At 63.5% G+C, this 53,204-nt stretch carries 62 protein-coding genes and 1 pseudogene (2 of these 63 running past the window's edge); 34 read left to right on the top strand and 29 right to left on the bottom strand.

The features are described from left to right. The 7 genes and pseudogenes from GGD67_RS01885 to GGD67_RS01855 all read left to right on the top strand — a co-directional run. Positions 1–544, top strand: partial view of a substrate-binding domain-containing protein gene (locus tag GGD67_RS01885; protein WP_179730662.1) — the 3' portion only. 140 nt of this gene lie to the left of the window's left edge; 544 of the gene's 684 nt are visible here — the last part of the coding sequence; its start codon lies off the left edge, out of view; it ends in the stop codon at positions 542–544. Between the two features lie 32 nt (positions 545–576). Next, positions 577–1,398: a tetratricopeptide repeat protein gene (locus tag GGD67_RS01880; protein WP_179730661.1), complete on the top strand. Its 822-nt coding sequence runs from the start codon at positions 577–579 to the stop codon at positions 1,396–1,398. Positions 1,399–1,468: 70 nt separating this feature from the next. Further along, on the top strand, positions 1,469–1,618 hold the full coding sequence (locus tag GGD67_RS01875; protein WP_007591825.1) for a hypothetical protein: 150 nt from the start codon (positions 1,469–1,471) through the stop codon (positions 1,616–1,618). A 263-nt stretch (positions 1,619–1,881) separates the two neighbouring features. Next, positions 1,882–2,586 (top strand): hypothetical protein, encoded by a 705-nt coding sequence (locus GGD67_RS01870; protein ID WP_179730660.1) that lies wholly within the window; start codon positions 1,882–1,884, stop codon positions 2,584–2,586. A 320-nt stretch (positions 2,587–2,906) separates the two neighbouring features. Further along, a complete protein-coding gene (locus tag GGD67_RS01865; RefSeq protein WP_179730659.1) occupies positions 2,907–3,512 on the top strand; it encodes a hypothetical protein in 606 nt (201 codons plus the stop codon). 554 nt (positions 3,513–4,066) lie between these two features. Further along, complete coding sequence (locus GGD67_RS01860) at positions 4,067–5,059, top strand: glycosyltransferase (protein WP_179731391.1); 993 nt, start codon at positions 4,067–4,069, stop codon at positions 5,057–5,059. 191 nt (positions 5,060–5,250) lie between these two features. Beyond that, positions 5,251–5,421: pseudogene (locus GGD67_RS01855) on the top strand (ABC transporter substrate binding protein); the annotation flags it as partial. A gap of 676 nt (positions 5,422–6,097) precedes the next feature. Here the strand turns inward: GGD67_RS01855 and GGD67_RS01850 are convergent. After that, on the bottom strand, positions 6,098–6,340 hold the full coding sequence (locus GGD67_RS01850) for a hypothetical protein (protein WP_179730658.1): 243 nt from the start codon (positions 6,338–6,340) through the stop codon (positions 6,098–6,100). 551 nt (positions 6,341–6,891) lie between these two features. Between GGD67_RS01850 and GGD67_RS01845 the strand changes: the two genes are divergently transcribed. Beyond that, positions 6,892–7,287, top strand: coding sequence for a cupin domain-containing protein (locus GGD67_RS01845; protein ID WP_179730657.1), 396 nt, complete (start codon positions 6,892–6,894; stop codon positions 7,285–7,287). Between the two features lie 263 nt (positions 7,288–7,550). Next, a complete protein-coding gene (locus GGD67_RS01840; RefSeq protein WP_179730656.1) occupies positions 7,551–7,913 on the top strand; it encodes a hypothetical protein in 363 nt (120 codons plus the stop codon). Between the two features lie 436 nt (positions 7,914–8,349). Here GGD67_RS01840 and GGD67_RS01835 read toward each other — a convergent pair whose 3' ends face one another. Beyond that, positions 8,350–8,766: an SRPBCC family protein gene (locus GGD67_RS01835; RefSeq protein ID WP_179730655.1), complete on the bottom strand. Its 417-nt coding sequence runs from the start codon at positions 8,764–8,766 to the stop codon at positions 8,350–8,352. A gap of 281 nt (positions 8,767–9,047) precedes the next feature. Between GGD67_RS01835 and GGD67_RS01830 the strand changes: the two genes are divergently transcribed. The 5 genes from GGD67_RS01830 (at position 9,048) to GGD67_RS01810 (ending at position 15,180) form a co-directional block, all read left to right on the top strand. Next, complete coding sequence (locus tag GGD67_RS01830) at positions 9,048–9,314, top strand: hypothetical protein (protein WP_018317469.1); 267 nt, start codon at positions 9,048–9,050, stop codon at positions 9,312–9,314. A 199-nt stretch (positions 9,315–9,513) separates the two neighbouring features. Beyond that, a complete protein-coding gene (locus tag GGD67_RS01825; protein WP_179730654.1) occupies positions 9,514–9,897 on the top strand; it encodes a hypothetical protein in 384 nt (127 codons plus the stop codon). A 49-nt stretch (positions 9,898–9,946) separates the two neighbouring features. After that, a complete protein-coding gene (locus tag GGD67_RS01820) occupies positions 9,947–11,653 on the top strand; it encodes an efflux RND transporter periplasmic adaptor subunit (protein WP_246784233.1) in 1,707 nt (568 codons plus the stop codon). Positions 11,654–11,660: 7 nt separating this feature from the next. Continuing rightward, positions 11,661–14,780: an efflux RND transporter permease subunit gene (locus GGD67_RS01815; RefSeq protein WP_179730653.1), complete on the top strand. Its 3,120-nt coding sequence runs from the start codon at positions 11,661–11,663 to the stop codon at positions 14,778–14,780. Positions 14,781–14,808: 28 nt separating this feature from the next. After that, a complete protein-coding gene (locus GGD67_RS01810) occupies positions 14,809–15,180 on the top strand; it encodes a hypothetical protein (protein WP_246790722.1) in 372 nt (123 codons plus the stop codon). Positions 15,181–15,279: 99 nt separating this feature from the next. Here the strand turns inward: GGD67_RS01810 and GGD67_RS01805 are convergent, their stop codons facing one another. From GGD67_RS01805 to GGD67_RS01780, 6 genes are all read right to left on the bottom strand, one after another. Then, positions 15,280–15,450: a hypothetical protein gene (locus tag GGD67_RS01805; RefSeq protein WP_018322909.1), complete on the bottom strand. Its 171-nt coding sequence runs from the start codon at positions 15,448–15,450 to the stop codon at positions 15,280–15,282. Continuing rightward, a complete protein-coding gene (locus GGD67_RS01800) occupies positions 15,447–16,847 on the bottom strand; it encodes an amidase (RefSeq protein WP_179730652.1) in 1,401 nt (466 codons plus the stop codon). Before GGD67_RS01800 ends, GGD67_RS01805 begins: the two co-directional genes overlap by 4 nt. A 31-nt stretch (positions 16,848–16,878) precedes the next feature. Next, a complete protein-coding gene (locus GGD67_RS01795) occupies positions 16,879–18,228 on the bottom strand; it encodes a TRAP transporter large permease subunit (RefSeq protein WP_179730651.1) in 1,350 nt (449 codons plus the stop codon). Beyond that, positions 18,225–18,827, bottom strand: a complete 603-nt coding sequence (locus tag GGD67_RS01790; RefSeq protein ID WP_179730650.1) for a TRAP transporter small permease subunit — start codon at positions 18,825–18,827, stop codon at positions 18,225–18,227. Before GGD67_RS01790 ends, GGD67_RS01795 begins: the two co-directional genes overlap by 4 nt. Before the next feature lie 113 nt (positions 18,828–18,940). Then, positions 18,941–20,068 (bottom strand): TRAP transporter substrate-binding protein, encoded by a 1,128-nt coding sequence (locus tag GGD67_RS01785; RefSeq protein WP_018322913.1) that lies wholly within the window; start codon positions 20,066–20,068, stop codon positions 18,941–18,943. 148 nt (positions 20,069–20,216) lie between these two features. Continuing rightward, the gene (locus tag GGD67_RS01780) at positions 20,217–20,474 is read right to left on the bottom strand and encodes a hypothetical protein (protein ID WP_179730649.1); all 258 of its coding nucleotides are present in this window, start codon (positions 20,472–20,474) and stop codon (positions 20,217–20,219) included. A gap of 206 nt (positions 20,475–20,680) precedes the next feature. Here GGD67_RS01780 and GGD67_RS01775 point away from each other — a divergent pair, with 206 nt between their 5' ends. Continuing rightward, positions 20,681–22,303, top strand: a complete 1,623-nt coding sequence (locus tag GGD67_RS01775; RefSeq protein WP_179730648.1) for an ABC-F family ATP-binding cassette domain-containing protein — start codon at positions 20,681–20,683, stop codon at positions 22,301–22,303. Between the two features lie 289 nt (positions 22,304–22,592). Here the strand turns inward: GGD67_RS01775 and GGD67_RS01770 are convergent, their stop codons facing one another. Then, a complete protein-coding gene (locus tag GGD67_RS01770) occupies positions 22,593–23,126 on the bottom strand; it encodes an REP-associated tyrosine transposase (RefSeq protein WP_179730647.1) in 534 nt (177 codons plus the stop codon). Between the two features lie 131 nt (positions 23,127–23,257). On the opposite strand from GGD67_RS01770, the gene GGD67_RS01765 reads away from it, so the two are divergent. After that, the gene (locus tag GGD67_RS01765; RefSeq protein ID WP_179730646.1) at positions 23,258–24,133 is read left to right on the top strand and encodes an MBL fold metallo-hydrolase; all 876 of its coding nucleotides are present in this window, start codon (positions 23,258–23,260) and stop codon (positions 24,131–24,133) included. A gap of 165 nt (positions 24,134–24,298) precedes the next feature. Here GGD67_RS01765 and GGD67_RS01760 read toward each other — a convergent pair whose 3' ends face one another. Then, on the bottom strand, positions 24,299–24,547 hold the full coding sequence (locus GGD67_RS01760) for a hypothetical protein (RefSeq protein ID WP_018322918.1): 249 nt from the start codon (positions 24,545–24,547) through the stop codon (positions 24,299–24,301). A gap of 205 nt (positions 24,548–24,752) precedes the next feature. On the opposite strand from GGD67_RS01760, the gene GGD67_RS01755 reads away from it, so the two are divergent. Then, positions 24,753–25,220 (top strand): cupin domain-containing protein, encoded by a 468-nt coding sequence (locus tag GGD67_RS01755; RefSeq protein WP_179730645.1) that lies wholly within the window; start codon positions 24,753–24,755, stop codon positions 25,218–25,220. Between the two features lie 15 nt (positions 25,221–25,235). Here GGD67_RS01755 and GGD67_RS01750 read toward each other — a convergent pair whose 3' ends face one another. Further along, on the bottom strand, positions 25,236–25,799 hold the full coding sequence (locus GGD67_RS01750; RefSeq protein ID WP_179730644.1) for a TetR/AcrR family transcriptional regulator: 564 nt from the start codon (positions 25,797–25,799) through the stop codon (positions 25,236–25,238). A gap of 87 nt (positions 25,800–25,886) precedes the next feature. Between GGD67_RS01750 and GGD67_RS01745 the strand changes: the two genes are divergently transcribed. Beyond that, positions 25,887–26,258, top strand: a complete 372-nt coding sequence (locus tag GGD67_RS01745; protein ID WP_179730643.1) for a nuclear transport factor 2 family protein — start codon at positions 25,887–25,889, stop codon at positions 26,256–26,258. A 47-nt stretch (positions 26,259–26,305) separates the two neighbouring features. Here the strand turns inward: GGD67_RS01745 and GGD67_RS01740 are convergent, their stop codons facing one another. Next, complete coding sequence (locus GGD67_RS01740) at positions 26,306–27,268, bottom strand: alpha/beta hydrolase (protein ID WP_018322922.1); 963 nt, start codon at positions 27,266–27,268, stop codon at positions 26,306–26,308. Between the two features lie 263 nt (positions 27,269–27,531). Between GGD67_RS01740 and GGD67_RS01735 the strand changes: the two genes are divergently transcribed. Beyond that, complete coding sequence (locus tag GGD67_RS01735; RefSeq protein ID WP_246783173.1) at positions 27,532–27,696, top strand: hypothetical protein; 165 nt, start codon at positions 27,532–27,534, stop codon at positions 27,694–27,696. Positions 27,697–27,827: 131 nt separating this feature from the next. Beyond that, on the top strand, positions 27,828–28,031 hold the full coding sequence (locus GGD67_RS01730) for a hypothetical protein (protein WP_179730642.1): 204 nt from the start codon (positions 27,828–27,830) through the stop codon (positions 28,029–28,031). A 27-nt stretch (positions 28,032–28,058) separates the two neighbouring features. On the opposite strand, the gene GGD67_RS01725 is transcribed toward GGD67_RS01730, so the two are convergent. The 3 genes from GGD67_RS01725 to GGD67_RS01715 are packed head-to-tail and all read right to left on the bottom strand — an operon-like array spanning position 28,059 to position 30,666. Beyond that, on the bottom strand, positions 28,059–29,177 hold the full coding sequence (locus tag GGD67_RS01725; protein ID WP_179730641.1) for an HD domain-containing phosphohydrolase: 1,119 nt from the start codon (positions 29,175–29,177) through the stop codon (positions 28,059–28,061). 50 nt (positions 29,178–29,227) lie between these two features. Beyond that, complete coding sequence (locus GGD67_RS01720; RefSeq protein WP_028144927.1) at positions 29,228–29,560, bottom strand: PilZ domain-containing protein; 333 nt, start codon at positions 29,558–29,560, stop codon at positions 29,228–29,230. Beyond that, positions 29,557–30,666, bottom strand: coding sequence for a DUF2336 domain-containing protein (locus GGD67_RS01715; RefSeq protein ID WP_179730640.1), 1,110 nt, complete (start codon positions 30,664–30,666; stop codon positions 29,557–29,559). The genes GGD67_RS01720 and GGD67_RS01715 overlap by 4 nt, the downstream gene beginning before the upstream one ends. A 298-nt stretch (positions 30,667–30,964) precedes the next feature. Here GGD67_RS01715 and GGD67_RS01710 point away from each other — a divergent pair, with 298 nt between their 5' ends. Then, complete coding sequence (locus GGD67_RS01710) at positions 30,965–31,912, top strand: AraC family transcriptional regulator (protein ID WP_179730639.1); 948 nt, start codon at positions 30,965–30,967, stop codon at positions 31,910–31,912. Between the two features lie 49 nt (positions 31,913–31,961). Continuing rightward, entirely contained in the window at positions 31,962–32,552 is a 591-nt protein-coding gene (locus tag GGD67_RS01705; protein ID WP_179730638.1) for an NADPH-dependent FMN reductase, read from the top strand. A 6-nt stretch (positions 32,553–32,558) separates the two neighbouring features. Here GGD67_RS01705 and GGD67_RS01700 read toward each other — a convergent pair whose 3' ends face one another. Next, positions 32,559–34,640: a methyl-accepting chemotaxis protein gene (locus tag GGD67_RS01700; RefSeq protein WP_179730637.1), complete on the bottom strand. Its 2,082-nt coding sequence runs from the start codon at positions 34,638–34,640 to the stop codon at positions 32,559–32,561. 105 nt (positions 34,641–34,745) lie between these two features. Continuing rightward, positions 34,746–35,177, bottom strand: coding sequence for a DUF1810 domain-containing protein (locus GGD67_RS01695; RefSeq protein WP_179730636.1), 432 nt, complete (start codon positions 35,175–35,177; stop codon positions 34,746–34,748). A 189-nt stretch (positions 35,178–35,366) separates the two neighbouring features. Between GGD67_RS01695 and GGD67_RS01690 the strand changes: the two genes are divergently transcribed. The 3 genes from GGD67_RS01690 to GGD67_RS01680 all read left to right on the top strand — a co-directional run bounded on the left by GGD67_RS01690 (position 35,367) and on the right by GGD67_RS01680 (position 37,966). Beyond that, positions 35,367–36,332 carry a DUF2778 domain-containing protein gene (locus GGD67_RS01690; protein WP_026202846.1) on the top strand — a complete coding sequence of 322 codons (966 nt, stop codon included), beginning with the start codon at positions 35,367–35,369 and terminating at the stop codon, positions 36,330–36,332. A gap of 66 nt (positions 36,333–36,398) precedes the next feature. Further along, complete coding sequence (locus GGD67_RS01685; RefSeq protein WP_018322933.1) at positions 36,399–36,656, top strand: hypothetical protein; 258 nt, start codon at positions 36,399–36,401, stop codon at positions 36,654–36,656. Positions 36,657–36,874: 218 nt separating this feature from the next. Beyond that, a complete protein-coding gene (locus GGD67_RS01680) occupies positions 36,875–37,966 on the top strand; it encodes a TRAP transporter substrate-binding protein (RefSeq protein ID WP_179730635.1) in 1,092 nt (363 codons plus the stop codon). A 146-nt stretch (positions 37,967–38,112) separates the two neighbouring features. Here GGD67_RS01680 and GGD67_RS01675 read toward each other — a convergent pair whose 3' ends face one another. The 6 genes from GGD67_RS01675 to GGD67_RS01650 form a co-directional block, all read right to left on the bottom strand. Then, entirely contained in the window at positions 38,113–38,886 is a 774-nt protein-coding gene (locus GGD67_RS01675; protein ID WP_177237472.1) for an ABC transporter ATP-binding protein, read from the bottom strand. Continuing rightward, positions 38,883–39,938, bottom strand: coding sequence for a dihydrodipicolinate synthase family protein (locus GGD67_RS01670; protein WP_179730634.1), 1,056 nt, complete (start codon positions 39,936–39,938; stop codon positions 38,883–38,885). Before GGD67_RS01670 ends, GGD67_RS01675 begins: the two co-directional genes overlap by 4 nt. 6 nt (positions 39,939–39,944) lie before the next feature. Next, positions 39,945–40,766 carry a GNAT family N-acetyltransferase gene (locus GGD67_RS01665; protein WP_179730633.1) on the bottom strand — a complete coding sequence of 274 codons (822 nt, stop codon included), beginning with the start codon at positions 40,764–40,766 and terminating at the stop codon, positions 39,945–39,947. Continuing rightward, a complete protein-coding gene (locus GGD67_RS01660; protein WP_179730632.1) occupies positions 40,753–41,790 on the bottom strand; it encodes an NAD(P)-dependent oxidoreductase in 1,038 nt (345 codons plus the stop codon). The genes GGD67_RS01665 and GGD67_RS01660 overlap by 14 nt, the downstream gene beginning before the upstream one ends. Positions 41,791–41,816: 26 nt before the next feature. Beyond that, positions 41,817–42,587 carry an ABC transporter permease gene (locus tag GGD67_RS01655; RefSeq protein ID WP_018322939.1) on the bottom strand — a complete coding sequence of 257 codons (771 nt, stop codon included), beginning with the start codon at positions 42,585–42,587 and terminating at the stop codon, positions 41,817–41,819. Positions 42,588–42,670: 83 nt separating this feature from the next. Next, the gene (locus GGD67_RS01650) at positions 42,671–43,318 is read right to left on the bottom strand and encodes a TetR/AcrR family transcriptional regulator (RefSeq protein ID WP_018322940.1); all 648 of its coding nucleotides are present in this window, start codon (positions 43,316–43,318) and stop codon (positions 42,671–42,673) included. Positions 43,319–43,418: 100 nt separating this feature from the next. Between GGD67_RS01650 and GGD67_RS01645 the strand changes: the two genes are divergently transcribed. The 5 genes from GGD67_RS01645 to GGD67_RS01625 all read left to right on the top strand — a co-directional run bounded on the left by GGD67_RS01645 (position 43,419) and on the right by GGD67_RS01625 (position 46,835). Beyond that, positions 43,419–44,435, top strand: a complete 1,017-nt coding sequence (locus GGD67_RS01645; RefSeq protein WP_179730631.1) for an ABC transporter substrate-binding protein — start codon at positions 43,419–43,421, stop codon at positions 44,433–44,435. A 225-nt stretch (positions 44,436–44,660) separates the two neighbouring features. After that, positions 44,661–45,359 carry a septum site-determining protein MinC gene (gene minC / locus GGD67_RS01640; protein WP_179730630.1) on the top strand — a complete coding sequence of 233 codons (699 nt, stop codon included), beginning with the start codon at positions 44,661–44,663 and terminating at the stop codon, positions 45,357–45,359. A gap of 19 nt (positions 45,360–45,378) precedes the next feature. Beyond that, positions 45,379–46,194: a septum site-determining protein MinD gene (gene minD, locus GGD67_RS01635; protein ID WP_018322943.1), complete on the top strand. Its 816-nt coding sequence runs from the start codon at positions 45,379–45,381 to the stop codon at positions 46,192–46,194. After that, positions 46,191–46,472 carry a cell division topological specificity factor MinE gene (gene minE / locus GGD67_RS01630; RefSeq protein ID WP_018322944.1) on the top strand — a complete coding sequence of 94 codons (282 nt, stop codon included), beginning with the start codon at positions 46,191–46,193 and terminating at the stop codon, positions 46,470–46,472. Before minD ends, minE begins: the two co-directional genes overlap by 4 nt. A 177-nt stretch (positions 46,473–46,649) precedes the next feature. After that, positions 46,650–46,835: a hypothetical protein gene (locus tag GGD67_RS01625; protein ID WP_018322945.1), complete on the top strand. Its 186-nt coding sequence runs from the start codon at positions 46,650–46,652 to the stop codon at positions 46,833–46,835. A gap of 19 nt (positions 46,836–46,854) precedes the next feature. Here GGD67_RS01625 and GGD67_RS01620 read toward each other — a convergent pair whose 3' ends face one another. Both GGD67_RS01620 and GGD67_RS01615 read right to left on the bottom strand, forming a co-directional pair. Then, positions 46,855–47,106, bottom strand: a complete 252-nt coding sequence (locus GGD67_RS01620; RefSeq protein WP_179730629.1) for a hypothetical protein — start codon at positions 47,104–47,106, stop codon at positions 46,855–46,857. A 109-nt stretch (positions 47,107–47,215) separates the two neighbouring features. Further along, positions 47,216–47,605 (bottom strand): hypothetical protein, encoded by a 390-nt coding sequence (locus GGD67_RS01615; RefSeq protein WP_092262000.1) that lies wholly within the window; start codon positions 47,603–47,605, stop codon positions 47,216–47,218. A 130-nt stretch (positions 47,606–47,735) separates the two neighbouring features. Between GGD67_RS01615 and GGD67_RS01610 the strand changes: the two genes are divergently transcribed. Next, a complete protein-coding gene (locus GGD67_RS01610) occupies positions 47,736–48,521 on the top strand; it encodes an SDR family NAD(P)-dependent oxidoreductase (RefSeq protein ID WP_179730628.1) in 786 nt (261 codons plus the stop codon). Here the strand turns inward: GGD67_RS01610 and GGD67_RS01605 are convergent, their stop codons facing one another. Together GGD67_RS01605 and GGD67_RS01600 are read right to left on the bottom strand one after the other, a co-directional pair. Then, complete coding sequence (locus GGD67_RS01605) at positions 48,522–48,752, bottom strand: DUF6894 family protein (RefSeq protein WP_018322949.1); 231 nt, start codon at positions 48,750–48,752, stop codon at positions 48,522–48,524. 374 nt (positions 48,753–49,126) lie between these two features. Further along, entirely contained in the window at positions 49,127–50,170 is a 1,044-nt protein-coding gene (locus GGD67_RS01600) for a hypothetical protein (protein ID WP_092262002.1), read from the bottom strand. Between the two features lie 370 nt (positions 50,171–50,540). Here GGD67_RS01600 and GGD67_RS01595 point away from each other — a divergent pair, with 370 nt between their 5' ends. The 3 genes from GGD67_RS01595 (at position 50,541) to GGD67_RS01585 (ending at position 52,436) form a co-directional block, all read left to right on the top strand. After that, positions 50,541–51,137, top strand: a complete 597-nt coding sequence (locus GGD67_RS01595) for a L,D-transpeptidase (protein ID WP_177237477.1) — start codon at positions 50,541–50,543, stop codon at positions 51,135–51,137. A gap of 112 nt (positions 51,138–51,249) precedes the next feature. Then, entirely contained in the window at positions 51,250–52,236 is a 987-nt protein-coding gene (locus GGD67_RS01590) for a hypothetical protein (RefSeq protein WP_179730627.1), read from the top strand. Positions 52,237–52,253: 17 nt separating this feature from the next. Next, complete coding sequence (locus GGD67_RS01585) at positions 52,254–52,436, top strand: hypothetical protein (protein WP_018322952.1); 183 nt, start codon at positions 52,254–52,256, stop codon at positions 52,434–52,436. A gap of 10 nt (positions 52,437–52,446) precedes the next feature. Here the strand turns inward: GGD67_RS01585 and GGD67_RS01580 are convergent, their stop codons facing one another. Both GGD67_RS01580 and GGD67_RS01575 read right to left on the bottom strand, forming a co-directional pair. Next, positions 52,447–52,878: a hypothetical protein gene (locus GGD67_RS01580; RefSeq protein WP_018322953.1), complete on the bottom strand. Its 432-nt coding sequence runs from the start codon at positions 52,876–52,878 to the stop codon at positions 52,447–52,449. 119 nt (positions 52,879–52,997) lie between these two features. Next, positions 52,998–53,204 carry the end of a MarR family winged helix-turn-helix transcriptional regulator gene (locus tag GGD67_RS01575; protein ID WP_026202849.1) on the bottom strand. It continues 258 nt past the right edge of the window, so the window shows 207 of its 465 coding nt (coding positions 259–465); its start codon lies beyond the right edge, outside the window; it ends in the stop codon at positions 52,998–53,000.

Genomic DNA, 53,204 nt, shown 5'->3' with positions numbered 1-53,204 from the left:
CGGCGAGGCCGCCGATCTCGTGATCCTCACGCGCGAAGGGCTGGACGAGGTGATCGCGGAGGGCCGTGTGCTCGCCGGGAGCGCGGCCGATTTGGCGCGCTCCTATGTCGGCATTGCCGTGCGGGCAGGGCAGGCGCATCCCGATATCGGAAGCGAAGCGGCGCTGCGCAGGACGCTGCTCGCAGCGCGGTCCATCGCCTATTCGCGGCTGGGCGCGAGCGGTGTCTACTTCGCCCAGCTGATCGTGCGGATGGGGATCGCAGCCGAGATCAACGCCAAGGCGACCATCGTCGAGCAGGGGTTTACGGCAGAGCGTCTCGTCAGCGGCGAGGCCGACCTCGCTGTGCAGCAGATCAGCGAGCTGAAGCAGGTTAGCGGCATCGAGGTGGTTGGTCCGATCCCGCACGAGCTGCAGACACCGGCGGTGTTCTCCGCCGGCCGCATGGCAGGGGCGAAGCATGCCGAGGCTGCGGACCGGCTGCTGCGCTATCTGGCATCGCCCGAGGTCGTACCCGTCCTGCGCCAATCGGGACTCGAGCCTTGAATTTGCCGGGGCGGGGACGCAACGTGACGACCATGCGGACTTGTCTCCTTGCCATCGTCCTGGTGCTCGCCGCGCCCTTGGCAGCGCGCGCGCAATCGGCCGATCTCGTGTTGTGCGACCGGGTCGCGGCCGATCCCAGCGACCCCGACAAGCCGGCTGACGTGAGGGGCGTCGCGGAGGTCGCTGCCTCCGACGTCGCGACGGCGATCAGGTTCTGCAAGCAGGCCGCGCCGTCCTCGCGCCGCGCGATGTTCGCGCTCGGCCGCGCCTACGCCGCCAACCGGCAGATGGCGGAGGCGATCGCTGTCTGGCGCAGGGCCGCCGACAAGGGATCAAGCGCGGCCATGGTCGAGCTCGGTGTTGCCTATGGCACCGGCTCCGGCATCGCCAAGGACGAGGCGCAGGCGCGAAAACTGTTCGAGAAGGCGGCGCAATCAGGCAATCCCCGCGGCGTCAGCAACCTCGCTGCGCTCGGCGGCGCAGGTGGCGTCGCGCCGGCCGATCCCGCGCAGGCGCGCGCGCTGCTCGGCAAGGCTGCCGAGACCAATGCGGAGGCGCAGTACCAGCTCGGCCTGATGCTCTCCGAAGGCACGGGCGGCGCGAAGGACGACGTCGCGGCGCGTGGGCTGTTCGAGAAGGCGGCGGCGCAAAACCATCCCGGCGCGCTGGAGCGGATGGGGGCCTTCGCGGAAGGCGGCCGCGGCGGCGCAAGGGACAAGGACGCCGCCAAGGCCTATTACGAGCGCGCCACAGCGCTCGGCGACGAGGACGCCAAGAAGGCGCTGGAGCGGCTGCGCTGCCCCTATGCGATCAAGGACAAGCAGGGCAAGCTCGTCACCACGCTGTGCTTCTGAGCAGAGCCGCACGCGACGGAACCTCAACCGCGTGGACGCCGTTGATCTCAAGACACAACGGAGCGCGATCATGATCCGCAAACTGGCATCCGGCGAATACCGCCTCTATTCACGCAAGGTGAATCCGAAGACCGGCAAGCGTCGTAACCTCGGGACCTTCCGGAGCCGCGCGGCCGCCGAGAAACACGAGCGCGAGGTGCAGTATTTCAAGCGTCACTGACGCCTGATGAGCCCAGCGGCAAACAAGAAACGCGAAAACAACCCCATGCACAGTAGCCAAGCCTTTGAAATAACGGATCAATGAAATCGTTCGCTTGCGGATTAAGCGAAACGGATGATTGACCCGTCGGGCAAATCAGGGGCATGATGGCATCGCGGCCGCGGCTGTTCCGCAAGGCCCTGCGCGGAAAAGCCGGATGGCCGAGCGGCGGCGGCAATGCTAGGTAGCCCGCGATTCTTTTCCGATTTTACGGGTTCATTGCGTTGCTGGACGGACTCTACAAGGTTGAATACGGCGTCAACGATGCGTTCGGGCGCAGCATCATGTGCCTGCATGACGGCAAGATGCTGGGCGGCAATTCGGCCTTCGCGCATCTCGGCACCTATGCCGAGCGCGATGGCGAGATCATCGCCGAGGTGATTACCGAGCGGCATAACGAGGATCCCCATTACAAGCCGCTGATGGGCGCCGATGTCGCCAGGATCGGCGCACGCGGCCGGCTGCACGGCAACCAGATCCGTCTTACGGGCGGCGCGGACACCATGCCGGGCGCCGGTTTCTGGGCCAACCTGACGCGGCTCGATGACGGGGCGCTGCCGCCACGCGGCACGATCGGGCAGGGCGGCATCGCCAACGGGCTTTACGGGATGGGTCTGCGCGCGCTCGACGGCGTCGATGCTGGGCTCTCCGGCGTGATGCTGCTGATCGACGGCCGCATCCTCGGCGGCGATGCGTTCTTCTACTATCTCGGCTCTTACTCTTCGGCAGAAGGCCGCTGGAAGGGAGAGATGCTCAACCAGGAGCACACGCCGGCCAAAGGCGAGAACCCCGTGTTCGGCGGCTATGAGGTCGGGATCGGCTTCTCCGGGACCTGCAACGAGGACAGCGGTGAGCTCGAAGGCATCGCACTCGCCGGCAAGCGCAGTCTGCGCCTTGCGGCCTCGCTGAGGCTGATGAGAAGGGCTTAAGGACTAGTGCTCGCAAGGGCGGAGTCCGGTTGCTGCGCTGAAGCAGCCCTCACGCGTCGGCCCGGCGAGCTCAGCAAGTGACCCGGACCGGAAGCTGACCGAGTTCGTGTATGAACCATCTGAATTGTGATCCCGACCAAGGGTCGGAAGAGGGTTCGGGGAATTAGCGAGAGGCTATCCCCGGCCGCTTCCGACGCCCCAGAAGCGATCAGGCGAATGAAGAAAGCTCTGAGCACAAAATGATGAGCAATCGAGCTATGGAGAAGCGCTCAACCTCCAATGTAAGGCAATTCGGAGTTGATGGTCGAAAGACGCTTCTCTTGCTGCTTCTCCTTTTCGCGATCCCCGCGCACGACTGCTCCGCGCAGACACCGCCGCCGCCGTTCGACGAACATGCGTTCGAGCGCGTGCCGCCGACGGTCGTGAAGAGATTGGCGACCCGCTTTTCGCTAGGCGCATTCGCCGGCCGCTTCGAGGAGACGCGGCTCGGCGCGGTTCGCGAAGCCGTGGGCGAAGGGACCATCCAACACCAGGGAGACGCTGGAGGTAGCATCTATTGGCTGTGTTATAGGCGCGCGCAGCATCGATTATGGGTCGTATCCAGCGGAGAGATAGGCGGCCCGGACCATCTCGTCACAGAGATCGTTGAAGAGCTCACCGAGAAAGACGCCGAACCCTCGACCGATTGCGCCATCATCCCGGAAAAGTTCGCGCCCCTCGTCTTCGACGGCAAGCTGCATTTAGGTATGTCGCGTTCGGAGGTAGTCACGGCGCTCGGACCGCCGTCGAAGTCGAAAGCTGCTCAGATGGTGTATTCTCACCACGGAAAGCTCGCAGACGGTTTCGACGAGACCGCATGGCTCATTCTCCGATTTCGTGAGGAAAAGCTCGTGTCCATGCGCGGCGGCAAGACCACGACGAATTGAGATGGCCGCTAGCAGCGTTCATGCTTCACAGCGTGATGCGAGCGAGTCACGCCCGCTCGGGCAGGATCCCCATCACATAACCCAGCTTCACCACCACCTTTCGGCGAAAGCAAGCCAAGGGCACCTGGTCGTCCACTTTGGCTACGATGCCCCCGAAGCTGCGCCCGAACTGACCCAAGGTGATGGGCAGCCGGGGCCAATAGTTCGACGTTTGCGGATGCGACTGAATCCGCCTGTCGCCTCATGTCGCCTTTGAAGGGTAGATCGGACTTGCCTAGAGCGGTCCAAATCGACGTGATTGGCCCGTGGGCGACCTCAGCCCAGAGCGCGGCGATGTCCGCTTCCCAGAGATGACCTGACCAAGGTCATGCTGACTGCCGAGCGTAGCTTTTGACCCGTTGCGGACTCGGGGAGTTAAGGAGCGGATTTGATCGGCAGCGTTGAAAGGAGCCGATGAACTACCGGCCATGGAAGCCGGCAGGAACCCATTCAATCCGTATTTTGTTGAACAGATAGATCTCGACGCTTTTTGTAAGTCGGTGGAATCCGACAAAATGAGCTCTGTAGACGTCGTTGTTCCCTGCTTCCGGTACGGGCACTTCCTGCAAGAGTGCGTCGAGAGCGTTTTGACGCAATCCGGTCCCGAATTGCGCGTGCTCATCATCGATGATGCGTCGCCCGACAATACTGCGGAAGTTGCGAAGAAGTTGGTTGGCTCCGATCTCCGCGTCAATTACCGCAGGCACACCTCGAATCAAGGTCTCATCGCTACCGCCAACGAAGGCATCGCCTGGGTGAAGGCCAACTACATGCTTTTGTTGTCTGCGGACGATTACCTGCTGCCCGGTGCCCTCAACAGATCGGCGGATCTGATGGACGATCATCCTTCTGTCGCTTTCACCTTCGGAGGCGCGGTTGTCGTGGATCAACGGGGGGAGCGTTCGCGCCATAGAACAGGAGTGGGATCCAGAACCCACGTTTTGTCCGGACTCGATTTCATTGCGCTTAGCGGCGCAAGAAATATCGTGCTGTCACCCACCGTAGTGGTCCGCACGAGCCTGCAGAAAAGAGTAGGCGGGTATTTGGCTGACTTGCCCTACGCCTCTGACATGGAGATGTGGTTACGGCTCGCCGCACATGGCGACGTGGGGGTCATTGCTGCTGATCAAGCTGTGTATCGATCGCACTCGGCCAATATGTCAAGCGAGCCTTCGCGGGAGCAAGACCTGCTCCAACGCAAGGCGGCGATAGATCACTTCCTGAATAGTTGCGCCGCCAGGTTGACGAACGCTGATGATCTTCGTGCCTGGTTGATCCACATGTCGGCTCTTGAAGCGATCAGCTGCGCAAGCGCCGCCTTCAATGAAGGAGCGATGGAAAGCTCAGCACGCCTTTCTAAGCTTGCGGTGAGTATCGATCCGAGCGTTCAACGAACGCGGCGGTGGTGGTTTCTCGCCTGCAAGAAGGCTCTTGGGTTGCGAGGATGGCTGCTGGTGCGGCCTTCAGTTGAGTGGTTTAGGTCAATCTTCCAGATTCAGCGCCGCTGAGGCTGCTAAAGCGACTGGGTCGTCATATTCGCTTTTGACCCCAAAGCTGACCTGTCGAGACATCCGCCGCTCTTAGTCAATCGCGACAACCCAATGCACAGGCTGCTGTTAGCTGAGGAGGTACCAAGCACAGCCCGGAAGCGCGGGGTCGCTCTGTCTATAGTCGAGGCGACTAAGACCGAGGAACTCGCCGCCGTGCAGGCGGCTACGTCGATAAGATCCTCAAGGGCACCAAGCCTGCCGATCTGCCGGTAGAGCAGCCGACCAAGTTCGAGCTAGTCATCAACATGAAAACGGCCAAAGCGCTCGACCTCACTGTGCCGCCCTCGTTACTCGTTCGTGCCGATGAGGTGATCGAATAGAGATGGTATTTGCTGCGATGCATGAGTCCGATTTTGGCCCGTAGCTGACCTTCACGACGATGCCTGCTTAGGCCGCTTTTGACCCATATCGGACTTACTCCCGTTCTCAATTTGTATATCCGATGGACTAGGCTTACCCGGTAGGGGAACCGATCTTACCTTTTCCATTTTGGAGTGGTCGGAAACTTTTCGAGGAGCCGCGCCATGGGAGATCGCCGCAAAAGAGTGAAGCAAACTCGCTCCCTTGAAGAACGAATGGCCGAACAGGCCATTACGCTCAAAGAGCGGGCCCGGCGACTTGCCCGCCGGTGCGGAACGTGAGGGCTTGCTTAAGCGAGCCAGGATTGCTGAGACCGGCGCGCATCTAAGCGATTGGTTGACCTCGCCGGGCTTGCAGCCACCCAAGTAAGGGTTTCGGGAAAACCGTCCAATTTGATACTTAGCGGCATTGACAGAGCACGCGGTGTTTCGATGCTCCAAATGATTTTGATAATGTTCGGGGTCGGGACCGTGCTGGTCGGCAGCATAGTCCTCATATTCGAGTGGCGCGCGCTGGTAGGTTATTGGCGCTAACCCGCAAATCCCCCAATGGACGTGAAGTAAGACCGGACAGAGGCCGCCGAGCTAAGCTTGACCTGTGCGCGCGAGGGCGGCAGAGCGCGCAGGCAGAGCGCTTTCATACATTTCCTTTCCAGATCAGCCATCGGTAGACGCCGAACACGTTGATAAGTGTCACCACCATGTTTTGCACCATCAGCGCATATTCCGCTGTTAGATAGCCGACGACGATCCAGATCACCGATGCACCGCTCAGTACGACGAAGGCCCAGCCGGTAATGAGTGGCCGCGCCCGGGCAGCTAGGATCAGCCCGGCGCCGATCGTGCCGACTGTCGCCACCCAACGCAGGATTTCATCCATGACGCGTGTGCTCCCCGAAAGCCGACGTCGGAGCGTCGCTCCGCGATTTGCCTATCCGGACGCAGTCACAGGCAGGCCGCCGGAGTGGAACTTTCCGTCTCGTGCGCCGACCACCATGCGACCCCCGCCCGAGCGACTTGGCCCCACAGTGGCGGCGGAAGGTCAGGGTACCACTGTGGTGATCCCGTGCGGTATCAACTCCGCTGCGCCGAGTTTCCATCAACCGGCGTGCTGGCACATTGCCCCGGGCTGCCGAAATGAAATCTGAGCCAAGGACTTATCTGCGCAACGAGATGATTGAATGAGCGCGGCTTCCGCTGTTGGCCCTGAGCTGAAAACTACTGAGCCGGTTTGGAGGTCTGCTGTTAGCAGTTGACCGGACACGGGGCCGCACCTGCCCCGACCGCCGCTTTTGACCCTAAACGGGCATTATTTTGCACTAGCCACCCGCCTGCAAATCTTTGGTTGCGCTTCGGCTGAACATCCAGTGTAGTTTGCACACCAAGGCCCTAAGGATAGGCCTGCGGGCCGAAATGCCCAAAGGAGCAGCGATGACGAAGATCAACAGAAGATCAGCGCTATCACTGGGTTTTGCAACCGCTGCGGTGCTCGCGGCGGGAACATCAGCCTCCGCACAAACTAAGCCACCACAAGGCGTAAGCATCCAACCTTGGGGTAAACGCGAGTCGATGATCCCGGGCTACAAAACAGTCTCAATGCGCGATGTCGTTTATCAGCCAGGTGCAAAGACTTCCAACCCGTCCATGCCCAATGACATGGTTTGCCACGTACCCGAGGGCGAACTCCGGGTGAAACAAACCGACGGCATGGAATTTGTTGCGAAGAAGGGTGATGTTTGGACTTGCAAGAAAGGCATCGGCGAAGATCTCGAGAATGTCGGCTCAACTGTCGCGATCATGCGCATTATCGACCTGATACCGGCATGATCATCCGCGCTTCCAGAGTCGGGGATTGATATTTCGCCGATACGGAGGATTGCGGAAATTTGGGCTGCCCGAAAGATCGTCGCAGCCAGCGCTCGCGGGGCTGCGACGACCGACCAGTGGCGACTTCCGCTTTGACCCTCAGCGGACCAATCGCAACATGGTGCGCCACGGCAGCTTTTGACCCGAAGCAGACTTGGGCACATTCCCGAGTGTTGATGATCCACATAAGACAGCATATACCGCCGGAGAGGTGAGAGGCTGCTATGAACAGGGAAGTATTCGTTGAAGCCATCAAGCGCTTCGTGAGGGATGCCGCAGTCGAAGATACAATAGCCAATCTAAGGAACCCGCCGGGTAGGAGCGTGCCGCTCCGGGAGCGCGCATGCTCCGACTGGTACAATGGCTTGAGAGCGGAAGACGCCGATAACGTCAATCACGTGATTGCGACAGCGGTCCATCAATCGCTGTTTGGGCTTCTTGCAGTGCTCGACGGCGTACGAACCATTGACAACGAGGGGGGACGGTTCGAGCTGAGCTATGTTGGTTCGGAGAGGATCGTACTCAATGATCGGAAGGCCATCGGTCTACACGATCTGCTGAACGCGAAGTCCATAGCGGTCGTCTAAATTTAGGAATCGAGATCGGCATCTGGATCATCCGGTCCGGCCTCGGTTTTGGCTTTTAGCGCGGTGGCTCCTCGAATTGTGAGCGTCCTAATTTGGTCAAGGCCGACGCGCACTTTACTGTGACTGGTGCTTCCGCTTTTGGCCCGTGGCTGACCTCGGTCGCCGTCTGTCGGATGTCGGCAAGCGACCTTGGCTGTGTGAAAACGCCGAGATAGATGAGAGCGATAGAAGAAGTTGTTCGTCCAAGGCCGATCTAGCGCTCATGTTCGCAAGCGACTTCGAGTTAGACGGCGAACTGAAGAACGCTATTCTATCCGTCTTTCGCATTCTCGCGTTTTTACACAGCCAGGACCCTAAGCGGACTAAATTTCCGTCAGGTACTCCGCGGAAATCCGACCCCGCCCGTCAGGACCGCCATCTCCTGCTACACACAACGTCACGACTTATTCTGCTTTGCCTCCACATATCGCGCGAAGCTGTCGAGGATCGCCTGCCAACCGCCTTGCTGCTGCTCGACCGAGTGCGTCGGTTCGCTGTCGAAGACGACGCGGACGACAACCCCCTTTGGGCCGGGCACGAACTCGACTTCGGCCTTTCGATCGCCGAACGCGTATTCGATCCGCTTGTGTTCAACGATCTTCGTGTAGCTGCCGGCGAAGTCGAAACCCATGCTGCCGTCCTTGGCTTCCATGCGCGACGAGAAGGCGCCGCCGTCACGCAGGTCAACCGTAGCCCTGGTCGTATGCCAGTCGTCGGAGGCGGCGTTCCACTTCACGATGTCGGCAGGTGTCGTATAGGCACGCCAGATCTGATCGACGGGGGCGGCTACGTTGGTCTCGACGGTAATTCTCATGGGCATTGCTCCAGGTTCGTTTTGACGGCTTGAGGTGATGACATCACTTCACGTGCACGGGTCCATACACGGCCCTTCCGAGCAGTGTCCACCGGAGGACGATCGAGACTGGCCCATGCCGACATGGTGGCGCCGTTGATGCGTAAAAAATACGAAAGGGGTGTCACCAGAACGCCTTTGGGCCATCCGCGACCGATGCCTGAAACGGTAATTGCTCTCGACGGTCGAGGAACGGCCTCCCGCGCAGCTTGTTGGTCCGGCAAGCACCAGGAGGCGTGACCATGGAACGCATCAGCAAGGGCCAGATCCTCCTGCTCGCCGTTTTGGCCATGATCCTGATCTTGACCGGTGTCTGGGCCGTTTCGGTATGGAATGCCAGCAGCGGGGTCGAGATCGGCAGGCACGGCTGGATCGCGTTAGGCCTTGGCACATTTTTCTCCTTGCTGATCGGATGCGGACTGATGGCGCTGATGTTCTTCAGCAGCCGCAGCGGTCACGATGACAGCGCCGATCCCTTCCGGCACAAGCAAGACAAATCGGCCGAGTGATGTTCGAGGCCGCTTCCGGCCGCACGCGGCGCTGGCGGCCTCGGATTCAGCCGAGAGATGATGGACCGAGACGCCGGCAAGCTCTCGCCGATGGACGATGCGCGCGCATCGTCGCCTTGAAATCGCGGCGCGGATGACCTAGGTCTTTGCCGTGCAGCACGGTGTTGTCCAACGACTTCGTCAACTCGCCAGAACGGCCATGTTCGTGGCGATATGGGCCTTTGTGATTCAGGTGACCCTGATCTCGGTTTCGCAGGTGCAGGCGGCCGTTGGCGCGATGCCTGCACCTTCGGTCACGTTAAGTGGTTCCCTGCATTTTCACGATCAGCTGGTGGGCCATGTGCATTCCCATGGCGGTGACGACGCCGAAGGCCACGTTCATGATGGGCCCGATCACGACGACGAGGGCGCTCCAGGCGTGGTTTGGGACATGTTTGGCACCTCCATCGCCTCACCGCAGTTCATCGACCTGCTCGATTCCTTTGAAGTGCTCGGCGCTGTCGAACTGCCGGTTGCGCGGGTCATTATCGGGGTAAGTCCCGAGGCACTCATCCGGCCACCAAGTACCTTCAGCATCGCGTGATCCCGGCGGCCCTCGGCCGCCGCCTTCTGCATGTCTGAAGGATCTTTCCATGTTCATGAATCAGCGCTGCCCGAAAGGGCGGCCAACAACTCTTTGGCTGACCGGTCTTGGCTGGTTGGCAAGCCTGTTCTTTGGTCTATCAGGCGCCTTTGCCCATGAGGGGCACGATCACGGCGATGCTGACAAACCGGCGGCTGTCTCATCAGCCTATCCGAGGGTTGTCGCGCGCTCCGAGCTCTATGAGATCGTCGGTATCGTGAAAGACGGCAAGCTTTCCGTTTTCATTGACGATGCAGTTACGAACGAACCGGTTTCGGATGCTGGCTTGCAAGTCACGATCGGCGATTCCGCCCCAATCGAGGCTCCGAGCAACGGAGAGGGTGTCTACACGGCGACGATCCCGAATGGCACACCGCCTGGATCGGTTGAAGTCATCTTCTCGGTTAGCGCCAGGAAGGGGAATGATCTGCTGGTCGACTCCTTCATACCGACGCGTGCCGGCGATGCCCGACTCCCGGAACAGAAGCATGAGCGTGGCTGGCTTTTCTCAAGGCGAATTGCCATCGCTGCCTCCGCGCTAGCCGCCTTGGGTCTCGGCCTTCTCTTCGCCTATTGGAGGCGACGTGGCCGCAGCATGGCCGCCTCCATTTCCGCCGCGATGGCAGGGGCGCTCGTCATTCTCGCCGCCATCATGTTCGGAGAGGGCCGGACGAACCCAACGCCACCGAATCCTCCAGACGCTCCCGCACTGAGCGATGCGCCGCGGCGCCTGCAAGACGGCACCGTCTTCGCGGCCAAGCCGACGCAGCGGTTACTCGATGTGCGGACCGCCGCAGCCGAGCCGCAGACGATTCATCCCGCGGTCACGCTGATCGGCCGCGTCATGGCCGACCCCAACCGGAGCAGCATCGTGCAGAGCGTCTACGGGGGCCGCGTCGTTCCGAGCAATGGAGGCATACCTCGCATTGGACAGACCGTTCGCAAGGGCGATCTGCTCATCCAGATCGAGCCGCATCTGCCGGTCGCAGACCGCACGACGATCCTCGAGAAGGTGGGTGAGATCGAACAGTTGATGGCCGTCACGGAAAACAAGCTGCGACGGCTGAGGCCGTTGGCCGAACGCGGCGCGGTGCCGCAAGGGCAGGTCAACGACCTCGAAAGTGAATTGGAGGGTCTGCGGGCGCGCCGCGAAATGGTCCGAAATTCCCGCACCGGCTTCGAGGAGCTGCGGGCATCGACCGACGGCATCATCACCTCCGCCAAGGTCGTGCCGGGCCAGGTCATTCAGCCGCAAGACATCCTGTTTCAGATCGCGGACCCAAGCAGCCTTTGGGTCGAGGCATTGGCCTATGACGATATCGGCTTGAAGCAGCCGGAAGCTGCAACGGCGATGGCCCCGAATGGGCAGCAGATTGCGCTGACCTTCGTTGGAACGAGCCGGGCTTTGCGCCAGCATGCATCCGTCGTTCAGTTTGCGATGCCGGAGCCGCCAACGGGCCTCAATATCGGTCAGCCGCTCAATGTGATGGTCCAGACCGGCGCACCCGTAACGGGCCTGCTCTTTCCGCGCAATGCCGTCGTTCGGAGCGGTAACGGCGAGAATATCGTCTGGCTGCACTCCGGACCCGAGCGCTTCGAGCCGAAGCCCGTTCGCGTGCTGCCGGTCGACGCGGCCCACGTGATTGTGGCGGCCGGCCTCAACGAGGGCGAACGCATCGTCGTTCGCGGCACCGACCTCATCAACCAGATCCGGTAGACCGCTCATGTTCAAGCTCATCGTGCAAGCAAGTCTGCGCAATCGCCTGTTCGTGCTGGCAGTAGCCGCCGTGCTGGTCGGCTACGGCCTGTTTGTCCTGCCGAGCATTTCTGTTGACGTCCTGCCGGATATCAACCGCCCGACCGTCAACATTCTGACCGAGGCAGAGGGACTGGCGCCTCAGGAGGTCGAACAGCTTGTGACGTTCCCGATCGAGACGTCGATGAACGGCATGCCCGGCGTGATCCGGGTGCGCTCGGTCTCGGGTGTTGGTCTGTCGGTCGTTTACGTCGAATTCGACTGGGGTATCGACGTTTACCGCGCCCGGCAATTCGTCTCGGAGCGGCTGGCGCTGATCCGCGAACAATTGCCCTCTTCAGTCAATCCCCAGATGGGGCCGGTGACGTCGATCATGGGCGAGATCATGCTCATCGCGCTGACGAGCGATGGCACAGCTTCGCCCATGGAAGTGCGCGAGATCGCCGACTTCGTCGTCAGGCCGCAGCTCCTTGCCATTCCCGGTGTCGCCCAGGTGATACCCATCGGCGGCGAGGTCCGGCAATACCGGGTGACGCCGAACGTTGCGACGATGCAGGCGCTCGGCGTCACTCACGACCAGATCGAGCAGGCGGTCGCAAAGTTCGGCACCAACAGCGGCGGCGGCTTTGTTGACCAGCATGGCCGCGAATATTTGATCCGCAATGTCGGACTCACCAGGAAAATCGAGGACCTCGGCAACACCGTCGTTGCCACCCGCGACCGGCAACCGATCCTGCTGAAGCAGGTCTCCGCCGTTGATTTCGCCGCGCGCACCAAGCGGGGCGACGCCGGCTACAATGGCAAGCCCGCCGTCATCGTCAGCGTCATGAAGCAGCCAGCCGCGGATACGGTGGCATTGACGCGCAACATTGAAGCCGTGCTCAGGGACCTGCAACGCACCATGCGCAGTGGGATTAACGTCACCAACGTGCAATTCCGCCAGGCCACCTTCATCGAGACATCGATAAGCAACGTTGAGCGCGTTCTGGTCGAGGCCGCCATCGTGGTCGCCATGGTCCTGTTCGTCTTCCTGATGAACGGACGCGCCGCGCTCGTTTCGCTGACGGCCATTCCAATCTCGATCCTCGTGACGATCCTGGTGTTCCGCGCCTTCGGGCTCACGATCAACACGATGACGCTGGGTGGCCTTGCCATCGCCATCGGCGAACTGGTCGACGATGCCGTGGTGGATGTTGAAAACATCCTGCGGCGCTTGCGGGGGAACGCCGCGTCCAGCACGCCGCGTCATGTTCTGGACGTGATCTCCGGGGCGAGCCAGGAGGTTCGTTCCAGCATCGTCTATGCAACGATGATCATCGTTCTCGTCTTTGTGCCGCTATTCGCCCTGCCGGGCATCGAAGGACGGCTGTTCACGCCGCTTGGTGTGGCCTATGTGGTCTCGATCCTCGCTTCGCTGCTGACGTCGATCACGGTGACGCCGGTTCTGTCCTACTATCTGCTTTCGGGGCGGACCCATTCAGGCGACCGCGAAAGCCTTGTTGTCACCAAGCTGAAGCAGGCCAATCGGCTGGTGCTGGGATGGGCTTTCGAGCGGCCGGGTCTCGTGCTGAGCTCAGTCGCGGCGGCGGTCGTCGTGGCAGGCTACGCCGCGAGCCAGATGCCCCGCAGTTTTCTTCCCCCCTTCAATGAAGGGACGCTGGTGCTGTCGCTGCAATACAATCCGGGAATCTCGCTCGCGGAGTCGAACCGTCTTGGACTCCTGGCGGAGCAGTTGCTCGCAAAGGTGCCCGAGGTGAAATCGGTCGGGCGCCGCACCGGCCGCGCGGAGCTCGATGAGCACGCCGAAGGCGTGCACTACAGCGAGATCGATGTCGATCTCGTTTCGTCCGGCCGGCAGAAGGCGGACATTTATGCGGGCATCCGAGAGGCACTGTCCGCGCTGCCGGCGGCGGTCACCATCGGACAGCCGATCAGCCACCGCCTGGATCATCTCCAGTCGGGTATTCGTGCCCAGATCGTGCTCAAGATCTTTGGACAGGACATCGAGATGTTGCGCCGCCTGTCCGAAACCGTGCGGCAACGTCTATCGGCGATCCCCGGTCTGGTCGATCTCCAGGTCGAAAAGCAGGTGCTCATTCCGCAGGTGCGGGTTCAGGTCGACCATGCTCGCGCCGCACTTCATGGCCTGACGCCGGCCGCGATCACCCAGGCACTCGACACGCTTTCCAATGGCCGGAAGGTCTCCCAGATCGTCGACGGTAACCGCCGCTTCGACGTCGTCATGCGCCTGTCGGAGCAAGACCGTTCGACAACCGGGCTGCAAAACCTGCTCATTCCGACGGGCCTGGAATTCGTTCCGCTGAGCGCTTTGGCTGAAGTCGTCGAGACAGATGGACCGAACCAGATTCAGCGGGAGGGGACCCAGCGCAGGATCGTCGTCTACGGCAATGGGGACGGGCGCCGCGACATCGCCGATATCGCTGCCGACATCCAGAAGGCGGTTCGGGAGCTCGATTTTCCGCAAGGCTACACCACCAACCTCGAAGGTGCCTTTCAAGCCCAGCAGGAGGCCTCGTGGCGCATCGGCATTCTGTCGCTGGCATCCCTGACCCTGATCTTCATCGTCCTCTACAGTCGTTACCGATCAACCGCGCTGTCGCTGATCATCATGGGCGGCATACCGCTCGCGCTGATCGGCAGCGTTGCGGCGCTGAAGATCTCCGGCCAACCCTTGTCGGTTGCGTCGATGATCGGCTTCATCACGCTTGCCGGCATTTCGGCGCGTAATGGGATCCTGAAGATCTCGCACTACATCAATCTCGCCATTCATGAGGGCGAGCGTTTTGGAACCGGGCTTGTCGTTCGCGGCAGCATGGAGCGCCTCAGCCCCGTTCTGATGACGGCGCTCTGCGCAGGACTTGCCCTGACGCCGCTTTTGATCGGCGCGGATCAACCGGGCAGGGAAATCCTGCACCCCGTGGCCGTGACGATCTTCGGCGGCCTGCTCAGCGCCACGATCCTCGACACCATCGTGACCCCAATTTTGTTTCTGATGTTCGGCCAGCCGCCGTTGGACCGCCTGGCGGCCGGACATGCCGCAACCTTCACCCCCGCGGAAGCCTATTGAACTCCGCACAAGCCCCGAGGAGCTACCGATGAGAAAATATGCGTTCCTTGCCCTGATCGCTGTGATCGCCGCTGCCCCGAGTTCTGCCACGGCGCAGGCTAAAGGCAGCAACGGCGGTCCCGTCGTCAAGTCGCAAGGACATCCGATCGAGTTTGTCCGCAACGGCACGGAAATTGTCTTTTATGTGGGCGACGACGATGGTTCTCCGTTGTCGACCAAGGACATGCGGGGGCGCGCAACGATTCAGGACGGCGGCAAGACCGTCACCGTTCCGCTCGCGCCGGCCAATCCCAACCTGATGGCGGGAAAGCTGCAGGCCGAGCTGTCGCCAAAGGCCATTGTGGTGTTTTCCGCGAGTTTGCACGGTCATTCGCTGACGGCGAGATACACTGCGGAATAGTTGGCGCGCAATAGGTGGCCATGATGCAGGCCGATGGCCTGCAAGCGCCTGGATTTCTGGTGAATCGATGGAGACGCGGCGGTCTTGCCAGCCCGGCAGTCAGCGAAGCCCGCCGTTCGTCCGCAGGGATCGCACGAAATCGATCACTGCCAGAATCATGACGCTGACAACTATGATGATGAGCGGGATGGCCTTGATCCAAACCACCAGGATTCCAAGAAATGTCACCACGAGCGCGAGGCCGATGAGTCCGGTGATCGCATTGGTCATCGCACGTTCCTTTTCTCCGCACCGGGAGCCGATTTCGCCCCGGCGCTCGCGACTTTGCGCCGAGTGCCACGACCGGTGCGCCCGATGGTCCTGACAAGCCAGTGCGCCGTGCGCAGGAGGCGGGCATCGTTGTCGCGGCGGCCGACGAGCTGAACGCCGAGCGGAAGGCCGGTTTCGGAGCTCATCAACGGCAGGCTGATGGCGGGCACGCCGAGATAGGTCCAAAGCGTGCAGAAAATCGGGTTGCCCGTCGTCTCAATTCCGGGCGCCGGGCCCGGCGCTGCGGGCGTCAGGATCGCGTCATATTCGTCAAACATATGGTCCAGCGCCTGATTGAGCGGCGCAATGCCGGACAGTGCGTTGCGATAATCCAGCGCGAGATGCGTGCGGCCGCGCTCGATCGCCTGACGCAGCGGTGTGCTCAGCCTGTCGGCGCCCCGCTGGTAGTCGCGCCGCAGATTGTGCGCCATATCGACTTCCATGATGATGCGGTGCATATCGACGGCCATGTCGAAGCTGGGCCCAAGCTCGACTTCGCTCGACGCGTCACCCAAAACCTCGACGAGCTCGGCAAAGGCATCATGCGTCACCGGCTCGGCCTGATCCCAGACCGGAGAGCGTACGAAGGCAAATCGCGGCGGTAACGGCGGCTCGCTCGCCGCGACCGTGGAGAACGGCGGACACGCAACAGACCGGGTGTCCGGATCCTCCTGGTCGAAGCCGGCGAGGGCCTCGGCGAGCAGGGCCACGTCCTCGACGCTGCGCCCAAACACGCCGACATGATCGAGCGTGCGCGACAATTCAAGCGCGCCGGTGCGCGGAATGATGCCGTGCGTGGGCTTGAAACCGACCACGCCGCAGAAGGCGGCAGGACGGATTACCGAGCCGTTGGTCTGCGAGCCGATGGCACCTGGCACCATCAGCGCCGCAACGGCCGCGGCGGAGCCCGAGGACGATCCGCCGGGCGTGTGAGCCGTGTCGTGCGGATTTCGGGTCTTGCCGGGATTGTAGTACGCGTACTCGGTGGTCACCGTCTTGCCGAGGATCACAGCGCCAGCCGCCCGCAGACGCGCCACGGCCGCCGCATCGCGGCGCGGCGTGCGTCCGGCCCACAGATCTGAGCCGAATTCCGTCGGCATGTCGCCGGTGTCGAAGATATCCTTGATGCCGACGGGCACGCCATGCAGCGGGCCTAAAGCCTTGCCGTGCTTGCGATGATCGTCGGCTGCCTCTGCCTGCCGCATCGCGTGGTCGGGATCGAGGAATGCCCACGCATGGATTTCGCGATCGACCTCATCGATGCGCCTGAGGCAGTCGCCGACAAGCTCGGTCGAACTGAGGCGGCCATCGCGGATGCCGGTCGCAGCTTCCGTGAGACCGAGCGCGTTGAGACTCATGCGCCGACTTTCTGCGGTTTACCGGGTCCGCTCATCGGGATCCATAGAGATAGGTGGGCAGCCACAATGCGATCTCCGGGAAGATGTAGACCAACGCCATGGTGAGGAAGACGAGGCCGACAAAGGGAAGCGCGCCGGAGAAGATGTCGGTTAGCTTCACCTGAGGCGGCGCCACGCCCTTCAGATAGAAGGCGGCCATCGCGACCGGCGGCGTGTTGAACGCCGTCTGCGTGTTCAGTGCCACCAGGATGCCGAAGAAGATCGGATCGATGCCGTACTGGGGAAGCAGCGGCAGGAAAATCGGCACGAAGATGATGATGATCTCGGTCCATTCCAGTGGCCAACCGAGCAGAAAGATGATCAGCTGGGTCAGCAGCAGGAACTGGATCGGCGAAAGGTCCATCGAGGTGAAGAACTGCTCCACCACCGACTGTCCGCCAAGGACGGCAAACACCGCGGAAAACGTCCACGACCCGATGAACAGGTAGCAAACCATCGCGGTGGCGCGCACGGTCAGATACACGGATTCGCGCAGCATCTCGTAGTTGAGCGAACGATAGGCGGCCGCCAGAACCATGCTCATGAGGGCACCCACCGCGGCCGCCTCGGATGGCGTTGCCAAGCCAAGCAGAATCGCGCCGAGCACCGAAACGATAAGCAACGCAAGTGGCAGGAATGACGTGGCAAGTGCCCAGACGACCTTGGACGTCGGCACGTCGGTCTGTTCGCGCGGCAGCTTCGGCGCGAGCGCGGGATTGATGATCGCGCGGGTCATCGCATAGAGGACGTAGAAGCCAGCGAGCAAGAATCCCGGAAAGAACGCGGCCGCATAAAGCTTGACCGCTGAAACGCCGGCGGTCGCCGCATAGACAATCAGGAGAATGCTCGGCGGAATCAGGATGCCGAGGCAGCCACCGGCGCAGACCACGCCTGCCGACAGCTTGGTGTCGTAGCCCGCTCGCAACATCGCGGGCAGGGCCAGCAGGCCCATCAGCGTGACAACGGCGCCGACAATGCCGGTGGCGGTCGCGAACATCGCGCAGGTGATCAGCGTGGCCACCGCAAGCGCGCCCGGCACGTTCTTCATCGACAATTGCAGCGAGTAGAACAGGCGGTCGAGAATGTTTGCGCGCTCGACCAGATAGCCCATGAACAGGAAGAGCGGAACCGCAACTAGAACATCGCTGGACGTGACCTCGAACGTCTTCTGCACCAGCAGCGTGAAGATGCGATTCTGGAAGAAGTCCTGACCGGGGGTGTAGTAGGCATAGTAGCCGAACGAGACGCCCATCGCCATCAGCGTGAAGGCTATCGGGAATCCGAGCATGATGATGAAGATGAAGAGGCCCAACATCAGCATGCCGAGTTGAGGATCGGTCATGCGCCTGGTCCCTTCTCGCGCTGCGGCTCAACCGCCTGCTGCTGATGCTCGCGGATGACGAGGCTCTCGGTTTCTTCCACGTCGTGCAGGCGTTGCGGCCATCGGCCGGTGCGGATGCAAAGCACACAGCGAATGATTTCGGCGATCCCTTGCAGGAACAGAAGGAAGCCGGTGAGCGGGATCAGCGCCTTCAGCGGAAACACCGGCACGCCGGCCGGACTGAAGATGCTGACCTCGCGGAACCGCACCGACATCTGGGCGTAATTCCAGCCCGCATACATCAGCGCCCCGATCGCCGGCAGGAAGAACAGGATATACAGGACGAGGTCCATCGTTGCCTGGGTGCGCGGCGACCAGAGGCGGTAGACCACGTCGGCGCGGACATGGCCGTTGCGCGAGAGCGTATATGCGCCGGCCATCAGAAACATCGCGCCATAGGTGATGTAGCTGATGTCGAAAGCCCAAGTGGTCGGCGCACGCAGCACGTAGCGCACGAACACCTCGTAGCTGACACTCAGCGTAAGGACGAGAATCAGCCATGCAAACGCCTTGCCGACCCACGTGCTCAGCTCGTCGATGAAGAACAGAAATCTCGTCATGCGAGCCGAACTCGCTGCGAGCAATACATCCGGACGTCCCCCTAATTCGTGGGCGGCGCTTCGATCGCGCCGCCCCTCTATACGGCCTCACGCCAATCGCGCCGCGACAGCCCTCAGACCTTGAGCACGCCAGGAAAGTGATGCTCGAAGGCGCCGCGGTAGTCCGTCGCGTTATTCGTGTTGTAGTAGACCACGCGGCGCACCCATTCCTTCTGCGAGTCCATGACTTTCTTCATGAACGGATCCGAGCCGAGCTGGGCGATCAGACCGTCCCACGCCTTGATCTGCGCGTCGAACACCGACTTCGGCGTCCGCGCGACGTTGACCTTGTCCTTGTTAATCAGCTCCTGCAGGTCCTTCGAATAATAATCCATGGCTTTCCATTCGTTGGCGGAGGACACAGCTTCGGCTGCGTATTGCAGGATCGCCTGCTGTTCCTTCGGCAGCGCGTTGAATTTTGTCCGGTTGAACATGATCTCGAAATATTCCGTCGCCTGATGATGGCTGCCCATCATGTAGTTCTTGGCGACGTCCTGCGCGCCGAAGCGCCGGTCCGAGGTCGGATTGTTGAATTCGAACCCGTCGATCACGCCGCGCTCCATCGCGGGCACGATCTCGCCACCGGGTAGCTGCGCGACGGATGCACCCATCGCCTGGAAGAGATCGGCGGCCAGGCCCACCGTGCGATACTTCAAGCCCTTGAGGTCATCCGCGCTGGTGATGGGCTTCTTGAACCAACCGAGCGGCTGGGTCGGCATCGGCATGGCGAAGAAGCTCTTGATGTTGACGTTCATGATCTTGGTCTGGAGCTCCTCAAACAGCTCCTTGCCGCCGCCGTTGTGGATCCAGCCGAGGCCTTCGTTGGCGTTGAAGCCGAACACGGGGCCTGTACCGAACAGCGAGGCGGCCTTGTGCTTGCCGTACCAGTAGACAGTGACCGTGTGTGCGGCGTCGATCTGGCCGCCATGAACGCCATCGAATACCTGGAACGGATGCACGACCGAGCCGCCGACCAGATAGTCGATGCGCAGTCGACCTCCGGCCATCTCGTTGACGCGCTTCACATAGTCTTCGGCCATTTCGTTGAAGACATCGGCCTTGCCCCACGAGCCCTGCATCTTCAGGGTCGCCGTTTGCGCGCGGCTGACTTGCGGCATGGCGATGGTGGCAGCGCCGGCGGCGCCGGCCGTCAGCAAGAATTTGCGACGAGTGGTTCTGGTCTTTTCAGACTTTACAGTCATGGACGTCCTCCCTGGCGGCTTCGTTGTTCGAACGCGTTTCGGTGCGCGTCGATAACCGCTGGAGGTAGGCCGCATTCCAGCGACTTTGATCGAAGTTTGGACGTATTGCCGGCATCCGACAAGCTACCCGATGTCGCATTCCTTAGTCTTAGGCGATCCCATTCGAGCGTTCAGTAGTGAGATACTCACGGGCCTGTCGCGGCGCAGCAAAGATGAAGGCGAACGTCTGCATCGCGGCGTTCGCATGTTGAGTCTCGACGGGAATGTTGTGGCCGAGCCGGCTGACCGTCACGAGACCATGCCAACTCCAGTCGCCGGATGTGTGGAAGTCATCGAGATCACGGCATAGGCCAATGACCTTCCAAAGATCGGAGGAGGCGGAAACGCTCGGCGCAAGCTCCCGCATGATGTGGAGCACAAACCGCGAGTGACAGCGGGGCTGGCCGCCGGCAGCCCGCTCCTGGGCTGTCGGTCGCGGTTTAGTTGCCGTGAGCGGTCGGCCCATGACAGGAGGCGGTATCGGCCTAGTCCGATTTCGTACCCCGCCGGGCTTCCCCTCCGCGCCGGCATGGCCTATGACGCTGCAACGCAAAAATCCCCCAAAAGACAGTCATGATCCGCCTCGACAACGTCAGCAAGCAAGCCGGCCACCAGATCCTTTTCATTGAAGCCTCCGCGGCCCTCAACAAGGGGGAGAAGATCGGCCTTGTCGGGCCGAACGGCGCCGGCAAGACCACGCTGTTCCGGATGATCGCCGGTGAGGAACTGCCCGACGAGGGGCAGGTTTCGACCGATCGCGGTGTCACCATCGGCTATTTCAACCAGGACGTCGGCGAGATGTCGGGCCGCAGTGCCGTGGCCGAGGTGATGGACGGGGCCGGCCCCGTCAGCGAGGTCGCGGCCGAGCTGCGCGAGCTCGAGGCCGCCATGGCCGATCCTGACAAAGCCGACCAGATGGACGAGATCATCACCCGCTACGGCGAGGTGCAGCACCGTTTTGAGGAGCTCGACGGCTACGCGCTTGACGGCCGCGCGCGCGAAGCGCTGTCCGGCCTCGGCTTCAGCCAGGAGATGATGGACGGCGACGTCGGAAAACTCTCCGGCGGCTGGAAGATGCGCGTAGCGCTGGCGCGTATTCTTTTGATGCGCCCGGACGTGATGCTGCTCGACGAGCCGAGCAACCATCTCGATCTCGAAAGCCTGATCTGGCTGGAAAAATTCCTGCACGATTACGAAGGCACGCTGCTGATGACTTCGCATGACCGCGAGTTCATCAACCGCGTGATCTCAAAAGTGATCGAGATCGATAGCGGCTCGCTCACCACCTATACCGGCGACTACGAATTCTACGAGCAGCAGCGCGCGCAGAACGAGAAGCAGCAGCAGGCGCAGTTCGAGCGCCAGCAGGCGATGCTCGCCAAGGAAATCAAGTTCATCGAGCGCTTCAAGGCGCGCGCCTCGCATGCGGCCCAGGTGCAGAGCCGGGTGAAGAAGCTCGACAAGATCGAGCGGGTCGAGCCGCCGCGCCGCCGCCAGAGCGTGGCATTCGATTTTCCGCCGGCACCGCGTTCGGGCGAGGACGTCGTGGCGCTCAAGAACGTGCACAAGGGCTACGGAGCCAAGCGCATCTATGACGGGCTCGATTTCATGATCCGGCGCAGGGAGCGCTGGTGCGTGATGGGCGTCAACGGCGCCGGCAAGTCGACGCTGCTCAAGCTCGTTGCGGGCGCGAGCGAGCCGGACCAGGGCACGGTGGCGGTCGGCGGCAGCGTCAAGATGGGCTATTTCGCCCAGCACGCGATGGACCTGCTTGACGGCGAGCAGACGGTGTTTCAATCGCTCGAATACGCGTTTCCGACCGCGGGGCAGGGAAGCCTGCGCGCGCTCGCCGGCTGCTTCGGCTTCTCCGGCGACGACGTCGAGAAGCGCTGCCGCGTGCTGTCAGGCGGCGAGAAGGCGCGGCTGGTGATGGCCAAGATGCTGTTCGACCCGCCGAACTTCCTCGTGCTGGACGAGCCGACCAACCATCTCGACCTCGCCACCAAGGAAATGCTGATCACGGCCCTTTCGGATTTCGAGGGCACCATGCTGTTCGTCTCGCATGACCGGCATTTCCTGGCGACATTGTCGAACCGGGTGCTGGAACTGACACCGGAAGGCATCCACCAGTTCGGCGGCGGCTACACGGAATATGTTGCGCGCACCGGGCAGGAGGCGCCGGGGTTGCGGTCGTAATTGGGGGGCGGGTAGCCCGGATGGAGCGCAGCGCAATCCGGGATTCGTGCCACACGGGCAGTCGTGCGATGCGGATGGTCGCCCCGGATTACGCTTCGCTCCATCCAGGCTACGAAGTGCAGGTCGTTGGACCCGTAGCCCGGATGAAGCTCAGCGCAATCCGGGATTCGTGCCACATGGGCAGTCGTGCGATGCGGATGGTCGCCCCGGATTACGCTTCGCTTCATCCGGGCTACGAAGTGCAGGTCGTTGGACCCGTAGCCCGGATGAAGCGCAGCGCAATCCGGGATCAGTCTCCACGTTCGCCGAAATTGCCTGTGATCTCGCCAACGCCTCCCCAATCGGGAGCGAGCATACCAGCCCGAACGTAGCGATGGAGCGATGAGTACGGCCAATCGACCGGTGACGCGACGAGCCCGTGCTTGACCGGATTATAATGAATGTAATCGGCGCATCGTTCGAAATCCGCATCGTCGCGGACGGTGTGCTCCCAGAAACGCTTTTGCCACAAAGCGAATTCGCCACGGTCGTTGCGGGAGATCGGGGCGCCGGACGACGCCAGCCGGTGAGTGAATAGGCTCTTGATCCGCCGCCATCTCCCGGAGAAGTCAGCGTCTTCGTCCGGGAGCGTCATGATGACGTGCAGGTGATCGGGCAGGATCACGATCGCGTCGATCTCGAATGGTCGTTCGGCCCGTGTGACGCGGAATGCGCCGCGCAGTTGGTCGACATGATCGATCAGCGCGGACGATGTTCGATCGTCCAGCGTCACGGTGAAGAAGAAGGTGCCGCCGGGAAGAAGATTGCGCCGATAGCGAACCATGCAGACCGTCCCGGATTACGCTTCGCTTCATCCGGGCTACAACCAGATCGGGAGATTTGCAATCAATTCGCTCGCTTGAACGCCCCGGCCGCCCTCGCTACGCTTTTGAAAAAAAAGGGAGTGAAACGGCGATGAAGCAACTCCGGATCGGCGAGATCACCATCGACGCCGTGATCGAGCGGGAGGGGCCGTGGCGGCGGCCGCGGGATTTCTTCCCGGCCTATGACGAGGGCGTGTTCGGCCGTCATCTGCCGACGATGGAGGCCGAGGTGTTCGACGCCGCGCGCGGCATGATGGTCATCACCTACCAGACCTTTGTGGTGCGCACGCCGCGCTACACCATTTTGGTCGATACCTGCACCGGCGAGGACAAGGGCCATCCGCCGCCGTTCGATTTTCCGGGCAAGGAGCGCTGGCGCAACGAGCTGTTCGCGCTCGGCATCGGTTTTGAGCAGATCGACTACGTGTTCTGCACGCATCTGCATATCGATCACACCGGCTGGAACACGAGTTTGCGCGACGGCCGCTGGGTGCCGACATTTCCGAATGCGAAATACGTCTTTCACAAGGGTGAATACGCGGCCTGGGAAGCGGAGAACGCCAAGGGCAGCAATCCGCCCGGTACCGTGTTTCGCGACAATTGCCTGCCGATCGTCGAAGCGGGGCAGGCGCTCTTGGTCGACGATGATTACGCGCTGGATGATACCGTCACCCTGACGCCGACGCCGGGACATTCGCCCTGTCATTGCTGTGTGAACATCTTTTCGAAGGGCCAGCGCGCGGTGGTCGCGGGCGACCTCATGCATCACCAGATCCAGTGCCGCGAGCCGGACTGGTCGGCGAAGCCGGATTGGGACCCGAAGCAGTCGGCTCTCTCGCGGCGAAAATTCTTCGCCTCCGTGGCGGACACCGACACGCTGATTTTACCGGTTCATTTCCCTGCGCCGACGGCGGGGCTGATCAAGCCGCTGGGCGACGCGTTTGATTATAAGTTCAAGCGGGAGTGAACCTCTTCACCTCGCCCCGCTTGCGGGGAGAGGTCGAATTTGCGCGAAGCGCAAATTCGGGTGAGGGGGACTCCTCCGGCTCAGCTGTCGCCGCCCCCGCGGAGACTCCCCCTCACCCCAACCCTCTCCCCGCAAGCGGGGCGAGGGGGGTAGACCGAGCGCGCCTTATGCGCTGACCTCGCACTTCTTCATAAAGCTGTTCTTGGCAGCGCCGGCGAGCGGCTTGCCGTCGGCGCTGACGGCCTTGGGCGTGCAGGCGTCGGCCTTGCACTTCTTCAGGAACGAGGTCTTGGCGGCGCCGGCGAGCGGCTTGCCGTCCTTGCCGACCGCCTTGCTCTCGCAGGTTTCTTGCGCGAAGGCCGAGCCTGCCGCAAAGGTGGCAACGATTGCAGCCAGGAAAATCCGCTTCATCATGGGTGTCTCCGTAAACCAGAAATGGCGGAGAGATTGGAGCCGGGAATCGTGGCGCAATCAAGCTGGATGAGGGCCTGCCGTCCGGTCCGGCTGGCGATTTTTTCGAGTGGGAGTTGGCAACAGGCTCGCTTCCTGTTGCACTGCTCGCTGACCGCGGCGGGCAATGCTGCTAGGCTTGGCCAGCTCAACTGGATGGAGCATCGTGATGGACGCCGTGATCCCGAAACACTGGGAAGCCGCCGATCAGCATTCGCACCTGGTTCGGCCGCAAGACATGGATTGGCAGACGACGCGCTTTCCCGGCTGCGAGGCCAAGACACTGCTGTTCGATCGCCGCACCGGCCTGATGACCGCCTTGATGCGGTTTGCGCCGGGATCGGTGCTGCCGGATCACGAGCATGTCGGGATCGAGCAGAGCTGGGTGATCGAAGGCGCACTCGTCGACAAGGAGGGGCCGGCCAAGGGCATCGCCTGCAAGGCCGGTGAATTCATCTGGCGCGAGGCAGGCAGTCGGCATGCCGCCTGGTGTCCGGACGGGGCCCTGATCCTCGCGATCTTCCAGGTGCCGAACAAGTTCTTCGAAGCCGACGGCCGCGTGGTCGACGCCGCCGGCCAGGATTGGGACGAGACTTGGGGGCACACCCGCGCAGAGGGAACGCGGAGCGCGCGATAGGCCGCTCTGCACAGTCTAAACCTTGCCGCCGATGCTTCTGACGAGCATGGCGACCTGAACGGCGATCAAGCGCCGCATCTCCTTGCCGCTCCTGGCTGTTTCCCGCAGTCCGCGCATGCCGAACACGAGGCAGCGCGCCAAAACTTCGGGCTCGTCCGCTCCCCTTGCGGACCGCACCTGATCCCCGATGAGCTCGACGACCAGGGACTGGAAATTGTCATAGACCTGTCGGACTGCGGGGAAGCGGAGGTCGAAGAGATCGGCCGAATCCGGATGCGCCTCGACCAGGTCGAAGCCATGACATCCCCAGGATTTGCAAGCGTGGAGCAGCTTGGCGTGAAGCCCGTCGAGGCGGGCGATCGCGGCCCTGATCTCGCGATGCTTCTGCTCGTCCATTCCCTGGATGACTGCCGCGAACACCGCGTCCTTGTCGTGGAAGAGCAGGTAGAGCGCGGGCCGCGATATCCCCGCCTCAGAGGCGATGTCGCCCATCGTCGTTCGGGCATAGCCGTAGCGCGAAAAGACCGTGGTCGCAGCCGCGACGGCAAGCTGTTCTTTCGAGGCGCGGGATTGAACCATGATCTCCCCATCAATCGTTCGCATCTTGACAAAATTTCGATAATTGTCAATTTGTCATGATCAGGAAAAGCAAGAGGGTGTTGCGAGATGAACGACGAAGCGCGACTGAGGACGTGGAACGCCTATCAGGCCGCATGGGGGCCCGTTGAGGAGAGCGAACGGCGTCGGCTGCTCGAACAGAGCGTGGCCGCCGATTGCGTGTACACGGATCCGGGCTCGCAGGTGGCGGGGCGGGAAGCCTTGATGGCCCGCATCGGGCAGACGCAGCAAAAATTTCCGGGCGCCTACTTCAGGAACGACAGCTTCCTCGAACACCACGAGCAGGCGCTTTTCCGCTGGACCATGTACGACGGCGCCGGCCGCGTCTTCGTCAAGGGCGAGAGCTTCGGCCGCTTTGGCGAAGATGGTCGCCTGGTTCAGGCGACCGGCTTCTTCGATGTGGCGGCGGCCACTGGCTGACCGTCCGCTGCCGCTAGAGATCAAGTCCGCCGGGTCTCGGCTCTGCGTCAGGTCCCGCGCGCCAGCAGGGCCTTGAAGTCGGCTCGCGCGCGCTGCGCCTCGGCACGCGCCACGTCCGAGGCGTCGCCCATGCCGAAATAGCCGTGGATCAGGCCGGGGCCCTCGTGATGCTTGACCCGCACGCCGGCGGCCTCCAGCGCCCGCGCATAGGCAGCGCCCTCGTCGCGCAGGGGATCGAACCAGGCGGTGGTCACGACCGCGGGTGCAAGGCCCGCAAGTGAGGCGGCCCGCAGCGGCGAGACGCGCCAATCAAGGGCGTGATCGGGCTCGGCGAGATAATGGCCGCAAAACCATTCCATCGTGGCACGCGTCAGAAAGTAGCCCTCGGCATTCTCGGCGCGTGAGGGATAGCGCGCGTTCTCGCGCACGTCGGCGTAAGCGCCGAGGACGTCGGTCACGGGGTAGACCAGCAATTGCGCGGCGAGCTTGATGCCAGCATCGCGGCAGGCGATCGCAGTGGTCGCGGCGAGATTGCCGCCGGCGCTGTCGCCGGCAACGCCGAGGCGTTTTGCGTCGCCGCCAAATTCCGCGACGCGGTCGAAGATATCACTCACGGCGGCGAAGGCATCCTCGAACGCGCCCGGAAAGCGCGTCTCCGGCGGGCGGCGATAGTCGACGGAGATGACGACGGCGCCGGTCTCGATTGCAAGATTGCGCGCCTGCCGGTCATGGGTCTCGAGGTCGCCCGCGACCCAGCCGCCACCGTGAAAGAACACCACGGTTGGCGCGGGCGTGCTGCCGATCCGATAGACGCGTGCCGGAAGCGGGCCGGCGCCACCTTTCACCTTGATGTCCTCGACGCTGGCGACGGGCGGCGGCGGGATGGCGGCGCGCGAAGCAGCCAATGCGCGCAAGGAATCGCGGGCGCTCTGTGGCGTCATGACCGTGGGATCGCGCATCGGCATGAGCGGAATGATCTGGGCGATGACGGGATCGAGTGGCGCGGCCATGGTTGCGGTCCTCCAGGGTTCTTGGTCTTGCTTGCCGCTTAGCATAGATTTTGCGCGCCGCATCGGCAACCGGCCGTGTCGTCAGGCCGGTGGATGAAGGGCGGGGAGGCTTTAGAGGGTGGAATTCGAAACGCTGGTCTAGTCATGCCGCAGCGTGCGTGGCTTCAAGAACGAGCCGGGTCGATCTCGGTGCGCCCTGTTGCGGCATCGTGCTCGCGGCGCGGGACCGCGGTCTCGGCTCTGTCACCAACGGGCAGGGCATCATGCGCTCCGACATCGTGCGCGAGGTCGCGAAAAATTCCGGAGGACGAGATGATCATGACCTGCGTCGCGATGGGCTATCCCGACGACGACTCGCCGCGAACGCCGTTCGCTCGGACCGCGAGCCTAACGAAGAGTTCGTGCGCTACGTGGGTTTTGCCGATTAGCATGATGAAGAGGAGATTATTCTCTCGCAAATTTTTTGGTGCGGAGTCGTTCGCGGCCTCTTGCAATCTCGAAGATGCGGGAGGAACAATATGCAGACTGAGAGGTTTGTTGCTGGCGCGAGGGAATTGACATGCGGCGGCTGGCTAGCCTGGTTCGATGGTTCTTCGGCCCGCGGCTGCGGCGCCCCATCGACGCTGATCCAAGTCTTCCTTTCACACCCGAAGAGTTCGGCCGGCTGATTCGCAGCGGCCGGCATGAGGACATGAATCTGCTGGCCGACGGCCTGGCCTGCCGGTCCATCCCGCACCGCGCCAGCCATCGCGCGACCCATTAGGGTGCGTTCGAGACGGGTCTGTCGCGCTCACCGCGTGAGCGCGACCTGCTTGAATGAGTGGACCAGAGCCTTCTCCAGCTTCCCATTCATCCCGCACAAGACGTTGTAGGCCTCCGCGCGCGGCATGGTCGGCTTGTAGTGCCGGCGCTCGATCAGCGCCGCGAAGATGTCCGAGATGGTCAAAATCCGCACGATGTCGCCAATGCTCTCGGCGCAGAGCGCATCGGGATAGCCGCTGCCGTCGAGGTACTCGTGATGATGACGAACGGCATCGAGAATTTCCGGTGAAATCTTGTCGTGCCCTTTCAGAAACGCGTGGCCCGCGGCTGGATGGGTCTCGATCTGGGCACGTTCTTCCGCATCGAGGCGGCCCGGCTTGTCGAGAATGGCCAGCGGAATCTGCGCCTTGCCGATGTCGTGGAACATGGCTGCCGAGTACAGACGCTCCAGATCGGCTCTTCCGACACCGAGGCTCAGGCCGAAGTCGATGGCGAGGCCGGTCACGAGCAGGCAGTGCTGATAGGTTCCCTCGTGGTGGCGCCGTACCGTCGAGAGCCATTCCGAAAGACCTCGCTCGGTTATGCGATCGGCGATCTGGCGGCCGACCTCCTTGGTGCCGTCTATGTCAAGAGGTTGACCCAGGGTCACAGCCGTGAACATCGATGCGACAGCGGTCGCCGCCGCCTCGACGGCGTTGTCCGGTTGCAGTGTGTCGCCTGACGCAGCGGACGATCCGTCGGCCGGATCGGTTAGTGCCGCCAGCAGTTTGGTCCGGCCGACAGTGCTGGGAAGGACCAGCGTCGCCCCGAGCGCGTAGGCTTGCGAGATACCGACGTGAGAGCTGTGCTCGAGGAGAAATATCCGCTTCTTCGCCTTGGCGAGCTTGCCAGCCCGTCTCTTGAGGGCGGCGATATTGTCGACGTCGCGCAGGTCCGCGCGGATGACGATGGCGGCGGGCACCTGCGACAGCTTGGCTTCGGCGTCCAGCCGTTCGCCGGCGACGGCGAAACGGTCCTCAAGGATCGTGCAGACGCCGGCCAGCCTGTCGGACGTATCCGCCAGCACATGCACGAAGGAGCGGGCCGCTTCCTTCTCGCGGATGCCGTCCGCGTTGACGGGGCTGAGGATGGTTCGCGCGTTCTGCACGGCTCGACCTGGACTATCGTGGATTGCAATAATTGGGATGAATTGTTGGCCTATTTGCTCCGGGCGACGGTCTGCGTAGCAGCCGAGGGTGCGCTCGCCGGCTTCTTTTTGCCGTCAGCGGTGACGAAGTGAATGCCGGCCGTGGTGCCATCGATCCAGACCAACTCGCAGCGCCGATAGGCGAGCCCGGTCGACGACAGCAGCATGAAGAATTCCTTGGCCTGCAGCACGTCCAGCGTGCCCTCGACCTCGACCTTTGCGCCTGTCTGCGACACGTCGAGCAGAACGCAACTGCGCCGCCATGTGCCGTCAGAGCCCATCAGATTGACGGCCTGCCTGTGGTCCATCCGCACGCGCGCCGCCTTGCGGCCGTCGAACTTCATCGGCTACCCCCCGTTTTTGCGCCGCGATCTCGCCGACTGCTCTCCTTGACGCTTGCGGCGATTTCCCCCCACCGCACCGTCCACTGACTGGTCGACAGAAGCAGCGTCTCGAAAACGTGCTGTGCGCGTTCGCGCTCGGCAAAGGAAAGCCTGGTGCCGCTGCGGTTGCTCAGGATGGCAAGCGTGGTCTGCCAGTTCAGCCGCGACGCCCGGCAGGCCATCACCAGGCCTTCGCAATCGCCGTCGGTCATGACGTGCTCGACGATCTCGATGGGGGTCCCCGAAAGCACCGACAAGGCGGTGAACAAATTGGCGGTCTCGCCGCGGATCGCGAAGCGGTTCACCGCAGAATCGTTGAGCTTGCCGATGCGGTTGAGCGCGACGATCTCCGGCCGTGCGCTTGCATAAGCGGCCGCGCTAGGCAGCTTGGGCACGATCGGCGCTGCCGCTCGAGGACACGAGACGGTGGAAGCCTTTGGCTCCGCGCGAGCGTCGGGGGCCGGCGAGGCCGGCAGCAATTTCCGCAGGACCGGATCTGGCGTGCCTGGTCTGAGCGCCAGGGCCTTCGTGAGTTCGTCATCGCTTGCGCACGTTTCAACGAGCGCGACGTAGGCGGCATCGGAGAACCGCGCCCCTGCGTTGCTGATCAGCGCAAGGTGAACGGCGCGGCCGCCGCGCTTGATGAGCGTCTCGGTCAATCGGGGTTCGATGCGCGCTCGGACCGCGATCGCGAGTTGCTGCGGTTCGCCGCTCGAAATCGCGATTGTTTCGAGATCCGACGTGGAGAGCGCCTGCGATTTGAGCAGAACGGGGCAGGCCACGCCGGGATCGTCGTGTAAGGCAAGACGTTGCAGGGTCTTCGGCGGAGCCACTTTGAGCTCGGCAAGCGCCGCGCCGAGTTGAATCAATGCGCTGGCCTCGACCCGCTCCGTCAATCGAAGCAGGACGCCGTCGACCACACTGGCCAGCAATTCCTGAGGCCGGTCGCGGCTGCCGGTGAGCAGCTGCAAAATGCCTTCGAGGATGCGAGCGCAGCGGTCCAGCGGGCAAGTTGCGACCGCATCCTCCAACTCGACCAAAATATCAGCAGGCGAATTTGCCATCATGGCAGGAGCCTGAAATAAAATAGCTATACGATTTAACGAGCTTTATTGGGCCTCAAAGATGTTAATTTTTAATTTTGAGAATTAAATCCCAGGGTATTATACACCGCGGCATTTCGGGAAATGCTATCGAAAATCGGCAAGGCTCGACGTCCCGGCTTGTCCTTTCACTTGGACCCTTCCCAATTGATCAGGACACGTTAGGATTGATTCTTCAGGTCCGACGAGAAACCAAAAAGGGGAAGCGGATCGGCACCGTTGCCGGATGCGCGTCGATTGCGACACCGGGTTTCGTATTTTCATGAACAGCATTGATGACGTGCCCAGGCTGGCACTCAAGACATTTCGTTTTTCAGACGTCGACGAATTTCGAAGCGCCATACGCGGGCTGAATTTCGAGTTCACGCCTTTCGTACGGAAGATTTCGTCTGAGCAGACAATTCTGTCGTTGCCCGGGTGCGACGTGAATTTGACGTGCGCGTTTCCCCGGGTCGTTGATGCACAGCTCGTCGGGAATTGCACGGCGATCGGCTTCACGATGGACGACCTCAACGTCCCCATTCGCTTCAATGGCTCGCAACGTGCGCGCCCGGCCGTGGTCATTGGCAGCGGCGGCGCGGCCTACACCGTCATCGAGGAGGTGCAGCGGCAAATCGCCTCAGTGGTTTTCAGCCCGGAGGTGAGGGACCGCGGCTGGCCCAGAGCTTCCCAGACCTTCAAGATTTTCGAAACGAGTGCCGCTGGCCTGGACCGGCTGCGCAGTGTGGTGCGTGAGGTGCTGGCCGCGGCCTCAGAGCCCGTCGAGGCGTCAGATCTCCTGGTCAAGGCAAGAGCAATGAAGGAATCCCTGCTCGCGGCCGTCGACCACGTGTTGGGAGATGTCGTTTCGGTCCGCTGGACGCTGCGCCCCAATGACGAGCGGAACTTCAGGATGTTCCGGGATATCAGTGCGCTACTGTCCGATGACCTATCGCAGCCGATCTACAGCGAGGAGATTGCACGCAAGCTCGGACTGTCCGTTCGCACCATGCACGACGTCGTTCGACGCTATCGCGGCATGAGCCTGCACCGTTACTTGCGCCTGCGCCGGCTGTGGCTGGTGCGCCGACGGCTGCTCGCCGGCGCCGACAGCGTCAAGGCGGTGGCGCTTGCGTTCGGCTTCTGGCATCTCAGCGATTTCTCCCGAAGTTACCGCGACCAGTTCGGCGAGACGCCGTCGCAAACGCTGGAGCGCGGACGCGGGCGATAGTTGACGGATCGAGTAGGGCCGGACGCCGGTTTTGTGCTACCATCCGGCCATGAGCAATCGCATCCTCGTCCTCTATGGTTCCTACCGTTCCGACCGCATGGGCATCCGCCTTGCGAATTTCGTCATCAACCGGCTGCGCGCGCGGGGCGACGATGTCACCTTGATCGACGCCAAGGCGATCGGCCTGCCGATGCTCGATCGCATGTACAAGGAGTATCCGAAGGGGTCGGCACCCGAAGCGTTGGAGATTCTGGCCGGACAGATCCGCGACGCCGACGGATTCGTCTTCGTCACCGGCGAGTACAATTGGGGCATCCAGCCCGGCCTGAAGAATCTCACCGACCACTTCCTCGAAGAGTGGTTCTGGCGACCGGCCGCGATCGTGAGCTATTCCGCCGGCCGCTTCTCGGGCGCGCGCGCCGCGACCGCCTGGCACGGCACGCTGTCGGAGATGGGCATGGTGGTGGTGTCGAGCACCATCGGGGTCGGCCCGATCGCACAGACATTGTCGGCCGACAGCGAGCCGATCGGTGATGGCGGCAAGGCCCTGGAGCGCGCGTTCCCGCGCTTTGCCGACGATCTCGCCTGGTGGATCGAGGCGGCGAAGGCGCAGCGGGCGCGCAAGGCGCCGCCTTACTGAACTTGTCTACGCCGCCCTGACTTCGCCGAGGAAGCGGTCGAACTGGCCGGCGAGATCGCGCGACTGGGTCGAGAGCTGCTCGGCGGCGCCGAGCACTTCCCTTGCGGCCGCGCCGGTATCGTCGGCGGCCCGCTGCACGCCTGCGATGTTGGTGTTCACCTCCTGGGTGCCGCGGGCGGCCTCCTGGACGCTGCGGGCGATCTCCTTGGTCGCCGAGCCCTGCTCCTCGATCGCTGCGGCGATCGCGGTGCCGATCTGGTCGATCTCGCCGATGACGTCGGCCACGTTGCGGATCGCGGCCACTGTCTCGTCGCTCGCGGTCTGGATCGCCGTGATCTGCTCGGAGATTTCGGTGGTGGCCTTGGCGGTCTGGCCCGCCAGCGATTTCACCTCGGAGGCGACCACGGCAAAGCCGCGGCCGGCCTCACCGGCGCGGGCGGCCTCGATGGTCGCGTTCAGCGCGAGCAGATTGGTCTGCTCGGCAATGCTCTGGATCAGCGTGACGACGTCGCCGATTTTCTGCGCGCCCTCGGCGAGGGTGCGTGCGGTGTCGCCGGTGCGGCGGGCGTTCTCGACGGCGCGGGCCGCGATCTCGGTGGATTGAGCGACCTGACGACCAATCTCGGAGATCGAGGAGGTCAGCTCCTCGGTGGCGCTGGCGACGGTCTGCACGTTGGTCGAGGTCTGCTCCGAGGCTGTGGCGACGACCGCGGCCTGGCTGTTGGTCTGGGCCGCCGTCGAAGTCATCGACTGGGCCGTGCTTTCCATGGTCGAGGAGGCCCGGGACAGGCCGCCGACGAGCTCGGTGACCTTGGCCTCGAACGCGCGGGTGAGTTCGTCGAGCGCCTGGGCGCGGCGCATCTTGCCGTCGTTCTCGGCCTGCTTCTCGGCCGCGAGCCGGTCGGCCCGGATCATGTTGTCCTTGAAGACCTGGACGGCGGCAGCCATCGCCCCGATCTCGTCGGAGCGCTCGGCGCCCGGGATGCTGTCCGCAACCTCGCCCTCGGCAAGCCGCGACATCCGGCTCGTCAGGCCGACGATCGGCGCGCAGACGCGGCGGCGAACCATCACGATGAGGCCGACGCTCGCGACGAGCACGGCGGCAAGGCCTGCAAGCGCGATGGTGAAGCTGGTGCGCGCGGCCGAGGAGGCGCCGGCGAGGATCTGCTCGGCATTGTCATAGAACGCGTCGCGGACCTCGATGATGGTGCCGAGGCCGCGCTGCGTGGCGGCGTAATAGGTGTCCATATCGTGTTCGTACTTGCCGCTGACGGCGCCGTCCTTAACGAGCTTGAGCTCGCGGCCGAATTCCTCGACATAGATCGAATTGAACTTTTCCAGTGCGGTGGCGACGTTCGCCGGCGTTGCCGGATTGCCGCGCAATTCCAGAAGGGCCATCACGAGTTGGTCGTTGCGGCCCTGCGAGCGGCCGATGTCGGCCTTCTCGGCATCGGTCGCCGGCTTCTTGCCGCCGACGAGGTTCTTGTGCAGGCTGGAGTTGAAGCCGCCGACGTCGCGCAACGTCATGGCGGTATTGGCGTAGCTGGCCTGCCGGTAGGCGTCGCCGTTCAGGATCGCCATGCGGCGGACCTGCTCGTTCAGCAGTGCGGTCACGCCGCTGTTGAGCACGGCATTGTCGGCGACGATCTTCTTGGCTGCGTCCTTGCGGGTCTCCGCCGGCCCGGTGAGCGCCTTGTCGATGGCCTCGCGCAAGGCGGTGAATTTCGCATTGATGCCATCGATGTTGCTGCCGACGCTGTTGCCGTCGTCGAACGAGCCGGGCAGCTCCTTGCGCAGCGCGTTCATCCTGTCGCGGGCGCCGTCGGTCTGCTTGCGCAGCTTGTTCTGTTCGGCGAGCAGTGCAGGGTCGATCGTGGCGGGGCCGTAGAGGATGTTGGTGGAGAAGCCGCGCTCGGGGTTGAGATAGCGCGGGATATCGCTGGCGGCGCGGACGATCGCCAGGCGGCCTTGCGCCTCGCCGATCCGCTCCATCGTCTGGTACTTGGTCACGGCGACGTAGACGGCGAGGCCGCCGCCCACGGTCGAGAGCGAGACGATGGCGGTGGTCAGCAGCGTTCCGATTTTCATGATCTGTCCGGCAATTGGCGCGGGGAGAAAGATATTCTCCGGAAAATAGACAGACCGTATTAATCGCGGGTTTACGCTGGTGGGTGCCGCGGGTGCGCGCCTGGCTTAGCGACCGAGGGTGGCAAGGATTTCCAGCGTCGAGGCGTCGCGTTCGCCTGCGAAATAGCGGGCGAGCGCCTCGCCGAACACGGGCTCATCGGAGACCGCGCCGAACAGCGTCATCGACGAGCGGAATTTGGAATCGTCCGGCGCGCCGAGGATCGCGTTGATGCTCCGGCCCTGAACCGCGAGCACCAGCCCGGTGCATTCGATCAGGCGCGCCCCGAGCACGGGATGGGCGAGATAGGCCTTGGCCTCTGCGGGGGAGCCGATGGCGTAGCGCTGCGACATGGTGCTGAAGCCGAGGCCGGCGATCTGAGGGAAGACGAACCACATCCAGTGAGTCTGCTTCCGGCCCCGGGCCAGCTCCCCCTGGACGTCGCGAAAAACCGGATTCTGGGCCGTTACGAAGCGCTCTAGATCGAAAGGATCGGTCATTGGATACCTTAGAGGGCCTTGCCGGCCGCGATTATGCCTAACTTTTGGCTCCCAATGTGGTAGCTGGTATAGAGTCTCCGGGCGGGGGTTGGGCCCCCCGGGGGTCGATTTGGGGATCTGATGGTTTCCGACGCAGCACATGCCGAGAGGCTGTTGTCGCGCCGCCGTGTCGGGCGAGCCGAGAGAGTTCTGCTGTCTCTGGCCGCCGTCGCGATGGCGCTTGGCGCCGCCGCCTGGGTCACTGACATCGGGAATTCGAATTTTGGCAATTCGACCCCGCTAATCACTGCTGCGCTGCCGCCGGCCAATGCCCCTTCTTTCGAGGACCGTTTCGCGTCGGCGTCCGGCAACCCGCCCGCCCGCGAGCTCGGCCTGCGGACGATGGAGCGTTCCGCCCTGAGTGCGGTCCAGCTCAAGCTCCGCGACGCCAAGGCGATGCTCGCCCAGAAGCTCCAGGGCGACGATTGGCGCACGACCCTGACCGATGATGACCGGCACGTGGTCGACGAGACGAGGCCCTCGCAGCGTGCCGACGCCATCCCGATGCCGCGCTCGCGCCCGACCCAGGCGGACTTCTCCGCCCAGATCGCCTCCAGCCAGGCCTATGCGGAGACCAACCCCAAGGTCGACAACCGCAACTTCTTCGAAAAATTCACCGACAAGATCAGGCTCGCCTCGCTGACGCCCAGCGACGGCCTGTTCGGCAAGGCGCCAGATCTGGCCGCTCTCGGCTACGATTCGCGTACGGCGGTCTATGACATCAAGGCCAAGGCACTTTACCTGCCGAGCGGCGTCGCGCTGGAAGCCCATTCCGGCATGGGCGCGCTGATGGACGACCCCAATCATGTCGACCAGCGCATGGTCGGCGCGACCCCGCCCGCAACCTACGACCTGAAGCCGCGCGAGAAGCTGTTCCACGGTGTCCGCGCGCTGCGCCTGACGCCCACCGATGGCACCAGCGCGCTCGGCCGCGTCGGCCTTCTCACCCACAATTACATGCTCGGGCCGCGCGGCGATTCCAACGGCTGCGTCTCGATCAAGGACTATGATCGCTTCCTCAAGGCTTACGACAATGGCGAGTTCAACCGCCTGGTCGTGGTGCCGAGTCTGAGCGGATCTGCGACTGCCTCGCAGCGCGCCAGCACCGACTCTTGATATTCGCCTGCTGCGGCGGGGCTGCCGTTTCCCCTTCGTTAAGCCGTCATCGTCCAGAAGCAGCCCATGAGTGATCCATCAAGTTCCGAGACCCCGCTGCGTACGACGTTCAAGATCAAGCTGAACGGCGACACGTTGGCGATCGCGACCGTCGGTCAGGCCTATCAATTCCTGACCAACTTCAAGTCGGTCGAATGGATGGAATTCCGCTCCCTGCACGAGGACGCCGTCGAGGCTCTGGAAGGCGCAGCCGGTAACGCGATGCTGGCGGTGCAGGCAACCAACGCCGTGCGCGCGCTGTTCGTCAGCGCCAAGCTGCTCTGAAGCCCTTCAGCTCATAGTCTCGTAGCTCGGATGGAGCGCAGCGTAGTCCGGGACCCCTGTCGCTTGTGGCACGATTCCTGGATTTCGCTCCGCTCCATCCAGGCTACAGGGCCATCTCCTCGCGCATCTTGAACTCTGCTTTGCGAACGGGCAAACGGTCCGCGGAGATCGTCGCCGCAAGCCCATGTCTGAAATTTAGTTCAGGGAGAGACCCCATCATGAAACGCCGTACATTCCTCAAGGGCGGCGCGGTCGCCGGCGCGACGTCGCTGGTTGCCGCACCTGCGATCGCGCAGAGCGCGCCCGAGATCAAATGGCGCCTGACGTCGAGCTTCCCGAAGTCGCTCGACACCATCTACGGCACGGCGCAGACCTTCGCGAAATACGTCGCTGAGGCCACCGACAACAAATTCCAGATCCAGACCTTCGGCGCGGGCGAGATCGTTCCGGGCCTGCAGGCGCTCGATGCCGTCAGCACCGCATCGGTGGAGATGGCGCAGACCCCGCTCTATTTCTACATCGGCAAGGAGCCGGCGCTGGCCTACGCCACCGGCGCGCCGTTCGGCATGAATCACCGCCATCAGGAATCGTGGTGGCACTTCGGCGGCGGCGCCGATCTCACCAACGAGGCGCTGAAACCGTTCAAGGCGCACGCCATCCTCTGCGGCAATTCCGGCACCCAGATGGGCGGCTGGTTCCGCAAGGAGATCAAGACCGTCGACGATCTCAAGGGCCTCAAATTCCGCATCGCGGGCATGGGCGGCCACGTGCTTGCCAAGCTCGGCGTCGTGCCGCAGCAGATCGCAGGCGGCGACATCTATCCGGCGCTGGAGAAGGGCACGATCGACGCGGTCGAGTTCGTCGGCCCCTATGACGACGAGAAGCTCGGCTTCCAGAAGGTCGCCAAGTACTATTACTTCCCGGGCTGGTGGGAAGGCGGCGCGATGCTGCACATGATCGTCAACGACGAGAAATGGGCGTCGCTGCCCAAGCAGTATCAGGCGATCGTCAACCAGGCCGGCGCGGCGGCCGGCGCATGGATGCTCGAGAAATACGACAGCGTGAATCCGGCGGCGCTGAAGCGGCTGATCGCCAACGGCGCGGAGCTGAGGGCGTTCCCGCAACCGGTGCTGGAGGCCTGTTACAACGCCACCCAGGAGCATCTGAACGAGCTCGCCGCCAAGAGCGACCTGTTCAAGCGGACCAAGGAAAGCCACGACGCGTATATGAAGGAGCTGCTGTTCTATACGCAGATCGCGGAGAACTTCTACGACAACTATCTGCTCAGCAAGATGCGCAACAAGAGCTGATTGTGAGGAGGGCGCGGTGCCGCGATCGCGCCGCGCTCTCGTAGGGTGGGCAAAGGCGCACTTGCGCCGTGCCCACGTTCTTTGTGCCGCTTGCAATGGTGGGCACGCTTCGCTTTGCCCACCTTACGGGACCTGAGCAAGCGGCCCTACGCCGCCCCAAGCCCCAGCTTCGCGTAGATCCGCCTTGCATAGGCGCCGAACGCATCGGTCGTCTTCAGCGGCAGGTCGCGCGGGAAGGGCAGGTCGATCGGGAAATAGTCGGCCATCTTCGCAGGTCCCGCCGTCAGCACCGCGCAGTGCGACGACAGGAACACGGCTTCCTGGATCGAATGCGTGACGAAGATGATGGTCTTGCCGCTCTCTCGCCAGATCCGCAGCATCTCCAGATTCATCTGCTCGCGCGTCAGCGCGTCCAGCGCGCCGAACGGCTCGTCCATCAGGATCAGCTTTGGATCGTGAATGAAGGCGCGCGCGATCGCGGTGCGCTGCTGCATGCCGCCGGAGAGCTGCTGCGGATATTTCTGCTCAAAGCCGGCGAGGCCCACGAGGTTGAGAAGATCGCGCGCCCGCTCGCGCGCGGCCTTCATCGGCAGGCCGACGATCTCGGCCGGCAGCAGCACATTGTCCAGGATCGTCCGCCATTTCAGCAGCAAGGCCTGCTGGAACACCATGCCGATGTCGCGGGTCGGATCGAACGGGCTGTTGGCGTTGCCGATCTTCACCGTGCCGCCGTCGGCGCCGTGCAGGCCGGCCAGGATCTTCATCACCGTGGTCTTGCCGCAGCCGGACGGGCCGACCAGCGAGACCAGCTCACCTTCCTGCACGTCCATGGTGACGTCGGACACCGCCAGGAATTCGGCGCCGCCGCTGCGATAGACCTTGCGGACGCCCTGCAGGCTGATGAAGGGGGCAGGGCTCATGCCAGCCACTTGTCCCGATTGGCGGCAACGAAGGCATCGTCGCTGAGATCGGCGTGCTCGCGCGTGACGCGGTCGATCTCCTCTTTCTGGCCCGGGCTGAGGCCCTCGTTCGGATCGAGGCACCACAGGCCTTGCATCAGGCCCTGGCGCCGCAGCACCTCATGGCAGCCGGCGATGCAGCCGTGGAAGTTGTTGGCGACGTCGAAGAAGGCGCTGTTGCAGTCGGTGACGCGGGCATCGAGTGCCAGCAGGTCGGCCGGCACGCTGTCCTTGTGCCGCGCCGCCTTGCAGCGCTCGAACTGCTTGATCGCACTGGCCGTCCACACCGACCAATGGCCGAGCAGGCCGCCCTTGAAGTAGGTGCGCGTGGTGACGCCGTTGTCGCGCAGATCGAACGGCAGCATCAGATCGAGCAGGATGTGGTCGTCATTGCCGGTGTAGAGCGCGACGCGGTCGAGCGCGCCGGCGGCCGCGACGCCGCGCAGGACGTCGAGGGTACGATAGCGGTTGAACGGCGCGATCTTGATCGCGATGACATTGTCGATCGATGCGAAGCGCTGCCAGAACCGGGCGGAGAGAATGACGCCGCCGACGGCCGGCTGAAGATAGAAGCCGACCAGCGGGATCTCGGCGGCGACTGCCGTGCAGTGCGCGATGATCTCGTCCTCGGAGGCGCTCTTCATCGCGGCGAGGCTGAGCAGGCCGGCATGATAGCCGATGTCGCGCGCGGTGCGGGCTTCGGTGACCGCCTGGTTTGTCGGACCCGCGAGGCCTGCGACCATCGCCAGCGGTCGCCTGGTCCAGCTCGCCGCGGTCTCGGCGGCGAGCTCGAGCACCGGACGGTAGAGACCGACGTCGCGGATCGCGAACTGCGTCGTGTGCACGCCGACGGCAAGGCCGCCAGAGCCGGCGTCGATGTAATAGCGCGTCAGCGCACGCTGATGCGTCTTGTCGAGCTGGCGCTCGGCGGTGAGCGCGAGCGGATGCGCCGGTATCACGGTGCCCTCAGTGATCAGGTTGCGGATGTCGCTGTTGATCTGGCTGTGATGCATGATGTCCTATCCGAATTCAGGGCCGGCGACGGCGAATGGCATTTCCTCGCCCGTGACGGTGGCGGGGCCGAACCGCATGCGCTGGAACGGCCGTTCGATGGTCCAGCCGACTGCGGTCAGTCCTTCCAGGAACGCATCTTGCGACGCGACGACGTCGAGCAGGAGCGGGCTGGTCTCGGAACGCACGATCGCGTCAACGAGCGCCAGAGCTGCCGCGGCATTGTCGGCCAACAACGGGCCGATATGGCGAGCGGTCCGGCCGTCGCGAACCAGTGCGATGGCGCCGTTCGCACCGACGATGCGCGAGCCGGAACGCTGTGCGAAGGCGGAGAGGAGGGCGGTCCGGTCGAAACCGGTGGCCCGCCGGTCCCGTATACGAAGCGCATCGAGCGTCGCGGATGACGATGGCGGCGCTTCGGCCCGCGCAGGCTTCATCAGCTTCAGGCGGCGCAATTGCAGGGTCGGAGTAAACCCCAGCGGTCCGTAAACGGCGGCGCCGTCCGGCGTGGCATCGAGCCAGCTGGTCAGGCCGTTCTGACGCGCCGTCTCCAGGCAGGCGTCGACGAGACGGGTGGCAAGGCCACGGCGGCGATGCGTGCCTGATACCAGCACCATGCTGATCCAGGCGTTGTTGCCGGAATAGGGCAGCAGTGCTGCGGTTGCGACCAGCCGCATGCCGTCGCGAATGCCGAACACGACGCCGTCGCGCAGGAAGATGCGCCAATCCTCGTCGGTCTGGTTCCAGTGCGCTTCCGTCGACAACGCCAGCCCCGCGGTCGCGTCGTCGACGCCGAGCTGGACGATGTGCGGGGCGTCAGTAACGGCCATCGCGCACCTCGTATTTGGTGGGCTTGCCGAGGCTCGGCATGGCGCGCGAGACCCAATCGGCGGTCCAGCCGATCAGCTGCTCGGTGTCGACGACCGGAAGGCCGAACAGCTCGACCGCCTTCGACGTGTCGGTCAGCCATGCCGTCGGCTCTTCCTTGCCGGTCAGCACCGGCGCGCGGCCGAACCTTGCGCCGAAACTTTGGGCGAGATCGCGCACCGCCAGAATCTCGTGGCCGCTGACATTGATCGGCGAGGTCGGTGTCGTGCAATGAGCGAGGCAGCGCAGCGCCTGCGCCGAGGCATCGCCCTGCCAGATGAAATTGACATGGCCGAGGCTGACGTCGATCGGCGTGCCGCCAAGCACTTTCGTCGCGATGTCGTGCAACACGCCATAGCGCATGTCGATCGCGTAGTTGAGACGGAATAGCCGGCCCGGCGTTGCGAATTTGTGCGAGAAATACTCGAACATCCGCTCGCGGCCGACGCAGGACTGGGCGTACTCGCCGGGCGGGTTCGGTGCCATCTCCTCGGTCGAGCCTTTGCCGTCGATGGGGACGAAGGGATAGATGCAGCCGGTCGAGAACGCCACGATGCGCGAGGACGGGAAGGCCTGTGCCACCAGCGCCGGCACATGCGCGTTCATCGCCCAGGTCAGCGACAGATCGCCCTCGGCGCCGAACTTGCGGCCGGCCATGAAGACGATGTTGGGCGCCTTCGGCAGCGCCGCAATTGCCTTCTCGTCCATCAGGTCGCAATTGATGGTTTCGACGCCGCGCGCGTGCAGCCAGTCCTTCACGCCGGCGTCGCTGAAGCGGGCCACGCCGATGATCCGGCGATCGGGCGCGGCGGCCTTGGCGAGCCCGGCCAGCGTCGGGCCCATCTTGCCGCCGACGCCGAGGATCATGATGTCGCCCTCGACCTTGGCGAGGTCGTCGATCAGCGCTTGCGTCGGACGGCACAGCAACTCGTCGAGGGCTGCGATATCGGGGATGGTCTTCGGCAGCGTCTGGCGGGTGAGCAGCATGGATTTGTCCCTTGGTTCTGCCGTTGTCAGGTTTGCCTTGCGTCACCGACCACGAACATGCGTTCGAGGATCAGGACGAGGCCGTAGAGAGCGACCCCGAGCAGCGTCAGCAGCACGACGGCCATCACCATCGCGGGCGTGTCGAGCGCCGACTGCACCTGGATCATGAGGTAGCCGAGCCCGCGCTCGGAGGCGATGAACTCGCCGACGATGGCGCCGGCAACCGCCAGGATGGCGCCGACCTTCATGCCGGAGAACACGTAAGGCAGCGATCCCGGCAGCTGGATCTTGCGGAACAGCGTCCAGCGCGAGCCGCGCAGGGATTTGACGAGATCGAGCAGGTCCGGCTCGACCTCGCGCAGGCCCCGCGCGGTGGTGAGCAGGATCGGAAAGAAGCAGATGCTGAAGGCGATCAGGATGTTCGGGATGATGCCGTAGGAGAACCAGACGATGAAGAGCGGGCCGAGCGCGACCTTCGGGATCATGTTCAGCGTCACGAACAGCGGCAGCAGCACGAGGCTGAGCAGCGGCGCCCAGCTGAAGATCACGGCCAGCGCGACGCCGACGAAGGCGCCGAGCGCGAAGCCGCCGAGGATCTCGACCGCTGTCACCAGCGTATTGGCGCCCCAGGCGTAGCTCGCGGTTCCCAGCGTCTGCACCGTCGCCAGCGGGGAGGGCAGGATGAATTTCGGCACGTGAAAGGCATCGACCGCGACCTGCCAGAGCACGAGCACGCCGAGGTGCACGATCAGGATGATCGCAAAGCTGCGCGAGGCGCGTGCGCTGTCTCCTGCCACCGATTGCTCCCTGTTGGCGCGGCGGCGATGCCGCAGGTCGCAAGCCTAGCCGCCTTCCGGGGAAGTTTCAACCAGTTGGTTGATTAGGGCCGGAGCGACTGCAGTACCAAATCGGCGACATGGCGGCGGCGGGCGCGCCGTGCAGTGCGGCTCGACAGGTCCTTGCCGAAGATCGCCGACAGCGTCGGCGTGTTGGAGAAGAAGAAATAGCTGAGGCCCGCAATGGAGATATAGAGCTGGACGGGGTCGACGCCCTTGCGGAACACGCCCGCGCGCACCCCCTCGTTGAGAATGTGGGAGACACTCTTCACCAGCGGGGAGTGCATGGCTTCCAGCCGCGTCGAGCCGCGGACGTGGCGGGCGCCGCCGCGGTTCTCGTCGTTCAAAAGCACGATGAAATCAGGGTGTGCGGCCAGATGGTCGAACGAAGCCTCGATCAGCTTGCGGATCGCCTTCTCCGGCGGCAGGCCTTCGAGATTGAGCTTGCGCTCCTGCTCGCGGATGTCCTCATAGACCCATTCGAGTACGGCGAGGTAAAGCGCGTCCTTGTCTCCGAAATAGTGGTAGACGAGCTGCTTGTTGACGCCGGCGCGCTCGGCGATCTCGTCGACGCGGGCGCCCGCAAAGCCGTGCCGGGCAAATTCCAGGCGCGCCGCGGTCAGCAGCTTGTTGCGGGTGGCGACGGGGTCGCGGCGCTGCGGCACGGTGTCGCCAGATCGTTTTGCGGGCATTTCCAACCAAACAGTTGACAAGTTGAGGGCGGGCTTGTTGCATTGGTATCCTCACAAGGGGAGAGCGACAAGCCGGGTCGCGGCAATGAGGAGAGATGCGATGAAGCGTTTGCAGGCGGCGGGCTCGGCCCTGGTCTTGACCCTGATGCTCGGTGCAGCCGCGGCGCCCGCGCATGCGGGCGAAGCGGTCAATCTGATCCTGAACTGGACGCCGACGGCCGATCACGCGCCGTATTATTATGCCAAGGCTCAGGGCTGGTACGAGAAGGCGGGCATCGACCTCACGATCGAGACCGGCAAGGGCTCGGGCGTTTCCGCCGCCAAGGTCGGCTCCGGCGGCTCGCCCTTCGGCGTCGCCGATCTCGCCACCATGCTGGTGGCCAAGAGCAAGGGCGCCGACACGGTCGCGGTGATGAGCGTCTATGCCAATACCGGGCAAACCTTCTACTGGCTGAAGAGCTACGGCGTGAACGGCGTTAAGGACTTTGCCGGCCACAAGATCGGCAATCCGCCCGGCGATGCCTCGCGCGTGATGTGGCCGGCTTTTGCCAAGGCCGCCGGGCTTGCGCCCGATGCCGTCGGCTTCGTCAATGTCGGGCCGACCGCGAAGATCGCGGCATTGAAGAGCCACACCGTCGACATCATCAGCGACTTCTACAACGAGCACGATCTGAAGGTGATCGAGTTCGGCCAGGACCTCGGCTACGTCAACTGGAAGGACATCGGGCTCAACCCTTACGGCAATTCGTTGATCGTCAACGGCGCCTACTTGCAGAAGAATCCGAAGGTCGTCGAAGAGTTCGTGCGCGTCACGCAGAAGGCCTTTGCGGCCTGCGTTGCCGACGTCGCGCCGTGCCTGAAAGCGCTGCTCGACCAGGTCTCCGGTCTCGACCAGGCGAACCAGGAGCGCCAGTGGGAGCGCATCAAGTTCCTGATGACCGACGAGTTCACCACCACCAAGGGTCTCGGCTGGATCGATGGCGAGCGGATGAAGAAGGACTACGAGTTGGTCCAGACCTATCTCGGCATGGAAAAGCCGTTCGATGTGACGACGGCGTTCACGACGAAGATGCTCGATCCGAATATCAAGATGGATGCGAGCAAGGTGAGGAAGTAGGGAGGGCATCTTGGCCCCCACACAGCGGTGTCATGCCCCGGCTTGACCGGGGCATCCAGTACGCCGCGGCCTTTCGACGATCCCATAGGGTCTCTGAGTACTGGATCGCCCGCCTTCGGGGGCGATGACAGTTTGGGACGGGTAACCCACGGAGAAATTAACCGGCCGTTAACCATATCCGCCGCATCGTTAACCATTCAATAACTGGGAAACGAGTCGGCCGATATGGAGGCTGCAGTCAAACCTCAACGCCAAATGGTGCGCCTGCGCGGGCGCTCCTATGTGGCCTTCGTGTTCACGCCGACGGTCCCGGTGCAGGACTGGCTTCACGAGATCGACGCCACCATTGCGCGCTCGCCGGGCTTCTTTGCCGGCCGGCCCGTGGTGATCGACCTGTCCTCGGTCGATCTCAGCCAGTCCGGGATCGGCCATTTGCTCACGAGCCTTCAGGACCGCAACATCCGCGTGCTCGGCATCGAGGGTGTTGAGGAGGCGAAGCTGACCCCGATGATGCCGCCGCTGCTCTCAGGAGGGCGCAGCTGCGTGATCGAGCCGAACGCGCCGAAGAAGGCCGAGACGAAGTCCGAGGCCAAGCCGACATCGCTGCTGCTGGAGAACCCAATTCGATCGGGCCAGACCGTGATCTTTCCCGAAGGCGACGTCACCATCCTCGGCTCGGTCGGCTCGGGTGCCGAAGTCGTCGCCGGCGGTTCCATCCACGTCTATGGCGCGCTACGCGGCCGCGCCATGGCGGGCGTGAACGGTCGCACGAGCGCGCGCATCTATTGCCAGAAGATCGAAGCCGAACTGCTTGCAATCGATGGGTTTTATCAGACCGCCGACGATATCGACGAGGCCCTGCGCGGCAAGCCGGCCCAGGCCTGGCTGCAGGGCAACACCATGCGAATTACCGCGCTGAACTGACCAGAAGGAGATTTCAGAAATGGCAAAGGTACTGGTCGTGACATCAGGCAAGGGGGGCGTCGGCAAGACCACGACGACCGCCGCGCTGGGGGCCGCGCTGGCGCAACGCGGCGACAAGGTCGTCGTCGTCGACTTCGACGTCGGCCTGCGCAACCTCGACCTCGTGATGGGCGCCGAACGCCGCGTCGTGTTCGACCTCATCAACGTGGTGCAGGGCGTTGCAAAGCTGCCGCAGGCGCTGATCAAGGACAAGCGGCTGGAAAACCTCTGGCTGCTCCCAGCCTCGCAAACCCGCGATAAGGATGCGCTGACGGAAGAGGGCGTCGGCAAGGTCATCGACGATCTGCGCAGCCGTTTCGACTGGGTGATCTGCGACAGCCCCGCCGGCATCGAGCGCGGCGCCTCCATGGCGATGCGCTTTGCCGACGAGGCCGTGATCGTCACCAATCCGGAAGTCTCTTCGGTGCGCGATTCCGACCGCATCATCGGCATGCTCGATTCCAAGACGGTGCGGGCCGAGAAGGGCGAGCGCGTCGAGAAGCACATTCTCATCACCCGCTACGACCCCTCGCGGGCCGCGCGCGGCGAGATGCTGACCATCGACGACATCCTGGAAATCCTCGCAACGCCCTTGCTCGGCATCATCCCCGAGAGCCAGGACGTTTTGAAGGCCTCCAATGTCGGCACACCGGTGACGCTGTCGAACGCGGACGGCGCACCGGCGCGGGCCTATATCGACGCGGCGCGCCGGCTGTGCGGCGACACCGTGCCGATGCAGGTTCCGACTGAGCGTAAGCGTTTTATGGATCGTCTGCTGCGACGGAGGGCTGCATGAGCATGGGTCTGCTTCGGCTTCTCCGCGGCAAAAAGGCCTCTGCACCCGTCGCTCGCGAGCGGCTGCAGATCCTGCTTGCCCATGAACGCGGAATGCGTGGCCAACCCGATCTGCTCGGGGTGCTGCGTGAGGAAATTCTCGCCGTCGTGTCCAAGCATGTCACGCTTGACCCGACCAAGGTCATCGTCCGGCTCGAGCGTGGCGACGACGTATCGACCCTGGAGGTCGATATCGAGGTGCCCAACGACTTCGATCGCAAGAAAGCGGCGGTCGCATAGGGGACGCGGCCGACGAACTCCAGCTTTGGGGTGGGTGAGAAGGCGGTCCGCTGGGCATAGCGGGCCGCCTTTGTTTTGGGACCATAGGGACGGTGCGGAACGAGGTCCCGCCCTCAATCGTTGTCAACGACCGCGGGAGCGATGCGGCCTGCGGTCTGGTCAGACGGGAGAGCGCCCATGATGTCCGAGGTCCAGGTCCACACCGTCGCGCGGCAGATGCTCGAACGGCATGGTTTTGCTGCGATTGCGAAGGCCGCTGAGCAGGCCCAGGCCTGCGAGGGCCGCGGCGAGGCCGATGAGGCCAAGGAATGGCGTCACATCGCCGACGCCATGAGGATCATCCGCGGGCCGGCCCACAGCTGATCGCTGGACCGGAATCACTTCAGCGTTCCTCTCGATCCGGCCCTCGTGACGGGGATCGATGCTGCGTCTGCGGCTGGCCGCGCTCGCCCGCCTCCCTGCAGGGGAGCTGTTCCCACGATCCGTCCGGCGCCTGCTGATAGGCGCTGCACGAGGACGACGAGGTCGATTTGTCCTCGCCCTTTTGGGCGTCGGAATTCTTTGCCTGTGCCGGGGCGCCCAGCGTTGCGCTCATCGCGAGCACGCCGGCGACCATGAGATGCGTCATCCGCATTGGGCTTCTCCTGTGCGAAAGGAGTCCGCATGCTGGCGAGGAATGTGACGATTATTGGCCGAAACGAGGGTTCCGCCGCGGTGTGCTTAACGCCGCGACAGCCGGCTTGCTAGCCGCCCTTGGCCCGGATCAGGCCGGCGAGGTTGGTCTTCTGGGCCTCGCACCAGTTGGGCATGCCGAGGCGGCGCTGGTTGAGATCGGTCGCCTGGGTCGCCACCGCGACCTCGGCCATCAGATCGTCGTCCTGCTTCTCGCCCATCTTGCCGCCGGTGTGCATCCAGGCAATCGCCTTGCGCACCTTCTCGGTGGTGCCGTCAGGCAGCTTCATCTGCTGCGCCTTCTGCACGAGATCCTGGTAGACGACGTCCGTGCCCGGACATTCGACCTTGGTGGCAAAGGCCTGCAGGACCAGGGTCACATAGGTCGAGCGTAGATGGTCCTCGGCCTGGGCCGGAGCGGCGATCAGCAACAGGCCAGCCATCAGGAAACCGTAGCGCATCCTTGGTATCTCCTCCATTTTTTTGGGAGGCTAGCGTCCGCCGGGCTGCTCCGCAATGGTATCGGGGCGAATTTGTCGCGCCCCGGCGCGGTGCGCTATCGTGGCCCGCATCCCGGCCTCGGAGAGGGACATGAGCCTGTTCAGCACGCCGTTCGATCCTACCCGTGACACAGCGCTCGTCACCGGCGCGGGCAACGGCATCGGGCGCGCCATCGCGCAGGCCCTGGTCGGCGAGGGCGTCCGGACCGTGTTCGCCGACATCAGCGCGGAGCGGGTGAACGCCGCGATCGGCGCGAGCAAGAGGCCCGAGCTGGCGGTGCCCTGGGTCGGCGATCTCGCCGAATTGGATGCGTGCGACGCGCTGCTTGCCGCCGCGGACGCAGCGTTGGGCGGGATCACGCATTTCGTCCACAGCGCTTCGCCGCCGCGGCGAGAGGCCGATCATGCGCTCGCGGTCGATCGCAGGATCTGGCAGCAGATGCATGCCGTCAATCTCGATGCCGGCTTTCACCTGGCGCGCGAACTCGCAAAGCGGCTGATCGCGGCGAAGCGGCCGGGCTCGTTCCTGTTCCTCACCTCGCTGCATGCGGGCACGCCGCGCAACCTGCCGCATTATTCGACGGCGAAGGCGGCGATGGCGATGCTGGTGAAGGAGTTGGCCAAGACGTTCGGCCGCCACGACATCCGCGTCAATGCGCTGGTGCCCGGCGCGATCGCCGCCGGCGGGTTCGTTGCGGACCCCGCGCTGGCGCGGCACATTCCACTCGGGCGTCTCGGCGAGGCCAATGACCTTGCGCCGATGGCGCTCATCGTATTGTCGAACAAGCTCTCCGCTTACGTCACCGGCGCAGCCTTCGTCGTCGACGGAGGATTGTCGCTGACGAACTGGTTCGAACCGCCCGCGCTTGACGAGTAGTCAGCGGCGCCAGGCCGGCACGGGATCGAGCGGCGTGCGGTAAAGCTCGTTGTCGTCGCGATCGGTGACGCGCACCGCGCAACCCTTCTGCTGCAGCTCCGGCTTCACCTGCGACAGCTCGGTGGCGAGCTGGTCGGCACGATCGGAGGCAACCTCGATGTCTTCGAGGATGATTCCGCCCTGGTTCCTGAACTCTCCACCAACCACAAGATCGAAAGAGTAGTACGGCATCCGAATTCCCCGGTGTGACGAGATGAGCTTCAGTGGAAGTCTCAACACATGTCGGATGGTACCACTGAGTCGACATCTACCGATGAACGGACCGCGCAATCTCTGTGCTTATGGCGCAGAAATGATGTGCAACGTGTGACGGCCTTAACATTTAATTAAATATGTTGGCGTGATCATAAGGCATGGAATTGCAGCAGAACCGGGCTCCGGGAACCGGCAGCTGCAAGAGAAGGCCGCCGGCATAGATCCCGACGGCCTTTTCTCTTGAGCGAGAAAAATCGCTTTCCGTAATTGTCCGGACTCAACGCATCACATCGACTCGGACAGCGTACGCGAGTGGTCGCAGCGCGTCGTGCTGCTTGCGCGGTCTCAGTCTAGCGCAACGGCATCGGCGGACGCACGACCGGTCCGTCGTCATCCGCGACTGCTTGGGTCGTGGTAACAGGTGCGGCCGGCGGCGGCATCGCGGCAGCCTGCGAAGGCGGCGGCGGAGCTGCGAGCGGCGCGGGCGAATAGGCCGGCATGTAGGTGTGCGACACGACCGGCTTCGGTTTGCGAACCGGCGGCGGTGACGGAGCTCGCGGTGGGACCGCAGCAGCACGTGCGCGCGGATCAACGGGCTTGACCTCAGCTACCGGCTTCGGCGCAGGCGGTTTTGCCATCTCGCGCGCCATCTGCTCCTGTCCGGCCTTCAACTCGGCGATGTTGGCCTTGAGCGTTTCGATCTGCTGCGCCATCGCGGCGAGGTCGCGCGTCATCGCTTGCACCGACTGCGCTGCATCGGGCTGCGTCGCTGCGGGTGTGGCGGCCGCGACCTGGACTGCGGGTGGCGTCGCAGATTGATCGGCGGTTTGATCGGTTGCCGGTTGCGCTACGGGCGGGGCGGCCTGTTCCGCGGGCGGCGCGGCCTGTGCGGCAGCGACCGGCGCGGTCTGCGATGTCGACGGCAGCAGCGACGTCAATGCCGGTGTCCATTCGGCGAGCATCTGTTTGGCGGTGTCGCCGTGCTTCTCCCACGCGATGGTGGCGGCTGCACTGCCGCCTGCAAACAGAAACGTGACGAAAGCGCCGCGCAGCCACTTGCCCGCGGCGGATCGCTTCCGCGGACCGAGACCATCGCTCGCCGCGACACGGACGGCCGTGTCGACAGAGGGCGGGGGCGCCGCCTGCGGCTCCGAGACGGGACTGAACTTGGGCTCAATGGAGATTTTGCGATCGAGCAAGGGTTTGGGCTCCGGCGCGAATTTCGGCTCCGGACGCGTCGCGATGTCAGGCGCGAGCGCGGGCGCAACGCTGACGGGGCGCGAGGCCAGCACAATGTCGGGCGAAATCTGAATCGCGTCGTGCGGATCGTTGTCCTTGACCGTGTCCTTCACGATCTCATCGACGATTTGCTTGGGGTTCAGCGTCGCGAGCATCGCAGCTCCTTTGAAGCCCGGTGTTCGAAGGCCGGGCGCTTGAAATACTGGTCGTCCGCATTGGCGCGAGCCGATCTATTGGGGCGAGCCCATCCCAACCGGATGAGCCTCGCATGATGACGCACGAGTCCAGCCGGGTTTGACCAAAGCAAGGCGAGGGGATGGAGATGATGCGACTGTCTTCTGCCGTTTGTGGTGATGGAACCCCTTTTGTTGAACACGCGCACGTGTTCCGCGCTGCCTTGTTTTCAGCACGATTTTGGCAGCATCTGGGGATGCTGGGGGCGCTGCTATCCGCTATCGGGGGCCGGCGGTGCCAAGATCTTTAATCGCTTTGTTCGTCGTTGCCTTGCTGCCGCTGGGCGGCTGCATGCAGGCCACGCTTTCGCCGTCGACCGACGCGAGCATGACGCCGCGCGACCGGCAGTTGCTTGCGCACACGCCTTACGCGCAAGCGAATGTGCCCGAGCAATATCTCCGTCACGTCGTCGACTACCAGCGCAAGGAGCAACCAGGTACCATTCTGGTCGATACCGACGCGCGCTACCTCTATTACGTGCTGCCTGGGGGCAAGGCGATCCGCTACGGGGTCGCGGTCGGCGAGGAAGCCATGGCGTTCTCCGGCGTCGCGCGGGTCGGCCGTCTGGCGGAATGGCCGGACTGGGTTCCGACAGCAGATATCCAGGCGCGGCTCGGGCCGTATCCGGCGCGCGTTCCCGGCGGTCCCGCCAATCCCTTGGGCGCGCGGGGCATCTATCTCTATTCCGGCAACAAGGACACGCTCTACCGCATCCACGGCACCAACCAGCCGGAATATATCGGGCAGGCGATCTCGTCCGGCTGCATCCGGATGCGCAACGAGGACGTGATCGATCTCTACGACCGGGTGAAGCTCAATTCGATGGTCGTGGTGCTGCCGCCCGGACAGAACGCGCAGGCCGAGACGGGCGCGCGCTGGCGCGGGTGAAGGCTCGCAGGGCGTGCACGTCCGGCGCGCTGCTTGCGGACAATTTTAGCCATTGTCTTGCGCGGTCTCTAACGTCTCGCGCCTAGCGTGCAGCGAGCAAGGGGTTGCTCGCATGTATCTCGTGAAGAATTCGCCGCGCGCGTTGTTCGCAGCGCTGATTCCGCTGGCCATCGTCGAAGCCGTGCTGCTGGTCTATGCCCTCGCGGGCGGACAGGTGAACGATCCGGTGGGGGTGCCCGCGCCGGATCAGATCCTGGTGCTGTATGCTGGCCGCATGGCGATGAACGCCGCCTTGCTGTTCGCCGGACATATTGTGCTGCGGCAATGGACGGTCTCCAGCCGGCCCGCCTACGGCCTGATGGGCGGCGTCATGGCGGCGGTGAGCTACGGCATTGCGATCCGCAACCACATCCAGCTGACGGCGCCCGGCGACGGCACAGTGATGACAATCGGGCTGTTGCCGACCATTGCGGGAATGATCGGTGGCTTCCTCTACGGCCAGTTCGCCGGGCTGAGCCCTGTTGCGCGCGCAGCCGTGGATGCTTCCGCTGCCGACGCGTCAGGAAAGCCGCTGCCGCTGGCGTTCAACGGGCCGGTCCGCGTCCGCACGTCCTTCGCGGGCATCATCATCGCCGCGCTGATACCGACGGTGCTCGCAACTCTGCTGCCCTACACGTTGGTGCCGCTGCTGATGAACGGTTTCGGCGACAAGAGCACCGCACATATCTTCGCGGCGGTGATCCCGGCGCAGACCTTCATGGTCATGATGGTAATCTCTGTCATTCCTTCGAGCATCTTCATGCTCTGCGTTCACCACGCCGCGCGAGCGATGAGCCGCCGCAACGCATGGGAGTACGCGGCGATTGGCGGCGTTGCGGCGTTCGCCTGCATGCTGTTGCTTGCGTTCGCGGTGCCACTGCTTGCCTTTCTCGTGGTGCCGGCAGCATTCTGCGGGGCTGTCATGGGCGCGATCTACCGCCGCTTCGCCGGCCTCGAGCCGATGCCGCTACCGGAAGCCGTGATCGCGACCGATCCGAACACGCTGGTCGATGCCGATCATCCGTCGCGCCACCAACATGGCGTCATCCTCAGCAACTGATCGCCTGGGACGGAGACATGAAAGAGCTTGCGGCGCTTGGCGCGGGATTGGCAATCGCGGCCGTGGCGGTGCTCTGGTTCGCGACCGGGCCCGTGGTGGTGGATGCCGAGATCAAGCCGCTTCAGCCGAGCGCAGATATGCCGGCCTTCAGGCCCGTTCCGAACGAACTGGCCGGCCCGACCGGTCGCGACAACCGGTGACGATCTCGCTCTAGTTCTCAGGCCGGGCAACGCGCCATTGCAGCGTCGTCGCATTGCCGTTGGCTTCACCCGGCGTCTTGTCGGCGGGGGAGGTGTAGAGCGGGCGATAGCGATACGCCCACATCCTGCTGCCGTCGTCGCGGCTGATCACGGTGAAGTCGCCGACCGCCTTGGCGTCGGCCGTCGCGGCGAGCGGCACCCAGCTCTCGGTGCACTTGCCGTTGCAGTTCGACGTCTTTCCCGTGGTGTCGCGCTCGTAAGTGTAGAGCGTCATGCCCTTGAGATCGACGAGCTTGGGTCCCTGCTTGGTCAGAACAACCTTCGCCGGCGCGACCGTCGCTTCAGGCTTGGGCGGAGGAGGGTCGCCGCCGCCATGGCCGTTTGCGAGCGCATGGCCGGACGTGAGTGCGATGGCTGCGGCCGCGATGAGAAACCTGAACATCCGAACCCCCGAAGCGCAAAGTTAATCGCGCGTTAAGCGCAGAATGTTGCGGACCGTAGCAGCCGAAGGTTAGTTCAAGGTTTCGCAGCCCTGCGACAATTGCGGGCAAACATACCGTATCATACCGGAGTTTCGCGCAGCGGTGCGCGGCTCAGATCGTTGCCGGCGGCAATCGCCTTGCGCAGCAGCCGCATCAGATCCTCGCCCTCTTTTGCGCTGAGACCACGCAGCAGGATGCGCTGGGCCGATTCCACGGCTGGGGTGATCTTGCGCAGCGTGCGCCGGCCTTCGTCGGTGATCTCGAGCTCGCGGGCGCGGCGATCGCG

The organism is Bradyrhizobium sp. IAR9 (assembly GCF_013408065.1).
In the GTDB taxonomy this organism is placed as follows: domain Bacteria; phylum Pseudomonadota; class Alphaproteobacteria; order Rhizobiales; family Xanthobacteraceae; genus Bradyrhizobium.
Note: the sequence above shows the minus strand (reverse complement) of the source record. Positions and strands in the feature narration are given on the sequence as shown.

What these genes read in the sequence shown, in the direction of transcription:
- GGD67_RS01880 (WP_179730661.1), top strand. Translation starts at nt 577, where the DNA reads ATGCGGACTTGTCTCCTTGCCATCGTCCTGGTGCTCGCCGCGCCCTTG.
- GGD67_RS01875 (WP_007591825.1), top strand. Translation starts at nt 1,469, where the DNA reads ATGATCCGCAAACTGGCATCCGGCGAATACCGCCTCTATTCACGCAAG.
- GGD67_RS01860 (WP_179731391.1), top strand. Translation starts at nt 4,067, where the DNA reads ATGAGCTCTGTAGACGTCGTTGTTCCCTGCTTCCGGTACGGGCACTTC.
- GGD67_RS01850 (WP_179730658.1), bottom strand. Translation starts at nt 6,340, where the DNA reads ATGGATGAAATCCTGCGTTGGGTGGCGACAGTCGGCACGATCGGCGCC.
- GGD67_RS01845 (WP_179730657.1), top strand. Translation starts at nt 6,892, where the DNA reads ATGACGAAGATCAACAGAAGATCAGCGCTATCACTGGGTTTTGCAACC.
- GGD67_RS01840 (WP_179730656.1), top strand. Translation starts at nt 7,551, where the DNA reads ATGAACAGGGAAGTATTCGTTGAAGCCATCAAGCGCTTCGTGAGGGAT.
- GGD67_RS01835 (WP_179730655.1), bottom strand. Translation starts at nt 8,766, where the DNA reads ATGAGAATTACCGTCGAGACCAACGTAGCCGCCCCCGTCGATCAGATC.
- GGD67_RS01830 (WP_018317469.1), top strand. Translation starts at nt 9,048, where the DNA reads ATGGAACGCATCAGCAAGGGCCAGATCCTCCTGCTCGCCGTTTTGGCC.
- GGD67_RS01825 (WP_179730654.1), top strand. Translation starts at nt 9,514, where the DNA reads ATGTTCGTGGCGATATGGGCCTTTGTGATTCAGGTGACCCTGATCTCG.
- GGD67_RS01820 (WP_246784233.1), top strand. Translation starts at nt 9,947, where the DNA reads ATGTTCATGAATCAGCGCTGCCCGAAAGGGCGGCCAACAACTCTTTGG.
- GGD67_RS01815 (WP_179730653.1), top strand. Translation starts at nt 11,661, where the DNA reads ATGTTCAAGCTCATCGTGCAAGCAAGTCTGCGCAATCGCCTGTTCGTG.
- GGD67_RS01810 (WP_246790722.1), top strand. Translation starts at nt 14,809, where the DNA reads ATGAGAAAATATGCGTTCCTTGCCCTGATCGCTGTGATCGCCGCTGCC.
- GGD67_RS01805 (WP_018322909.1), bottom strand. Translation starts at nt 15,450, where the DNA reads ATGACCAATGCGATCACCGGACTCATCGGCCTCGCGCTCGTGGTGACA.
- GGD67_RS01800 (WP_179730652.1), bottom strand. Translation starts at nt 16,847, where the DNA reads ATGAGTCTCAACGCGCTCGGTCTCACGGAAGCTGCGACCGGCATCCGC.
- GGD67_RS01795 (WP_179730651.1), bottom strand. Translation starts at nt 18,228, where the DNA reads ATGACCGATCCTCAACTCGGCATGCTGATGTTGGGCCTCTTCATCTTC.
- GGD67_RS01790 (WP_179730650.1), bottom strand. Translation starts at nt 18,827, where the DNA reads ATGACGAGATTTCTGTTCTTCATCGACGAGCTGAGCACGTGGGTCGGC.
- GGD67_RS01785 (WP_018322913.1), bottom strand. Translation starts at nt 20,068, where the DNA reads ATGACTGTAAAGTCTGAAAAGACCAGAACCACTCGTCGCAAATTCTTG.
- GGD67_RS01780 (WP_179730649.1), bottom strand. Translation starts at nt 20,474, where the DNA reads ATGCGGGAGCTTGCGCCGAGCGTTTCCGCCTCCTCCGATCTTTGGAAG.
- GGD67_RS01775 (WP_179730648.1), top strand. Translation starts at nt 20,681, where the DNA reads ATGATCCGCCTCGACAACGTCAGCAAGCAAGCCGGCCACCAGATCCTT.
- GGD67_RS01770 (WP_179730647.1), bottom strand. Translation starts at nt 23,126, where the DNA reads ATGGTTCGCTATCGGCGCAATCTTCTTCCCGGCGGCACCTTCTTCTTC.
- GGD67_RS01765 (WP_179730646.1), top strand. Translation starts at nt 23,258, where the DNA reads ATGAAGCAACTCCGGATCGGCGAGATCACCATCGACGCCGTGATCGAG.
- GGD67_RS01760 (WP_018322918.1), bottom strand. Translation starts at nt 24,547, where the DNA reads ATGATGAAGCGGATTTTCCTGGCTGCAATCGTTGCCACCTTTGCGGCA.
- GGD67_RS01755 (WP_179730645.1), top strand. Translation starts at nt 24,753, where the DNA reads ATGGACGCCGTGATCCCGAAACACTGGGAAGCCGCCGATCAGCATTCG.
- GGD67_RS01750 (WP_179730644.1), bottom strand. Translation starts at nt 25,799, where the DNA reads ATGGTTCAATCCCGCGCCTCGAAAGAACAGCTTGCCGTCGCGGCTGCG.
- GGD67_RS01745 (WP_179730643.1), top strand. Translation starts at nt 25,887, where the DNA reads ATGAACGACGAAGCGCGACTGAGGACGTGGAACGCCTATCAGGCCGCA.
- GGD67_RS01740 (WP_018322922.1), bottom strand. Translation starts at nt 27,268, where the DNA reads ATGGCCGCGCCACTCGATCCCGTCATCGCCCAGATCATTCCGCTCATG.
- GGD67_RS01735 (WP_246783173.1), top strand. Translation starts at nt 27,532, where the DNA reads ATGCGCTCCGACATCGTGCGCGAGGTCGCGAAAAATTCCGGAGGACGA.
- GGD67_RS01730 (WP_179730642.1), top strand. Translation starts at nt 27,828, where the DNA reads ATGCGGCGGCTGGCTAGCCTGGTTCGATGGTTCTTCGGCCCGCGGCTG.
- GGD67_RS01720 (WP_028144927.1), bottom strand. Translation starts at nt 29,560, where the DNA reads ATGAAGTTCGACGGCCGCAAGGCGGCGCGCGTGCGGATGGACCACAGG.
- GGD67_RS01715 (WP_179730640.1), bottom strand. Translation starts at nt 30,666, where the DNA reads ATGATGGCAAATTCGCCTGCTGATATTTTGGTCGAGTTGGAGGATGCG.
- GGD67_RS01710 (WP_179730639.1), top strand. Translation starts at nt 30,965, where the DNA reads ATGAACAGCATTGATGACGTGCCCAGGCTGGCACTCAAGACATTTCGT.
- GGD67_RS01705 (WP_179730638.1), top strand. Translation starts at nt 31,962, where the DNA reads ATGAGCAATCGCATCCTCGTCCTCTATGGTTCCTACCGTTCCGACCGC.
- GGD67_RS01700 (WP_179730637.1), bottom strand. Translation starts at nt 34,640, where the DNA reads ATGAAAATCGGAACGCTGCTGACCACCGCCATCGTCTCGCTCTCGACC.
- GGD67_RS01695 (WP_179730636.1), bottom strand. Translation starts at nt 35,177, where the DNA reads ATGACCGATCCTTTCGATCTAGAGCGCTTCGTAACGGCCCAGAATCCG.
- GGD67_RS01685 (WP_018322933.1), top strand. Translation starts at nt 36,399, where the DNA reads ATGAGTGATCCATCAAGTTCCGAGACCCCGCTGCGTACGACGTTCAAG.
- GGD67_RS01680 (WP_179730635.1), top strand. Translation starts at nt 36,875, where the DNA reads ATGAAACGCCGTACATTCCTCAAGGGCGGCGCGGTCGCCGGCGCGACG.
- GGD67_RS01675 (WP_177237472.1), bottom strand. Translation starts at nt 38,886, where the DNA reads ATGAGCCCTGCCCCCTTCATCAGCCTGCAGGGCGTCCGCAAGGTCTAT.
- GGD67_RS01670 (WP_179730634.1), bottom strand. Translation starts at nt 39,938, where the DNA reads ATGCATCACAGCCAGATCAACAGCGACATCCGCAACCTGATCACTGAG.
- GGD67_RS01665 (WP_179730633.1), bottom strand. Translation starts at nt 40,766, where the DNA reads ATGGCCGTTACTGACGCCCCGCACATCGTCCAGCTCGGCGTCGACGAC.
- GGD67_RS01660 (WP_179730632.1), bottom strand. Translation starts at nt 41,790, where the DNA reads ATGCTGCTCACCCGCCAGACGCTGCCGAAGACCATCCCCGATATCGCA.
- GGD67_RS01650 (WP_018322940.1), bottom strand. Translation starts at nt 43,318, where the DNA reads ATGCCCGCAAAACGATCTGGCGACACCGTGCCGCAGCGCCGCGACCCC.
- GGD67_RS01645 (WP_179730631.1), top strand. Translation starts at nt 43,419, where the DNA reads ATGAAGCGTTTGCAGGCGGCGGGCTCGGCCCTGGTCTTGACCCTGATG.
- minC (WP_179730630.1), top strand. Translation starts at nt 44,661, where the DNA reads ATGGAGGCTGCAGTCAAACCTCAACGCCAAATGGTGCGCCTGCGCGGG.
- minD (WP_018322943.1), top strand. Translation starts at nt 45,379, where the DNA reads ATGGCAAAGGTACTGGTCGTGACATCAGGCAAGGGGGGCGTCGGCAAG.
- minE (WP_018322944.1), top strand. Translation starts at nt 46,191, where the DNA reads ATGAGCATGGGTCTGCTTCGGCTTCTCCGCGGCAAAAAGGCCTCTGCA.
- GGD67_RS01625 (WP_018322945.1), top strand. Translation starts at nt 46,650, where the DNA reads ATGATGTCCGAGGTCCAGGTCCACACCGTCGCGCGGCAGATGCTCGAA.
- GGD67_RS01620 (WP_179730629.1), bottom strand. Translation starts at nt 47,106, where the DNA reads ATGCGGATGACGCATCTCATGGTCGCCGGCGTGCTCGCGATGAGCGCA.
- GGD67_RS01615 (WP_092262000.1), bottom strand. Translation starts at nt 47,605, where the DNA reads ATGCGCTACGGTTTCCTGATGGCTGGCCTGTTGCTGATCGCCGCTCCG.
- GGD67_RS01610 (WP_179730628.1), top strand. Translation starts at nt 47,736, where the DNA reads ATGAGCCTGTTCAGCACGCCGTTCGATCCTACCCGTGACACAGCGCTC.
- GGD67_RS01605 (WP_018322949.1), bottom strand. Translation starts at nt 48,752, where the DNA reads ATGCCGTACTACTCTTTCGATCTTGTGGTTGGTGGAGAGTTCAGGAAC.
- GGD67_RS01600 (WP_092262002.1), bottom strand. Translation starts at nt 50,170, where the DNA reads ATGCTCGCGACGCTGAACCCCAAGCAAATCGTCGATGAGATCGTGAAG.
- GGD67_RS01595 (WP_177237477.1), top strand. Translation starts at nt 50,541, where the DNA reads ATGCAGGCCACGCTTTCGCCGTCGACCGACGCGAGCATGACGCCGCGC.
- GGD67_RS01590 (WP_179730627.1), top strand. Translation starts at nt 51,250, where the DNA reads ATGTATCTCGTGAAGAATTCGCCGCGCGCGTTGTTCGCAGCGCTGATT.
- GGD67_RS01585 (WP_018322952.1), top strand. Translation starts at nt 52,254, where the DNA reads ATGAAAGAGCTTGCGGCGCTTGGCGCGGGATTGGCAATCGCGGCCGTG.
- GGD67_RS01580 (WP_018322953.1), bottom strand. Translation starts at nt 52,878, where the DNA reads ATGTTCAGGTTTCTCATCGCGGCCGCAGCCATCGCACTCACGTCCGGC.